At 61.3% G+C, this 57,193-nt stretch carries 54 protein-coding genes and 1 tRNA gene (1 of these 55 cut by a window edge); 23 read left to right on the plus strand and 32 right to left on the minus strand.

Going from position 1 to position 57,193, the window contains the following annotated elements:
* Nucleotides 1-394: 394 nt before the first annotated feature.
* Nucleotides 395-2,335 (plus strand): M23 family metallopeptidase, encoded by a 1,941-nt coding sequence (locus tag ABID16_RS20985; protein WP_354558330.1) that lies wholly within the window; start codon nt 395-397, stop codon nt 2,333-2,335.
* 74 nt (nt 2,336-2,409) lie between these two features.
* On the opposite strand, the gene clpB is transcribed toward ABID16_RS20985, so the two are convergent.
* From clpB to ABID16_RS21020, 7 genes are all read right to left on the minus strand, one after another.
* Nucleotides 2,410-5,013, minus strand: coding sequence for an ATP-dependent chaperone ClpB (gene clpB, locus ABID16_RS20990; RefSeq protein ID WP_354558331.1), 2,604 nt, complete (start codon nt 5,011-5,013; stop codon nt 2,410-2,412).
* A gap of 188 nt (nt 5,014-5,201) precedes the next feature.
* Nucleotides 5,202-5,855 carry a DUF4167 domain-containing protein gene (locus ABID16_RS20995; RefSeq protein WP_354558332.1) on the minus strand — a complete coding sequence of 218 codons (654 nt, stop codon included), beginning with the start codon at nt 5,853-5,855 and terminating at the stop codon, nt 5,202-5,204.
* A 302-nt stretch (nt 5,856-6,157) separates the two neighbouring features.
* Nucleotides 6,158-7,045, minus strand: a complete 888-nt coding sequence (prmC, locus tag ABID16_RS21000) for a peptide chain release factor N(5)-glutamine methyltransferase (RefSeq protein WP_354558333.1) — start codon at nt 7,043-7,045, stop codon at nt 6,158-6,160.
* Nucleotides 7,032-8,120, minus strand: a complete 1,089-nt coding sequence (gene prfA, locus ABID16_RS21005; RefSeq protein ID WP_354558334.1) for a peptide chain release factor 1 — start codon at nt 8,118-8,120, stop codon at nt 7,032-7,034. Before prfA ends, prmC begins: the two co-directional genes overlap by 14 nt.
* Nucleotides 8,121-8,130: 10 nt before the next feature.
* Nucleotides 8,131-10,395: a phosphoenolpyruvate--protein phosphotransferase gene (ptsP, locus tag ABID16_RS21010; RefSeq protein WP_354558335.1), complete on the minus strand. Its 2,265-nt coding sequence runs from the start codon at nt 10,393-10,395 to the stop codon at nt 8,131-8,133.
* An 81-nt stretch (nt 10,396-10,476) separates the two neighbouring features.
* Nucleotides 10,477-11,751: an aspartate kinase gene (locus ABID16_RS21015; protein WP_354558336.1), complete on the minus strand. Its 1,275-nt coding sequence runs from the start codon at nt 11,749-11,751 to the stop codon at nt 10,477-10,479.
* A gap of 160 nt (nt 11,752-11,911) precedes the next feature.
* Entirely contained in the window at nt 11,912-12,577 is a 666-nt protein-coding gene (locus ABID16_RS21020) for a YiaD family glycine zipper/OmpA-like lipoprotein (RefSeq protein WP_354558337.1), read from the minus strand.
* Between the two features lie 180 nt (nt 12,578-12,757).
* Here ABID16_RS21020 and ubiG point away from each other — a divergent pair, with 180 nt between their 5' ends.
* Nucleotides 12,758-13,507, plus strand: a complete 750-nt coding sequence (gene ubiG / locus ABID16_RS21025) for a bifunctional 2-polyprenyl-6-hydroxyphenol methylase/3-demethylubiquinol 3-O-methyltransferase UbiG (protein WP_354558338.1) — start codon at nt 12,758-12,760, stop codon at nt 13,505-13,507.
* A gap of 12 nt (nt 13,508-13,519) precedes the next feature.
* On the opposite strand, the gene ABID16_RS21030 is transcribed toward ubiG, so the two are convergent.
* From ABID16_RS21030 to ABID16_RS21045, 4 genes are read right to left on the minus strand one after another with little or no spacing between them, the layout of a single operon-like run.
* Entirely contained in the window at nt 13,520-13,954 is a 435-nt protein-coding gene (locus ABID16_RS21030; RefSeq protein ID WP_354558339.1) for a DUF1178 family protein, read from the minus strand.
* 18 nt (nt 13,955-13,972) lie between these two features.
* The gene (locus ABID16_RS21035) at nt 13,973-14,803 is read right to left on the minus strand and encodes a carbon-nitrogen hydrolase family protein (RefSeq protein ID WP_354558340.1); all 831 of its coding nucleotides are present in this window, start codon (nt 14,801-14,803) and stop codon (nt 13,973-13,975) included.
* 12 nt (nt 14,804-14,815) lie between these two features.
* Nucleotides 14,816-15,070, minus strand: a complete 255-nt coding sequence (grxC, locus tag ABID16_RS21040) for a glutaredoxin 3 (protein WP_354558341.1) — start codon at nt 15,068-15,070, stop codon at nt 14,816-14,818.
* A 48-nt stretch (nt 15,071-15,118) separates the two neighbouring features.
* A complete protein-coding gene (locus tag ABID16_RS21045) occupies nt 15,119-15,895 on the minus strand; it encodes a ComF family protein (RefSeq protein WP_354558342.1) in 777 nt (258 codons plus the stop codon).
* Between the two features lie 179 nt (nt 15,896-16,074).
* Here ABID16_RS21045 and ABID16_RS21050 point away from each other — a divergent pair, with 179 nt between their 5' ends.
* Nucleotides 16,075-16,953 carry a methyltransferase domain-containing protein gene (locus tag ABID16_RS21050; protein WP_354558343.1) on the plus strand — a complete coding sequence of 293 codons (879 nt, stop codon included), beginning with the start codon at nt 16,075-16,077 and terminating at the stop codon, nt 16,951-16,953.
* A 113-nt stretch (nt 16,954-17,066) separates the two neighbouring features.
* Here ABID16_RS21050 and ABID16_RS21055 read toward each other — a convergent pair whose 3' ends face one another.
* The 6 genes from ABID16_RS21055 to ABID16_RS21080 all read right to left on the minus strand — a co-directional run bounded on the left by ABID16_RS21055 (nt 17,067) and on the right by ABID16_RS21080 (nt 21,083).
* Nucleotides 17,067-17,252, minus strand: a complete 186-nt coding sequence (locus tag ABID16_RS21055; protein WP_354558344.1) for a Flp family type IVb pilin — start codon at nt 17,250-17,252, stop codon at nt 17,067-17,069.
* A 49-nt stretch (nt 17,253-17,301) separates the two neighbouring features.
* A complete protein-coding gene (locus tag ABID16_RS21060) occupies nt 17,302-17,622 on the minus strand; it encodes a hypothetical protein (protein ID WP_354558345.1) in 321 nt (106 codons plus the stop codon).
* 96 nt (nt 17,623-17,718) lie between these two features.
* Nucleotides 17,719-18,123, minus strand: a complete 405-nt coding sequence (gene mutT / locus ABID16_RS21065) for an 8-oxo-dGTP diphosphatase MutT (RefSeq protein ID WP_354558346.1) — start codon at nt 18,121-18,123, stop codon at nt 17,719-17,721.
* Nucleotides 18,120-18,884 (minus strand): GNAT family N-acetyltransferase, encoded by a 765-nt coding sequence (locus ABID16_RS21070; protein ID WP_354558347.1) that lies wholly within the window; start codon nt 18,882-18,884, stop codon nt 18,120-18,122. The genes mutT and ABID16_RS21070 overlap by 4 nt, the downstream gene beginning before the upstream one ends.
* A gap of 4 nt (nt 18,885-18,888) precedes the next feature.
* Complete coding sequence (gene argJ / locus ABID16_RS21075) at nt 18,889-20,130, minus strand: bifunctional glutamate N-acetyltransferase/amino-acid acetyltransferase ArgJ (protein WP_354558348.1); 1,242 nt, start codon at nt 20,128-20,130, stop codon at nt 18,889-18,891.
* 86 nt (nt 20,131-20,216) lie between these two features.
* Nucleotides 20,217-21,083 carry a peptidylprolyl isomerase gene (locus ABID16_RS21080; protein WP_354558349.1) on the minus strand — a complete coding sequence of 289 codons (867 nt, stop codon included), beginning with the start codon at nt 21,081-21,083 and terminating at the stop codon, nt 20,217-20,219.
* A gap of 436 nt (nt 21,084-21,519) precedes the next feature.
* Between ABID16_RS21080 and secA the strand changes: the two genes are divergently transcribed.
* On the plus strand, nt 21,520-24,222 hold the full coding sequence (gene secA, locus ABID16_RS21085) for a preprotein translocase subunit SecA (protein WP_354558350.1): 2,703 nt from the start codon (nt 21,520-21,522) through the stop codon (nt 24,220-24,222).
* Between the two features lie 63 nt (nt 24,223-24,285).
* Here the strand turns inward: secA and ABID16_RS21090 are convergent, their stop codons facing one another.
* Complete coding sequence (locus ABID16_RS21090; protein ID WP_354558351.1) at nt 24,286-25,275, minus strand: NAD-dependent epimerase/dehydratase family protein; 990 nt, start codon at nt 25,273-25,275, stop codon at nt 24,286-24,288.
* A gap of 123 nt (nt 25,276-25,398) precedes the next feature.
* Here ABID16_RS21090 and ABID16_RS21095 point away from each other — a divergent pair, with 123 nt between their 5' ends.
* Together ABID16_RS21095 and ABID16_RS21100 are read left to right on the plus strand one after the other, a co-directional pair.
* Nucleotides 25,399-26,814: a lipopolysaccharide biosynthesis protein gene (locus tag ABID16_RS21095; protein ID WP_354558352.1), complete on the plus strand. Its 1,416-nt coding sequence runs from the start codon at nt 25,399-25,401 to the stop codon at nt 26,812-26,814.
* Nucleotides 26,811-28,067, plus strand: a complete 1,257-nt coding sequence (locus ABID16_RS21100) for a GNAT family N-acetyltransferase (protein ID WP_354558353.1) — start codon at nt 26,811-26,813, stop codon at nt 28,065-28,067. Before ABID16_RS21095 ends, ABID16_RS21100 begins: the two co-directional genes overlap by 4 nt.
* Nucleotides 28,068-28,095: 28 nt before the next feature.
* Here the strand turns inward: ABID16_RS21100 and ABID16_RS21105 are convergent, their stop codons facing one another.
* From ABID16_RS21105 to ABID16_RS21120, 4 genes are all read right to left on the minus strand, one after another.
* The gene (locus ABID16_RS21105) at nt 28,096-29,715 is read right to left on the minus strand and encodes an AMP-binding protein (RefSeq protein WP_354558354.1); all 1,620 of its coding nucleotides are present in this window, start codon (nt 29,713-29,715) and stop codon (nt 28,096-28,098) included.
* Nucleotides 29,716-29,875: 160 nt separating this feature from the next.
* Nucleotides 29,876-31,570 carry an ArnT family glycosyltransferase gene (locus tag ABID16_RS21110; RefSeq protein WP_354558355.1) on the minus strand — a complete coding sequence of 565 codons (1,695 nt, stop codon included), beginning with the start codon at nt 31,568-31,570 and terminating at the stop codon, nt 29,876-29,878.
* Between the two features lie 80 nt (nt 31,571-31,650).
* On the minus strand, nt 31,651-31,965 hold the full coding sequence (locus ABID16_RS21115; RefSeq protein ID WP_354558356.1) for a hypothetical protein: 315 nt from the start codon (nt 31,963-31,965) through the stop codon (nt 31,651-31,653).
* 37 nt (nt 31,966-32,002) lie between these two features.
* A tRNA-Leu gene (locus ABID16_RS21120) sits at nt 32,003-32,087 on the minus strand.
* 219 nt (nt 32,088-32,306) lie between these two features.
* Here ABID16_RS21120 and ABID16_RS21125 point away from each other — a divergent pair.
* Together ABID16_RS21125 and ABID16_RS21130 are read left to right on the plus strand one after the other, a co-directional pair.
* Nucleotides 32,307-32,903, plus strand: coding sequence for a YqaA family protein (locus ABID16_RS21125; protein WP_354558357.1), 597 nt, complete (start codon nt 32,307-32,309; stop codon nt 32,901-32,903).
* Nucleotides 32,900-33,418, plus strand: a complete 519-nt coding sequence (locus ABID16_RS21130) for a disulfide bond formation protein B (protein WP_354558358.1) — start codon at nt 32,900-32,902, stop codon at nt 33,416-33,418. Before ABID16_RS21125 ends, ABID16_RS21130 begins: the two co-directional genes overlap by 4 nt.
* Before the next feature lie 230 nt (nt 33,419-33,648).
* On the opposite strand, the gene ABID16_RS21135 is transcribed toward ABID16_RS21130, so the two are convergent.
* A complete protein-coding gene (locus ABID16_RS21135) occupies nt 33,649-34,206 on the minus strand; it encodes an HNH endonuclease (protein ID WP_354558359.1) in 558 nt (185 codons plus the stop codon).
* 127 nt (nt 34,207-34,333) lie between these two features.
* On the minus strand, nt 34,334-34,981 hold the full coding sequence (locus ABID16_RS21140; protein ID WP_354558360.1) for a DNA-3-methyladenine glycosylase family protein: 648 nt from the start codon (nt 34,979-34,981) through the stop codon (nt 34,334-34,336).
* Between the two features lie 43 nt (nt 34,982-35,024).
* Here ABID16_RS21140 and gluQRS point away from each other — a divergent pair, with 43 nt between their 5' ends.
* Nucleotides 35,025-35,912 (plus strand): tRNA glutamyl-Q(34) synthetase GluQRS, encoded by an 888-nt coding sequence (gene gluQRS / locus ABID16_RS21145; RefSeq protein ID WP_354558361.1) that lies wholly within the window; start codon nt 35,025-35,027, stop codon nt 35,910-35,912.
* On the opposite strand, the gene ABID16_RS21150 is transcribed toward gluQRS, so the two are convergent.
* Entirely contained in the window at nt 35,847-36,794 is a 948-nt protein-coding gene (locus ABID16_RS21150) for a YihY/virulence factor BrkB family protein (protein ID WP_354558438.1), read from the minus strand. The genes gluQRS and ABID16_RS21150 overlap by 66 nt on opposite strands.
* 113 nt (nt 36,795-36,907) lie before the next feature.
* On the opposite strand from ABID16_RS21150, the gene ABID16_RS21155 reads away from it, so the two are divergent.
* The 6 genes from ABID16_RS21155 (at nt 36,908) to ABID16_RS21180 (ending at nt 41,248) form a co-directional block, all read left to right on the plus strand.
* A complete protein-coding gene (locus ABID16_RS21155; RefSeq protein ID WP_354558362.1) occupies nt 36,908-37,738 on the plus strand; it encodes an SDR family oxidoreductase in 831 nt (276 codons plus the stop codon).
* 24 nt (nt 37,739-37,762) lie between these two features.
* The gene (locus ABID16_RS21160; protein ID WP_354558363.1) at nt 37,763-37,960 is read left to right on the plus strand and encodes a twin transmembrane helix small protein; all 198 of its coding nucleotides are present in this window, start codon (nt 37,763-37,765) and stop codon (nt 37,958-37,960) included.
* 5 nt (nt 37,961-37,965) lie between these two features.
* Nucleotides 37,966-38,544 carry a cob(I)yrinic acid a,c-diamide adenosyltransferase gene (locus ABID16_RS21165; protein WP_354558364.1) on the plus strand — a complete coding sequence of 193 codons (579 nt, stop codon included), beginning with the start codon at nt 37,966-37,968 and terminating at the stop codon, nt 38,542-38,544.
* A 4-nt stretch (nt 38,545-38,548) separates the two neighbouring features.
* Entirely contained in the window at nt 38,549-39,259 is a 711-nt protein-coding gene (locus ABID16_RS21170) for a rhomboid family intramembrane serine protease (protein ID WP_354558365.1), read from the plus strand.
* 288 nt (nt 39,260-39,547) lie between these two features.
* Nucleotides 39,548-40,297 carry an electron transfer flavoprotein subunit beta/FixA family protein gene (locus ABID16_RS21175; protein WP_354558366.1) on the plus strand — a complete coding sequence of 250 codons (750 nt, stop codon included), beginning with the start codon at nt 39,548-39,550 and terminating at the stop codon, nt 40,295-40,297.
* 21 nt (nt 40,298-40,318) lie between these two features.
* Nucleotides 40,319-41,248 carry an electron transfer flavoprotein subunit alpha/FixB family protein gene (locus ABID16_RS21180; RefSeq protein ID WP_354558367.1) on the plus strand — a complete coding sequence of 310 codons (930 nt, stop codon included), beginning with the start codon at nt 40,319-40,321 and terminating at the stop codon, nt 41,246-41,248.
* A 69-nt stretch (nt 41,249-41,317) separates the two neighbouring features.
* On the opposite strand, the gene ABID16_RS21185 is transcribed toward ABID16_RS21180, so the two are convergent.
* The 3 genes from ABID16_RS21185 to ABID16_RS21195 form a co-directional block, all read right to left on the minus strand.
* Nucleotides 41,318-42,622 carry an NAD(P)/FAD-dependent oxidoreductase gene (locus tag ABID16_RS21185; protein WP_354558368.1) on the minus strand — a complete coding sequence of 435 codons (1,305 nt, stop codon included), beginning with the start codon at nt 42,620-42,622 and terminating at the stop codon, nt 41,318-41,320.
* A gap of 275 nt (nt 42,623-42,897) precedes the next feature.
* Nucleotides 42,898-43,527 (minus strand): GntR family transcriptional regulator, encoded by a 630-nt coding sequence (locus ABID16_RS21190; RefSeq protein WP_354558369.1) that lies wholly within the window; start codon nt 43,525-43,527, stop codon nt 42,898-42,900.
* 130 nt (nt 43,528-43,657) lie between these two features.
* Nucleotides 43,658-45,043, minus strand: a complete 1,386-nt coding sequence (locus tag ABID16_RS21195; protein ID WP_354558370.1) for an NAD(P)/FAD-dependent oxidoreductase — start codon at nt 45,041-45,043, stop codon at nt 43,658-43,660.
* A gap of 173 nt (nt 45,044-45,216) precedes the next feature.
* Here ABID16_RS21195 and ABID16_RS21200 point away from each other — a divergent pair, with 173 nt between their 5' ends.
* Entirely contained in the window at nt 45,217-46,092 is an 876-nt protein-coding gene (locus ABID16_RS21200; protein WP_354558371.1) for a 3-hydroxybutyryl-CoA dehydrogenase, read from the plus strand.
* A 499-nt stretch (nt 46,093-46,591) separates the two neighbouring features.
* A complete protein-coding gene (locus tag ABID16_RS21205) occupies nt 46,592-47,281 on the plus strand; it encodes a hypothetical protein (protein WP_354558372.1) in 690 nt (229 codons plus the stop codon).
* Between the two features lie 196 nt (nt 47,282-47,477).
* On the opposite strand, the gene tlpA is transcribed toward ABID16_RS21205, so the two are convergent.
* Nucleotides 47,478-48,140 (minus strand): thiol:disulfide interchange protein TlpA, encoded by a 663-nt coding sequence (gene tlpA, locus ABID16_RS21210; RefSeq protein WP_354558373.1) that lies wholly within the window; start codon nt 48,138-48,140, stop codon nt 47,478-47,480.
* Between the two features lie 29 nt (nt 48,141-48,169).
* Between tlpA and argH the strand changes: the two genes are divergently transcribed.
* The 4 genes from argH to ABID16_RS21230 all read left to right on the plus strand — a co-directional run bounded on the left by argH (nt 48,170) and on the right by ABID16_RS21230 (nt 54,165).
* Complete coding sequence (gene argH, locus ABID16_RS21215; protein ID WP_354558374.1) at nt 48,170-49,564, plus strand: argininosuccinate lyase; 1,395 nt, start codon at nt 48,170-48,172, stop codon at nt 49,562-49,564.
* Nucleotides 49,565-49,944: 380 nt separating this feature from the next.
* Nucleotides 49,945-50,145, plus strand: coding sequence for a lipoprotein (locus ABID16_RS21220; RefSeq protein ID WP_354558375.1), 201 nt, complete (start codon nt 49,945-49,947; stop codon nt 50,143-50,145).
* Between the two features lie 12 nt (nt 50,146-50,157).
* Nucleotides 50,158-51,426 (plus strand): diaminopimelate decarboxylase, encoded by a 1,269-nt coding sequence (gene lysA, locus ABID16_RS21225; RefSeq protein ID WP_354558376.1) that lies wholly within the window; start codon nt 50,158-50,160, stop codon nt 51,424-51,426.
* Nucleotides 51,427-51,492: 66 nt separating this feature from the next.
* Nucleotides 51,493-54,165 (plus strand): TIGR02302 family protein, encoded by a 2,673-nt coding sequence (locus ABID16_RS21230; protein WP_354558377.1) that lies wholly within the window; start codon nt 51,493-51,495, stop codon nt 54,163-54,165.
* Nucleotides 54,166-54,210: 45 nt separating this feature from the next.
* Here the strand turns inward: ABID16_RS21230 and ABID16_RS21235 are convergent, their stop codons facing one another.
* The 3 genes from ABID16_RS21235 to ABID16_RS21245 all read right to left on the minus strand — a co-directional run bounded on the left by ABID16_RS21235 (nt 54,211) and on the right by ABID16_RS21245 (nt 55,965).
* The gene (locus ABID16_RS21235; RefSeq protein ID WP_354558378.1) at nt 54,211-54,570 is read right to left on the minus strand and encodes a response regulator; all 360 of its coding nucleotides are present in this window, start codon (nt 54,568-54,570) and stop codon (nt 54,211-54,213) included.
* Nucleotides 54,571-54,709: 139 nt separating this feature from the next.
* Complete coding sequence (hpt, locus tag ABID16_RS21240; protein WP_354558379.1) at nt 54,710-55,252, minus strand: hypoxanthine phosphoribosyltransferase; 543 nt, start codon at nt 55,250-55,252, stop codon at nt 54,710-54,712.
* 53 nt (nt 55,253-55,305) lie between these two features.
* On the minus strand, nt 55,306-55,965 hold the full coding sequence (locus ABID16_RS21245) for a hypothetical protein (RefSeq protein ID WP_354558380.1): 660 nt from the start codon (nt 55,963-55,965) through the stop codon (nt 55,306-55,308).
* A 190-nt stretch (nt 55,966-56,155) separates the two neighbouring features.
* Here ABID16_RS21245 and ftsE point away from each other — a divergent pair, with 190 nt between their 5' ends.
* Nucleotides 56,156-56,815 (plus strand): cell division ATP-binding protein FtsE, encoded by a 660-nt coding sequence (ftsE, locus tag ABID16_RS21250; protein ID WP_354558381.1) that lies wholly within the window; start codon nt 56,156-56,158, stop codon nt 56,813-56,815.
* Between the two features lie 50 nt (nt 56,816-56,865).
* Nucleotides 56,866-57,193, plus strand: partial view of a cell division protein FtsX gene (locus ABID16_RS21255; RefSeq protein WP_435532460.1) — the 5' end (the start) only. It continues 620 nt past the right edge of the window; the window shows 328 of its 948 coding nt (coding positions 1-328); its start codon is at nt 56,866-56,868; its stop codon lies beyond the right edge, outside the window.

Below are 57,193 nucleotides of genomic sequence, written 5' to 3' on the forward strand. Positions count from 1 at the left end.
AGTCACTTACGCAACCATCAGAAGATTTTCTCAGGGACGAGTTCGTTAGTCGCTAGCAGCGCCGCCGCCCTCGTCAGTGATCGCCTTATAGACCCGAGGGCTCAGAACAGTCAACACGGCATTTTGAAAAAACTTCAAAAAAGTGACAAAGCATTGAATTAAAAGGATTAATTGTGAGGTGTCCGCGGGAACCTCTTCAAAACGTCCACGAAACCCCGCTTGCTCGCACTCATGCCCCCGGATTTTCACAATTGGCAGGCATGAACTCCCTCACGCGCAACATAGGGGTTTCGCGCACTCATGGCTGCCATCTCCGCGCATGGTGTTTGACTCCCGCCCGCACACAAGGCAGATGTTGCATAACAAGAAAATAAATGGGCCAGGCGGACACTGAATGACGGACGGCAGGGAACTGACACGGCTGCTCGGTAACGAGCCCGCGCTGCTCGCTGACGGCCGCCGTGCGCCGGACCGGCGCGAGATTTCCTTTCGCTGGCTCTCTGGCACTTTCTTGACGGGCATCACCAGTACTATCCTGATGGGCGTTGCCCTCACGGCCGCGCTGGACGGCCGCCGGCAACTCGCCATTCCTGCCGAAGCCTACGCGAGCGGGCACGACGATGGCGACGATGCGCCGCTTGTTGCAAAGCGCGGTGGCCGCCTGATCGCGACGAACATTGCCGCCAAGCCCGCCGACAAGCAGATCATGGAAGTTTCAACCATGATCCAGCAGGGCGGCAAGGAAGTGGTGCGGCGACAGCCCTTCGAGCATGTCAAGATGGCGCTCGCCGCAGCGCACCCTTCGCAAGAAACCTATCCCCAGTTTGATCCTCTCGCGATTTTCTCCTCGGGTACCAAGCCGGCTCTCCCCCCGGTCAGCACGGGCCAGATCTACGGCTCGGACGTGGAATCTGAGGTGAGCCTGGAGACCTCCGAGTTTCCGACCAAGGAAACCGCCTTCAGCTACGCGCCGGCGATGACGCTGGAAGAGATCGAGGAAACCGTACGCACGAATGGTTCGGTTCTGACAGACGGCAATAGTCAGGTCGCGTCGCTCTATTATGTCGATCCGCGGCGCTTCGCAGCAAGTAACAGTGCGCTTGACATCACATCCGGACTGACCGCAAAGGTCATCGAGTCCAACATGTCGGTGGCGGCCCCCGAGGCGATCACCACCACAACCCCCGAATATGCCGACGACATCATTCCGATACGCTCGGATACCGACATCGCAACCGCCCTGTCTTCAAATGGCTATTCGAAGAAACAGGCGGATCTGGTGTCCGGCAGCCTTTCGGATGCCTATGGCAGCGGGAAGCTGCGTGACGGGAACATCCTGCGCATGGGTATTATGCAAACCGGCGAGGACCTGAAGATCGTCCGCGCCAGCATCTATCAGCGCGACCAGCACCAGGTGACGATTGCGCTGGACGACAAGGGCAACTTCGTTCAGGGCACCGCGCCCCCGGCCATCAAGGCCATGGCCTCCGCGCTTGACGACAACCTGTTGGCGCCGCAGGCTGGGTCCGATCTTCCCAGCGTCTATGACGGCATCTACCGGGCCGCACTGTCTTACGGGATGGGACTGGACCTGACCAACCAGATCGTCAAGCTACTGGCCAATTCGGTCGACTTCCAGGCGCAGCTGCGCCCGACGGACAAGCTGGAAGCCTTCTTCTCGGTCGCCGACCAATCCGGCAAAGTCACGAAGAATTCGGAGCTTCTGTTCCTCTACGCCAAGTTCGGCGACAACGAGACGCGGCTTTACCGGTTCCAGGATCCGAGCGACGACAGCGTCGACTACTACGGGCCCGACGGAAAGAGCATCCATCAGTTCCTGCTCCGCAACCCAGTGCCAAGCGGCATCTTTAAATCGGGCTTCGGCATGCGCCGCCATCCGATCCTCGGCTACATGCGCATGCATACCGGTGTAGACTGGGCCGCACCGCGTGGCACGCCGATCATCGCAACGGGCAATGGTACGGTGGAAAAGGCGGGCTGGGACCGCGGCGGCTATGGCAACCAGACCATCATCCGCCATGCCAACGGCTATGAAACCTCGTACAACCACCAGAGTGCGATCGCAAAGGACGTCGTCGAAGGGGCCAAGATCCACCAGGGCCAGGTGATCGGCTGGATCGGCACAACCGGCCAGTCGACCGGCCCGCACCTGCACTACGAAATGATCGTCAACGGCAACAAGGTGGACCCGCTGAAGATCCGCCTGCCCGACGGCAAATCGCTCGGAGGCGAGGCACTTGCCAGGTTCGGCGCAGAGCGCAAACGCATCGACGCGCTCCTCGGCCACGAAGACTGGAATATCGCCAGCAACTGATCCCCGGTCTGAAACGAAAAATGCCCCCGACTTTCGCCGAGGGCACACCGTTTCGCGGCCGAGCGCGTTCGAACTTACGCAGCCTCGCTGATCGTTTCACCCGACACGAAGATCAGGCGATCGGATCCGGCACTTACCGTAACCGCAGATCCATCCGGGATGTCGCCCATGAGGATCTTTTCGGCCAGCGGATCCTGAAGATACTTCTGGATCGCCCGCTTGAGCGGCCTTGCGCCATAGACCGGGTCGTAACCCTTGTCGCCCAGCCATTCCCGCGCCGTTTCGTCCAGCGTGATCGTGATCTTGCGATCGGCGAGCAGCTTGACGAGCCGGCCCATCTGGATATCGACAATCGTGCCCATTTCCTTGCGACGCAGCCGGTGGAACAGAATGATCTCGTCGACACGGTTCAGGAATTCCGGCCGGAAATTCATCCGTACGACACCCATGACCTGTTCCCGGACACTGTCGGTATCCTCGCTTTCACCGAGACCGGTCAGGAATTCCGAACCGAGGTTGGAGGTCATGATGATGATCGTGTTCTTGAAATCCACAGTCCGGCCCTGCCCGTCGGTCAGACGACCGTCATCCAGAACCTGTAGCAGAACGTTGAACACATCCGGATGCGCCTTCTCGATCTCGTCGAACAGCACGACCTGATAGGGGCGGCGTCGAACAGCCTCTGTCAGCGCGCCGCCTTCATCATAGCCGACATAGCCGGGCGGTGCACCGATGAGCCGCGAGACCGAGTGCTTCTCCATGTATTCCGACATGTCGATGCGCACAATGGCCGACTCTTCGTCGAAGAGGAAGCGCGCCAATGCCTTGGTCAGTTCGGTCTTGCCCACGCCCGTGGGACCTAAGAACATGAACGAGCCGATCGGCCGGTTCGGATCCTGCAAGCCGGCGCGCGCGCGGCGAACCGCCCGCGAAACGGCCTGAACGGCATCGCCCTGGCCGACGACCCATTTGGCGATTTCGTCTTCCATCCGAAGCAGCTTGTCGCGTTCGCCTTCCAGCATCTTGTCGACCGGAATCCCGGTCCAGCGGGAGACGACCTGCGCGACATTGTCGGGGGTCACGACTTCCTGGACCATGGCTTCCGCACCGGAACCGTCGTGTTCTTCGGCCGCCTTCAGCTCCTTTTCGAGGCCTGGGATCACGCCATAGGCCAGTTCGCCGGCCTTCTGGAATTCGCCGCTGCGCTGGGCAATCGCCAGATCGTTGCGCGCCTCGTCAAGCTTGCGCTTGAGTTCGGCAGCATGACCCAGCTTCTGCTTTTCAGCCTGCCAGCGGGCGGTCAGCGCATTGGCGCGCTCTTCCAGATCGGAAAGGTCAAGCTCCAGCTTTTCGAGCCGGTCCTTGGATGCGTTGTCGGTTTCCTTCTTCAGCGCCTCGCGCTCGATCTTCATCTGCATGATGCGGCGATCGAGTTCGTCCAGCTCTTCAGGCTTGGAATCCACCTGCATGCGCAGCCGCGATGCGGCTTCATCCATCAGGTCGATGGCCTTGTCCGGCAGAAAGCGGTCGGTGATGTAGCGGTTCGACAGCACGGCAGCAGCAACCAAGGACGAGTCCGAAATGCGAACCTTGTGATGCTGCTCGTATTTTTCCTTCAGGCCGCGCAGGATCGAGATCGTGTCCTCAACCGTCGGCTCGGACACCATCACAGGCTGGAACCGGCGGGCCAAAGCCGCATCCTTTTCGACATGCTTGCGATACTCGTCAAGCGTGGTCGCGCCGACGCAGTGCAACTCGCCACGAGCAAGTGCGGGCTTCAGCAGGTTGGACGCATCCATCGCACCATCCGCCTTGCCGGCCCCGACCAGCGTGTGCATTTCGTCGATGAAGAGGATGATATCGCCGTTTTCCGACTGCACTTCCGAAAGCACTGCCTTCAGACGCTCCTCGAACTCACCGCGATATTTTGCGCCCGCAATCAGCGCGCCCATGTCGAGCGCCATCAGCTTCTTGTCGCGCAACGATTCCGGCACGTCGCCATTGATGATGCGCAGCGCCAGACCTTCGGCGATCGCCGTCTTGCCGACGCCGGGCTCACCGATCAGGACCGGATTGTTCTTCGTGCGGCGCGACAGAACCTGGATCGCGCGACGGATTTCATCGTCGCGGCCGATCACCGGATCGAGCTTGCCGTCACGGGCATCCGCCGTCAGGTCGCGGGCATATTTCTTCAGCGCGTCAAAGCCCTGTTCGGCATTGGCGTTGTCGGCGGTGCGGCCCTTGCGGACATCGTTGATCGCCTGGTTCAGCGCCTGCGGCGTCACACCGGCCTTCTTCAAGGTGGCGGAAGTCGAGGCGGAAGATTCGATGCTGAGCGCCTGAAGCAGACGTTCGACGGTCACGAAACTGTCGCCTGCCTTCTTGGCAGCCTCTTCGGCGGTGGCGAAAACCTTGGCCAGCGGCTGCGACAGGTAGACCTGTCCATTGCCGCCCGAAACCTTCGGGATTTTGGCGAGTGCCGCGTCATTGGCAATGCGCGCCTCGCGCGGATCGCCGCCCGCCTTCTGGATCAGCGCCGAGGCCATGCCCTGGTCGTCGTCCAGGAGCACTTTCAGCACATGTTCTGCGGTAAATTGCTGGTGTCCGGCAGCAAGAGCGCCGGTCTGAGCCGATTGCAGGAAACCGCGCACGCGCTCGGAATATTTCTCGATATTCATGTCTGTCCTCCGTTCCTCGTTCCGCCCTCGACTGAGGCACGGATCGACGGGTTTGAGATAGGCCCCCTGAAAGGCGAGCCTTCGCAGTGAAATATGGGCGCGACGCCGCGTTTTTAAAGAGGTTTAAATGCAAAAATCCCCGGAACTTGCGTCCCGGGGATCGTTGAACCCTTACGGTTTGACATTCGTCATTCGCCGGCTTCGGCAAGTGCCGGCTGCTCGGCCGGAGCCTCGCTGGTTTCACCTTCAGCAGCGGCGTTCTGACGGCGGCGCTGCGGACGGCGCGGACGACGCTGACGCGGTTCCTGCTCGCCGGCGGCTTCAGCCGGAGCCTCTTCGCCAAGAGCTACCTCCGCAGGAAGACCTTCGATCTCCGGCTGCGGGCCGGTGCCGTCGTAAGCCTGCTCGGCCTGCGGCTGCGCCTGCTGGTGCGAACGCTGTTGCGGCTGGGAATGCTGCTGCAACGGTGCGGTATCCGAACCGTTGTCGTCCTCATCACGATCAGCGAAGTCGTTGCGATCGTCGCGCTGGAAGCGTTCCTGCATCTGTGCCTGGGCGCTTGCGATAATGCGGTTATAGTGCTCGGCGTGCTGCAGATAGTTTTCTGCCATGACACGGTCGCCGGAACTCTGGGCGTCACGAGCAAGCTGCGCGTATTTCTCGGCAATATGCTGCGCGGTCCCACGAATTTTCACGTCCGGTCCGGAGCTGTCATAGGTCCGCGTCAGAGGGTTTGAACCCTTGCGCATGTTCCCATTGTTGTTGTTATTGTTATTATTATTGTTGTTGCTATTGTTGTTGTTACGCCCGCGACCGCGTTTGTTCTGCTGTCCTGGCCTCATTGATGGCTCACCTGAACTTCTTTCTAAATGACCACAAAATGGCTCCGGCCTGCTCTGTCAATCGAGAGAGGACTTGCGAGCCGCAGCGTCCGCGCGTGACCGCACCTTCTTGCCGCTTGTGAGTTATTGAACAGATTTCCGCACAGGGACTGTCGGTACCCCAGAAACTCTTGTTAAGAGAGCAACCATCTTGGCGAAAGCTGATCCGGGAATAAATTCCGCCGGCGCTTCAGCCCTAGTGCGCACAGGCAAACTAGCCCGCTTCCCCCTCAAATCCAAGCGTTTTTTTCGCGGTCGCGAGATTATTCGCCAGAAAAGCCAGGCGTTCGCACGAAAATCAAAGCCCGATCGCGCCCGCCATAATCGCGTATTGCCTGCTGGACGATGAAACCGGCGGCTTCAAAGATGGCCTGTACGGCAGCCATCTGGTTCCAGCCGAACTCGACGCCGACGAATCCACCATCGGCAAGATATTGATCCGCCTGCTTCGCGATGATTCGATAGGGCTCAAGCCCATCCGCACCGCCGTCGAGCGCTGCCAGCGGATCATGCTCCCGCACCTCGCGGTCAAGACCCGCAATGTCGGCGGAAGGAATATAGGGCGGGTTGGAGACGATCAGATCGAATTTGCCTCGCACCTGCGAAAACCAGTCGCTCTGCAGGACCTCGAACCGCATGCCGATGCCGTTCAGATTGGCATTGGCTTTGGCCGTCGCAAGCGCATCCTCGGAAATATCCGTGCCGACACCGTTTGCCTGCAGGCATTCATTCAGCAGCGCGAGGCAGATGGCCCCGGTTCCCGTACCGAGATCGAGGATGCGCGGCTTGCGGCCCTGCCCCACCATTTCGTGCAGAACGGGCAACATCGCATCGACAAGAACTTCCGTATCCGGGCGGGGCTCCAGTGTGCCCTTGGAAAGCTTCAGCCTGAGCCCATAAAACTCCCGCCAGCCGAGGATGCGATAGACGGGCTCGCCAGCAACACGCCGCGCCGCCGCCATACGAATGCGTTCAATCTTTTCGGCTGGAACAGCCTCGCGTCCGCGTGTGATGAGTGCAGTCGGCTCCAGATCCAGCAATCCGCTCACCAGAATGCGGGCTTCCAACGCCGGATCGTCGAGATCAGCCTCGCGAAAAAGAACGCGCACCTCCGCCAGCACCGCGTCGAGAACCGGATCAGGCCCCGGCATGGTCGTTGCCGAGCTGCGCCAGCTGGCCCGCCTGATAATCGGCGACGAGTGCGTCGATCACTTCATCCAACTCGCCCTCAATGACCCGATCGAGCTTGTAGAGCGTCAGGTTGATGCGATGGTCGGTCAATCGCCCCTGCGGGAAATTGTAGGTGCGAATGCGCTCGGAGCGGTCGCCGGAACCCACCTGGCTCCTGCGCGAGGCCGAACGTTCGCTATCGGCGCGCTGCCGCTCGATATCGTAAAGCCGCGCGCGCAGAACCTGCATGGCCTTCGCCCGGTTCTGGTGCTGCGACTTCTCCGAGCTGGTGACAATGATCCCGGTCGGTAGATGGGTAATGCGGACGGCCGAGTCGGTCGTATTCACGTGCTGTCCGCCTGCACCCGACGAGCGCATCGTATCGATGCGGATATCCTCGGGACGGATTTCGATATCGATCTCTTCCGCCTCGGGAAGCACGGCCACCGTCGCAGCCGACGTATGAATGCGCCCACCCGCTTCCGTTTCCGGCACACGCTGAACGCGGTGGACGCCGGATTCGAACTTCAGCTTCGCGAAAACCCCGCGTCCGCTGACGGTCGCGATGATTTCCTTGTAGCCGCCGGCCTCGCCTTCGCTTTCAGAGAGGATTTCGACCTTCCAACCATGTGTCGAAGCATAGCGCTCATACATACGGAACAGATCGCCCGCGAAAAGTGCTGCCTCGTTGCCACCCGTACCGGCGCGAATTTCCAGAATCGCGCTCTTCTCGTCTGCCGCATCCTTCGGAAGAAGCAGAATCTGCATCTCGCTTTCGAGCGTTTCGATGCGTGCCTTCAGCTCCGGCAGTTCCATTTCGGCCAGATCGCGCATCTCGCGATCCGTGGCCTTGTCGGAAAGCAGCGCTTCGAGATCGGCAATCTCGCTTTCCGTCTTCTGGAATTCGCGGATCTTCTTCACCACCGGCTCGATCTCGGAATATTCCGCAGCGAGCTTGATATAAACATCCGCCGCGGGGCCAGCCGACATCCGGGCCTCGACCTCGCTGAACCGGCGCTCCAGTTCGCGCATTTTCTCGATGGGAAGTTTCGCCAAGCTTGCTTACCTACAGCGGAATATTGTTCGCAAGGGCGAAGTTTTCCAGAAGATGGCGCATCGGCTCACGCGGAAAACCTTCGTCCAGCGCCGCATTCATCATGTCGGAGAGCTGCTTGACGTCGAGCCCGAGCAACATCGCCTTCACCGGACCGATCGACGCCGGCGACATCGAGATCGAGCGGAAGCCGATCCCCATCAACGCCATGGCCGACAAAGGCTTGCCCGCCATTTCGCCGCACAGCGTCAGAGACGTATTGTTGCGCTCGGCAGCCCGCACGATATCGCGCAGGATGCGCAGGAACGGGCGGCCCAGATTGTCGAACCGGTCGGCAACGCGCGCGTTGCCGCGGTCGACCGCCATCGAAAACTGGAACAGGTCATTCGAGCCGACCGAAACGAAATCGACCTCCGCCATCAGCTCATCGAGCTGCCACATCAGCGCCGGCACTTCGAGCATCGCGCCAAACTGCAGCTTCTTCGGCAGTTCGTAACCGAAGCGCGAAAGATGCTGGAATTCCTTCTGCATCAGCTCGCGCACGGCCCGAAGCTCGGCAACTTCCGTCACCATGGGGATCATCATGCGCAGTTCCTGGCCGCTCGCGGCGCGTAGCAGCGCGCGCAACTGCGTGCGGATCAGGCCCGGACGGTCGAGCGACAGACGAATGGCACGCCAGCCGAGCGCCGGGTTTTCCTCATCCGCGCCGCGGAAATAGGGCACGACCTTGTCGCCGCCGATATCGAGCGTGCGGAACGTCACCGGCCGCCCGGCCGCCTGCCGCAGAACGCTGCGATAAAACGCCTCCTGCTCCTCGAGCTTTGGCATGTTCGAGGCAATCATGAACTGGAGTTCGGTGCGGAAAAGCCCGATGCCCAGCGCACCCGACTCATTCAGCTGCGGCAGATCGACCAGCAGGCCGGCATTCATCAGGAGATTGATGCGCTGGCCATCCTTGGTGATCGGCTCGACCGAGCGCAGCGCCCGGAACTGCTCCTGCCGGCGGGCGCGGAATCGCACCTTTTCCTCATAGGAGACGCGCAATTCGGCAGCCGGCCGCAGATGCACGCTGCCGCCATCGCCGTCGATGATGATCGGATCGCCGTTTTCGGCAAGCGCGACGAGGCCCGTGACCTGTCCGACAATCGGCACGCCCATGGCCCGCGCGACGATCACGACGTGGCTGGTCACCGCGCCTTCTTCGAGCACGAGGCCGCGAATATGTTCACGCGGATAATCGAGCAGTTCCGCCGCCCCCATGGCGCGCGCCACGATGATCGCATCCATGGGCAGCCCGCCGCCGCCCTTCGGGCCATAGCCCGTCAGCTGGCGCAAAAGCCGGTTGGCCAGATCGTCGAAGTCATGCATGCGCTCGCGCAGGTAAGGATCCGTCAGGCGGATCATGCGTGCCTTGGTGTCGCTCTGCACCTTTTCGACCGCCGCTTCCGCCGTCAGGCCGTTGCGGATCGCCTCTTCGAGCTTCCGAACCCAGCCACGGTCGTGGGCGAACATGCGATAGGTTTCCAGAACCTCGCGATGCTCGCCTTCCATGGAAACGTCGCGCCGCGACAGAAGATCATCGATGGAGATGCGCAGCGAATCGAGTGCTTCGTTCAAGCGCTTCAATTCGTGATCGGTGTCTTCGTTCAGCAGATTGGTGACGACGATGCGCGGCTCGTGCAAGACAACATGGCCAAGCCCGATCCCTTCACCATAGCTGTCGCCCTCGATTGAAACCGGGCGGGATAGGTCAAGTTCGAGACCAGGCCGCGTGATCTTCTTCAATTCACCCGTGGCGATCATTTCGGCGATCACCATCGCCGTGGTTTCCATCGCCTCGACTTCTTCCTCGCGATAGGTGCGCTGCGCCCGGTTCTGCACGACCAGAACACCAAGCGCGCGGCCGACGCGCAGGATCGGCACGCCAAGGAAGGAATGGAAGATTTCTTCGCCGGTTTCCGGCAGGTAGCGGAAGGCCGGATGGGACTGCGCGTCAGAAAGGTTCAGCGATTGGGCGGAAGCCGCAATCGTACCGACAAGACCTTGGCCCATCTTCAACTGGGCCAGATGCACGGCGTCTTTCTTCAGACCTTCCGTGGCGTAGAGTTCGAGCACGCCGTCCGATCGGAGCACATACACGGAACACACTTCCGCGACCATGTTCTGGGCGATCTGCTGGACGATCTTGTCGAGGCGTTCCTGTGGTTCAAGCGCTTCCGCCATCAATTCGCGGAGACGCTTGAGAAGAACGCGCGGACCCTGTGAAAGGCCTTTCATCGCGCATGTGCTCCCGGTTCTGGAGTTATTCCGGGCGAGCCGGCCGCAGGATCACTGCCACCGGCGCATCGGAATCGTTTCTCAATTCTTATCGAGACCGTAGCAGGAATGCAAAGTCCGAACAGCAAGTTCGGCATAGGGACCGTCGATCAGGATGGAAATCTTGATTTCCGAGGTCGTGATCGCCTTGATGTTGATACCCTTGTCCGCCAGCGCGCGGAAGGCCGTGGCGGCAACGCCGGCATGGCTGCGCATGCCGATGCCGATAACGGAAACCTTCACCAGACCCGTTTCGCTCTGGATGACGTCGAAGCCGATCTTGTCCTTGTTCTGCGCAAGAACGGAAAGCGCCTTCTCGGCATCGCCCGAGGGAACCGTGAAGGTCATGTCCGTGCGGGTTCCGTCTTCGGAAATGTTCTGCACGATCATGTCGACATTGATATGGGATTCGGCCAGAGGCCCGAAAATGGCAGCCGATACGCCCGGACGGTCCGAAAGGCGACGCAGCGAGATCTGCGCTTCATCCTTGGCGTAGGCGATGCCGGTGACTACTTCCTGTTCCACGATTTCATCCTCGTCACAAATCAGCGTGCCCGGCGGGTTCAGAAGGTCGCCCATTCCCGGTGCATCGGGGTCAACGAAAGAGGAGCGCACGAAGGTGCGCACCTTGTGTACCATGGCCAGTTCCACCGAACGGACCTGCAAAACCTTGGCGCCGAGAGACGCCATTTCGAGCATTTCCTCGAAGGCGATCTTCTTCATGCGGCGCGCCTTCGGCTCGATGCGCGGGTCGGTCGTGTAGACGCCATCGACATCGGTATAGATGTCGCAACGGTCGGCCTTGACGGCGGCGGCAATGGCGACAGCCGACGTATCCGAACCACCACGACCGAGCGTCGCGATCCGGTTGTCGGGACCGATGCCCTGGAAGCCGGCGACGACGGCAACCTGCCCCATCTCGAAGCGCTTGATCAGCTCTTCGCCGTCGATGTCCTGGATACGGGCCGCGCCATGGGCGTTGTCGGTCTTGATCGGGATCTGCCAGCCCTGCCAGGAGCGGGCGTCGATATCCATCGACTGCAGCGCGATGGCCAGAAGGCCGGCGGTCACCTGCTCGCCGGACGCAACGACCGCATCATACTCGCGCGCGTCATAAAAAGGCGACTTCGCGCCCGTGACCTTCGGCATGTTCTGCACCCAGGCAACAAGCTCGTTGGTCTTGCCCGACATGGCCGAAACGACGACGGCAACCTGATGGCCGGCATCAACTTCACGTTTGACATGGCGCGCGACGTTATAGATCCGGTCTAGGTCTGCGACGGACGTGCCGCCGAATTTCATCACGATGCGTGCCATTTCAAATGTCCGGTCATGGCCTGCGCGAAACGCGCGGGAACTCTGTCAAACAGTCGAAGGCTCGACCCTTGAAAAAGGATCGAGCCCAAAGTTTGCGGTCTCTTAGCGAAAAAGCGACCCGACTGCAACAGCCGGTGGGCCGGTCCCGGTACGGAACCGATCAGTTCTGGCGCAGCGGCGAAATCTGGATTTCCACGCGGCGGTTCTGCGCGCGCCCGGCTTCGCTCGCGTTTGAGGCGATCGGCTGTGTTTCGGCAAAACCGACGGCGGACATGCGGCGCGGATCGACGCCCTGGCTTGCCATGTAATTGGCAACTGAGATGGCGCGGCGCTGCGACAGATCCTGGTTATGCTGGTGGCTGCCGGTCGAGTCCGTATGACCGTTGACGTCGATCAGCGTCTTGTCGAACTTCTTCAGGACGATCGCGACCGAATTCAGCGTCGGATAGAATTCCGCCTTCACCGCATCCTGATCCGTCGGGAAGGTGATATTGGACGGCATGTTCAATACGATGGAATCGCCGTTGCGCGTGACTGAAACGCCCGTGCCCTGAAGCTGGCGGCGCAGTTCCGATTCCTGATTGTCCATGTAATTGCCGATCAGGCCGCCGCCCAGCGCGCCGACACCGGCACCGATGAGCGCCGCGTTGCGCCGCGAGTTTGCGTCCTGGCCAACCAGCAGCCCGGTGACAGCGCCGAGACCTGCGCCGATCATGGCGCCACCCGCCGTGTTCGACATTTTCTGATCGCCCGTATAGGGGTCGGTCGTCGTGCAGGCCGACAGGAAGGTTGCAGCAAGCAGGCTGAGGGCAATTTTCTTGAACATGCGGAGGGTCCGTCCTGGAGAGGAATCAATAGGTATGATTCTTGATGTTTGTTTTGTGGAAGTCAAATCCTTCGATTCCGGCGATTTCGCGACCTGGCTGCGGCGATCCGCGACAAAATCCGGCCTTGACTTTCAGCCGTAGCAGTCCGACTTGAGAAGCGATTACGAAGGATATGCATCATGAGCGACGCCGCAAGAACCACGATCGATCAGGCCGAAGTTGATCGCTTCACCGCCATGGCCGCGGAATGGTGGAACCCGGCGGGCAAGTTCAAGCCGCTGCACAAGTTCAATCCGGTGCGTATCCGCTACATCCGCGACAAGGCCGCCGCTCATTTCGGCCGCGAAGCCAACAGCCACAAGCCGCTCGAAGGCCTGCGTGTGCTCGATATCGGCTGCGGCGGCGGTTTGCTGTCCGAACCTATGGCCCGCATGGGCGCAACCGTGATCGGCGCCGACGCCTCCGAGCGCAATATCGGGATTGCCTCGACCCATGCCGCGCAAACCGGCGTCACGGTAGACTACCGCGCCGTGACCGCCGAGCAACTGGCTGCCGAGGGCGAGATGTTCGATATCATTCTCAATATGGAAGTGGTCGAACACGTGTCGGATGTCGATTTCTTCATCACCACCTGCGCCTCCATGGTGAAGCCCGGCGGCATGATGTTCGTGGCCACGATCAATCGCACCATGAAGGCCATGGCGCTGGCGATCATCGGCGCGGAGCACGTGCTGCGCTGGCTGCCAAAGGGCACGCATCAATATGAAAAGCTGGTTCGTCCCGAAGAACTTGAAAAGCCCCTGACCGCTTCCGGCATGCAGATCGACGAGCGCACCGGCGTCTTCTTCAATCCGCTGATGAACCAGTGGAACCTGTCGCGCGATATGGACGTCAATTACATGATGCTGGCGACGCGGCCGGCAGTTTAAGACGCGAACCGCTCAGTTCGCGTCTTCCGGCAGGACCGGCAGCGGTGCAATCTCTATGCCTTCTTCCAGAAGTGCGCCGATGTCTTCCTGCTTGGCCTGGCCGATAATGCCGCGCGCCGGCGCTTCGCCGTAATGGATCTTGCGCGCCTCTTCGGGAAAACGCGCGCCTACATCCTCTGAATTCGCGCGGATATGGGTGACGATCTCACGCATCTTCGCGATCATCTCAGCGGGCACACCGCCTCCAGCCATCGCCATCGGCACCTCGCCCTCGCCGGCATGCGCCGTCGCAACGGCCGGCGCCATCAGGGCCTTGGCGACGGAGGCCGAGCCACAGACCGGGCAGGTCACGAGACCTCGCGCCTGCTGGCCATCAAAATCGCTGCCGGAAGAAAACCAGCCTTCGAAGGCGTGCTCGGCTTCACACTTGAGCGAATATTTGATCACGAACGCAAATCCTCACACTCAAACCGTTTCAACGGCGAATTCGCGCGCATTCTTGAGGTTCGGGATTTTTCCGCGCGCGGCGGCGACTTCGGCGGTGTCAATCTCGGCCACCAGAACGGCCTCGCCCGCCCCGCCGGCCCGGGCCAGAATCTGCCCCCAGGGATTGACGATCATCGAGTTGCCATAGGTCTCACGGCCGTCCTCATGCACGCCGCCTTGCGCGGCAGCTATCAGAAACGCACCATTCTCGATCGCGCGGGCGCGCAGGAGAATTTCCCAATGCGCCTCGCCGGTCTGCCTGGTAAAGGCGGCTGGAACCGTCAGGATTTCGGCACCCGCCAGAGCCTCGGCGCGGAATAGCTGCGGAAAACGAACATCGTAACAGACCGCAAATCCGAGCTTGCCGAAAGGAAGCTGCGCCACGCGCGCGGCAGCGCCGGGATTATAGGTCCGGCTTTCACGCCAGCTCTCGCCATTGTCGAGATCGACGTCGAACATGTGGATCTTGTCATAGGAGGTAATGAGCGAACCATCGGGTCCGAAGAGGAAGCCGCGGTTGGCAACCTTTTCGCTCCCGAGCGCAATGGCCGTCGAGCCGACATGCATATAGATTGAATGCCGGGCGGCGAGTTCGGACGCTGCACGATACACCAGATCATGCGCCTCCGGCTTCAGCGACGCCATCAGTGCCGCGCGATCACGCTGCAGCGCGCCGGTCATTTCCGGCGTCTGAACATAGGTCGCACCCTGCGCCGCAGCCTCAGCAACGAGCGCGTGCATGCGCTCCACGTTCTTTTCGACCGAGACGCCGGAGCACATCTGGACGGCAGCAACCTTCACCTTCGTCATCACTCTATCCTTTCAACCGGCCAGCAAGGCGTCGAGCTTGCCGGTGCCATCCAGCGCGTGCAAGTCGTCGCAGCCGCCGACATGCTTCTCGCCGATGAAGATCTGCGGGAAGGTCGAGCGGCCGGAGCGATCCATCATTTCCTGCCGAAGCTTCGGATCGAAGCTGGCGTCGTGTTCTGTATAGCTGACACCCTTGCGGTCGAGCAGCGCCTTGGCAGCGGAGCAGTAGCCGCACATCTGACGCGTATAAATCGTGACAGGAACCATCAAATCTCTCCTCTCGCAGCCTCTGCGGGGCGCGTTTGTCTTAAGACGCTATATAGGCTCCGGAAGCGCCATTGAAAAGACGAGTACGGTGATGTCGCTGGCACCCGCCTTGCGAAGTGCGCGCGACGCAGCCGACACTGTAGCCCCCGTCGTGTAGACATCATCGATCAGCAGGATGCGCCGCCCGGCAAAGGCCATCTTGCCCGAATCGCTGACGGCAAAGGCGCCGCGCACATTGTCCTCGCGCGCCCGCTCGCCAAGCCCGACCTGATGCGCCGTGCGGCGGATGCGTTTCAGGTCGATCGCGTTGAACGGTTTGCCGGATTGCCGGGAAAGATGCCGCCCCAACTCTGCGGATTGATTGAACCGCCGCGTGAAGAGGCGTATTCGATGCAGCGGCACTGGGACAATCACGTCTGCCTCCCCCAACAGATCGCCCGCCGCCCGCGCCATCCAGCGCGCCATGAGGGGCGCAAGATCCAGCCGGTCGTTGTACTTCAGCCGGTGCACCAGCGCCTGGCAGATACCATCATGGGCGGCAACCGCCCGCAGACGATCGAAGACCGGAGGATTGGCAATGGCCTCGGCCGAAAGAATACCGGCGCCGAGGTCATGCGTGAAAGGCGTCCCCATGACCTCGCAATAGGGCCGCTCGATGAAACGGATGGTCTGCCAGCACGCCGGGCACAGAGCCCCGTCGCGCGCGGCAAATCGGCCGCATCCTGCACAAACCGGCGGATAAATGAAATCGACGAACGCCTTTGCCAGCCGCGCCGGAAGCCGGTGGAACAAACGCGGAGCCGCAGGACTTTCCCCTTCACCCATCGACCGATCCCCTGTAGACAGTCAACACTCTGCCTAATGCGTGTCGCGCTCGATCGAATTCGATTGAGCGGAACGAACATGCATCAAATCAAGGTGCTACAGCGTCGTTCGCGCGTTCAATGGAACGCGCCGCGCTATAGCGGCAGCCAACGTCAATTTTGAGCAGCGCAGGGCGCGAGATGCAACTGGTTTTTGATCCCAAACTCGTCGAACGAAACCGCGTGCGCGCAGCGCAAATCGCCGACAGCAGCGCAGGTTTCCTTCTCGACATGGCAGCTGAAGAGCTGGCTGACCGCCTGTCAGCCGTCGAGCGCCACTTTGCGGAAGGTGTGGAACTGCACGGAATGACCGGTGTCACCGCAGCTCAGATGATGGCGACCGGCAAGGTCGACCACATGACACGACTGGAAACGACACTTGGTTTTGGGCCGGCTTCAGGCGAGCTCAGGCTCGCACCGCTCGAACAATTGTCTATTGCCCCCGAGAGCGTCAATCTCGTCGTCTCGCCGCTGTCCGCGCATTTGACCAACGATACGCCCGGCCTTTTCATCCAGGCGCGCCGCGCGCTGAAGCCGGACGGCCTGTTTCTGGCCGCGATTCCCGGTGCCGGAACCTTGGTGGAATTACGGGAGGCGCTTCTGAGCGCAGAAGAGGAGCTGACCGGCGGCGTGAGCCCGCGTGTCATTCCCTTTGCCGATGTGCGCGATATCGGCGCACTCCTGCAGAGAGCCGGTTTTGCTCTGCCGGTCGCCGATGTCGAGACCTATACGGTTCGCTACGATTCGATTTTTCCGCTGATGCGCGACCTGCGCCATATGGGCATGGCCAACCCGCTGACAGGCCGCTCGCGGAGGCCGCCGGGTCGAAAGCTTTTTGTGAGAGCCGGCGAGATTTATGCCGAGCGCTTTTCCGATCCCGATGGCCGCATCCGCGCGACCTTCTCCATCATCTATGTCTCGGGCTGGGCGCCGCATGAAAGCCAGCAGAAACCGCTTCGCCCGGGTTCAGCGAAGATCAGTCTGGCCAGCGTTCTGAAGGATAAGTCAGGCGCGCAATAGAGCAATTCCAGCAAAAGCGGGAACCGGTTTTGCGTCCGGAATTGCGGAGAACACATAGATAGAGCGTTCCAGCCAAACGCTGAAACGCTCTGGAAAAGCGCAAGGAGAGGAGATTACGGCTTGGCGAGCGTGCCGTCGCCGAGCGCCTGCGTGGCGACATTGTTATAGGTCGTGCCGATGGCAGAGCCAACCTGGGTAACGCCGGCAATGATGGCGATGGAAATGAGAACGCCGATGAGACCGTACTCGATCGCGGTCGCTCCGTTTCGATCCTTCAGCAATCGACGCAAGATCAGCATCCGCGAATTCCTTTCATCGGTGCGACAGGCACCGTTCTCTCAAATGATCTCAGCAGCCGCTCGTGGAGCCGTCGCTGTTGATAATGCACACAGCGCCAGGCGTATCCTGCAGAACGCTGCGCCGAACAATATATCGCTTCGGCCCGCTATTCGTCGAAATCGAGCCAGTCACGATGTCGTCATAGGCGCCGGGCGCAACCGTCCCGGCAAGATGCGCACTCTTGCGATCGACAAAGGGCGCCACAATGAGCGTCAATGCCACTACGGCCACACCAAAAATCACGGCAACATTCAACGCACCCGATTTCGGCACGCTGAGCGGTGCTTCGGCGACTTCCGTCGATCCGTCATACTGTTCTTTGTCCGCCATATCGACTGCCTAACCTGTACATGCCGTCTCCACCGCTGAAAAATGTCAGAATCTGATAAAGGAAAGGTAAATTTCCGGTGCCAAAGACGGCGCGGTTCAGAGAAGGTCGTGCAAAAATGGGATCAGCGGTTCGTCCGCAGGTGGCATCGGATAATCGCGAAGCTGGGCAGCACGAACCCATTTGATCTCCTGTCCCTCGGCTCCGCGAGGAATGCCATCGTAGCGCCGGCACACGTAAAGCGGCATCAGGAGATGGAAGGTTTCGTAGGTATGGCTGGCGAAAGTCAGCGGCGCGAGGCACGGCACCTTGGTCTCGATGCCGAGTTCTTCGCGAAGTTCGCGCACCAGCGTCTCCTCGGGGGTCTCGCCTGCCTCGACCTTGCCGCCCGGAAATTCCCACAGGCCCGCCAGCGCCTTGCCCTCGGGCCGCTTCGACAGAAGGATGCGGTTATCCGTGTCGATCAGCGCGCAGGCCGCGACGAGGAGAATGGGGTGGCTCATGATGCGTTTTCCTTGCGCCAATAGCGGTAGCGGTAGCATTCCTTGAAGCCCAGATCGGCATAAAGCGCCAGCGCGGCGGCATTGGAGGCTTCGACCTGAAGCCAGCCTGTGACCGCGCCGCGCAGCCGTGCCCATTTCAGCGCTGCCACCGTTATCTGTCGGCCAAGCCCCTGCCGACGCTCCTGCGACGCAACCGCGACCTGCTGCAGTCCGGCCATATCGCCATCGTGAACGCAGGAGGCCACCGCCTTCGGATGATCGCTCGTTTCGCCCAGAATGAACATTCCCGTTTCCGGCTGTATCGCCCGGAAAAGGCGCTCCATGGCGTCGCGCGGGGTTCGGCTCTTGCCGCCCTCGACCGCAATACAGGCATCAACGAAACGTGCGACGTCGTGACTTGGAATCATGTCGAGGCCCGTCGTCTGCGCATATTCGGCAAGCGCCACCGTCTGCACACTGACTTCGCCTTCATGGCTCCAGCCGTTCTTGCCGAGCCAGTCGATGAGCGGTCTGGGGCTTAGCGGCGTCTCCTTGACGACCATGGGCACCCCGGCTGCGGCGTACCAGGCTTCCACGCCGGCAATGCGCTCGCCGATGTCACGCGTGTCGCCGGGATCAAGCGGCACGAGGCAGTTTGCCCGCCGCGTCGCATGACCCGGCGTCAGCCGCTTCTGCCAGCTTCCCTCATATTCGACCGTTTCAGCGGGCCAGGCGCGAAACCCGGCCGCCTCAAGCCGCCGAACGGCGGGAAGGCTTGCCATTCGCTCAGCTCCGGTAATCGCCGTTGATGGCGACATATTCCTTGGTGAGATCACAGGTGTAAACCGTCGCCTTGCCGTTGCCGAGACCGATATCAGCGCGAATGGCGATATCGTCCTGTTCCATCACGGCCGTCGTTGCCGCTTCCGAATAGTCCGGGTCGCGTTCGCCATCGACGGCCACGCGTACATCGCCGAACCAGATCGCCAGCCTGTCACGGTCGGCCATCTCGCCGGACTTGCCCACGGCCATGACGACACGGCCCCAGTTGGCGTCTTCGCCCGCAACCGCCGTCTTGACGAGCGGCGAATTGGCAATCGACAGCGCAATCCGCTTGGCGGCAGCATCGCTTTCGGCGCCCGTCACGGTGACGGCCACCATCTTGCGCGCGCCTTCGCCGTCGCGAACAACCTGCAGGGCAAGATTCATCAGGAGATCGTTCAGCGCTGCCTTGAAGCCTTCAAGGCGAGCATCGTTCGCGTCCTCGATCTTCGGCTGGCCGTCGGCAGCCGCCGCACCCGTTGCGAAGAGGAGCAGCGTGTCGGAGGTGGACGTGTCGCTATCGACCGTCACCGAATTGAAGGACGGGCCGACGCCAGCAGACAGCAACCCCTGAAGTGCCGCCGGTGCGATATCCGCATCGGTGGCCACGAAGGAGAGCATCGTTGCCATATCGGGCGCAATCATGCCCGCGCCCTTGGCAATCCCGTTGATCGTCACCTTGACGCCGGCAATCTCCGCCGTGCGGGTGGCGACCTTCGGATAGGTATCCGTGGTCATGATGGCCTTGGCAGCCTCGTACCAGAAATCTTCCCTGCCATCCTTGGCCAGCGTGTCGAGCACGCCGGCAAACTTCGTCGCGTCCAGCGGCTCGCCGATCACGCCAGTCGAGGCGAGAAAGATTTCGCTTTCCTTGCAGCCCGCGGCAGCAGCGGCGGATTTTGCCGTCAGCGCCGTGGCTTCGCGACCCTTCTTGCCGGTGAAGGCATTCGCATTCCCGGAATTCACCACGACGGCACGAGCAACACCACCCGAAAGGTTCTGGCGGCAGAAATCGACCGGAGCAGACGGGCAGCGCGACCGGGTAAAGACGCCGGCCACGGCAGCCGGCTGGTCGAAGACCATCATCAAAACGTCGGTGCGACCCTTGTACTTGATGCCGGCAGAGGCGGTTGCCATGCGCACGCCGCGAAGGGCCGGCATGTCGGGAACGGATTTGGGAGCGAGCGGAGAAACGGTCGTGGACATGGAGCTTCCATCAGGACTTGGAGGAGCGCTGGGACGGGCACAAGAAAAAGTGCGAGGCCCTTCCGGACCCCGCACCTAAGAGCAGATTACTGCTGCGGCTGCGCCTGTTCCTTGCTGACTTCTTCATAACCCTTCTTCAGGTTCTCATCGAGGACTTCAACCTTCGTGCCTTCCTTGGCCTTGTTGAGAAGGGCGATATACTTGTCGCGCATGACGAGCTGGCGGATCTGGTCCTTGACCTGATCAAGCGCCGGCGGCGGTGCCATGCGGGTGTCCTCGATCTTGATGACGTGGAAACCGAACTGAGTCTTGACCGGCGTCTTGGTGTATTCGCCCTTCTTCAGCGCGAAGGCCGCGTCTTCGAATTCCTTGACCATTCGGCCCTTGCCGAAATAGCCGAGATCGCCACCTTCCGACTTGTTCGGATCGGACGACTTGGCCTTGGCGAGTTCAGCGAAGTCCTTGCCGGCGTCGAGGTCCTTGATGATGGCCTTGGCTTCGTCCTCGGTCTTGACGAGGATATGACGCGCATGGATTTCTTCCTGCGGCGGGATCTTCTTGATCTCGGCGTCATAGCGCGCCTTGATCTCGTCGTCGGTCACGGTGTTGACGACATACTTGCGGAAATAGGCATTGTGCAGCTCGCGCTCGCGCAGGAAGGCCAGACGCTTCTTGAACTCGTCGGAATTCTCGATGCCGTCGGTCTGCGCGACCTTGGCAATCGCCTTCACGTCGATGGCGGCAGAAAGAGCAGCAAGCTTCTTCTGGTCGTCAGGCAGCTGAGCGAGTTGCGGGTCGAGATTGGCAATGCCGAGATCGATATCCGACTGGTGAATCTCCTGATCGCCGACCTTTGCGACGACAGGATCGGCACCATCGGCGGCATAGGCCGCGCCCGACAGGCCGAATGCGGTCACGAGAGCCGCGAAGAGCATTTTCTGACGATTGAGCATGTTCAAACCTTTCAAGATCCGGGCACAGAGGAGGATCGGCACCCTTAATAACGAAGTCTCGGCCACCCGAATGTGGCAAATTGATAACGTCTGGAGGCAACGAACGGGCGTCCTGAGCACGGCAGCGGAAGATCGCGCCAGCGTCGGCCACCCGGCCTCCCCTTCTTCTCCAAAGGGCCAGCCTGAAAGAGCTAAGCACTTCAAGATGAAGGTTTTTTTGCCCCTCGCAGGCGAACTTGCCCAATTTCCCTCGTAAAGGACGTGGAAAACCCGCAAAGCGCCTGCCCGCAAGGGCCGTTGACATCACTTGGCCCCCCTCTTATCTGTCACGCAACTTCGCGTCCAGATGGGTTTCTGGGCTCAGCGCGGTTCCTGTCCGTTTTTTAAGGATGGCAGGCATCGCGACAAGCAACCAAAACGAGAAAGGACCATCCTGATGGTCAGCCTTGGCGGCATCGCCCGCAAACTTTTCGGTTCCTCCAACGACCGTCGCATCAAGTCCTATCGTCCAGATGTCGCCGAGATCGGCGCGCTGGAAGACAGCATGAAAGCCTTGAGCGACGCTGAACTGGCCGGGAAGACTGCCGAATTCAAGGCGCAGCTTGCGGATGGCAAGACCACGGACGATCTGGTTGTGCCGGCCTTCGCCGTGGTCCGCGAGGCAGCCCGCCGTTCGCTCGGCATGCGCCCCTTCGACGTCCAGCTCATGGGCGCCATGATCCTGAACGACGGCGACATCGCGGAAATGAAGACCGGCGAAGGTAAGACGCTCGTCGCCACACTCGCCGTTTACCTCAACGCGCTGGCCGGCAAGGGCGTCCACGTCGTCACCGTCAACGATTATCTCGCCGCTCGCGACGCCCAGCAGATGGGCAAGCTCTACAGCTTCCTCGGGCTCACCACCGGCGTCATCGTTCATGGCCTTGACGACGAACAGCGCAAGGCTGCTTACGCCTGCGACATCACCTATGCCACCAACAACGAACTCGGCTTCGACTACCTGCGCGACAACATGAAGTTCGAGCGCAGCCAGATGGTTCAGCGCGGCCATTACTACGCCATCGTCGACGAAGTGGACTCGATCCTTGTCGACGAAGCACGCACGCCGCTCATCATCTCTGGCCCGCTCGATGACCGCTCCGATCTCTACAACACGATCGACGCCTTCATTCCGATGCTTTCCGAAGGCGATTATGAAATCGACGAGAAGCAGCGCTCTGCCAACTTCTCCGAAGTCGGCACCGAAAAGCTCGAAAACCTGCTGCGTCAGGCAGGGCTTCTCAAGGGTGAGAGCCTTTACGACATCGAGAATGTCGCCATCGTTCACCACATCAACAACGCGCTGAAGGCTCACAAGCTCTTCACCCGCGACAAGGATTACATCGTCCGCAACGGCGAGATCGTCATCATCGACGAATTCACCGGCCGCATGATGCCGGGCCGCCGCTATTCGGAAGGCCAGCACCAGGCGCTGGAAGCCAAGGAAAAGGTGCAGATCCAGCCCGAGAACCAGACGCTCGCCTCGATCACTTTCCAGAACTATTTCCGCATGTATGACAAGCTCGCCGGCATGACCGGTACGGCCTCGACCGAAGCGGAGGAATTCGCCGACATCTATAACCTGAGCGTCATCGAAGTTCCGACCAACCTGCCGATCAAGCGTCTCGACGAGGATGACGAGGTCTACCGGACGGCGGAAGAGAAGTACCAGGCGATCATCACCGAGATCAAAGCCTCGCACGAGAAGGGCCAGCCCGTTCTCGTCGGCACGACCTCCATCGAAAAGTCCGAGCTTCTGGCAGAACTTCTGCGCCGCGCCGGCTTCGACAAATTCGCGGTTCTGAACGCCCGCTACCATGAGCAGGAAGCCTTCATCGTCGCGCAGGCCGGTGTTCCCGGCGCCGTGACGATTGCCACCAACATGGCCGGCCGCGGCACCGACATCAAGCTCGGCGGCAATGCCGAGATGCGCATCGAACAGGAACTCGGCGAGATGCCGGAAGGTCCGGAGCGCGAGGCGGCCATCAAGGCCATCGAGGCCGAGGTGCAAGTGCTGAAGGAAAAGGCGCTGGCCGCCGGAGGTCTCTACGTTCTGGCCACCGAACGCCACGAAAGCCGCCGCATCGACAACCAGCTGCGCGGCCGCTCCGGTCGTCAGGGCGACCCGGGCCGCTCCAAGTTCTATCTCTCGCTTCAGGACGACCTGATGCGCATCTTCGGCTCCGAGCGCATGGACGGCATGCTGCAGAAGCTTGGCCTCAAGGACGGTGAAGCCATCGTCCATCCCTGGATCAACAAGGCGCTCGAACGCGCCCAGAAGAAGGTCGAAGCCCGCAACTTCGACATCCGTAAGAACCTTCTGAAATACGACGACGTGCTGAACGACCAGCGCAAGGTCATCTTCGAACAGCGCATCGAGATGATGGATTCGGAAGACCTGTCGGAAATCATGACCGACATGCGCCACGAAGCCATCGACATGATCGTCGAAAAGCACATCCCGGAGCGGGCCTATGCCGAACAGTGGGATGCCGCAGGCCTCAAGGAAAGCATCGCGGAAATCCTCAACCTCGACATTCCGGTCCAGGAATGGATTGCCGAGGAAGGCATTGCGGAAGACGACGTCCGCCAGCGCCTGATCGAGCTGTCCGACAAGGCCGCCGCCGAAAAGGCCGAACGCTTCGGCCCGGAAATCACCACCTATGTCCAGCGCTCGATCCTGCTGCAGACATTGGACGGCCTGTGGCGGGAGCATATCGTCAACCTCGACCACCTGCGCTCCGTCGTCGGTTTCCGTGGCTATGCCCAGCGAGACCCGCTGCAGGAATACAAGTCGGAAGCCTTCGAACTCTTCCAGTCCCTGCTTTCCAACATGCGTCAGGTCGTGACCAGCAACATGTCGCGCGTCGAGATCGTGCAGGAGCCTCAGCCGCAGGAACTGCCGCCAATGCAGGCGCACCACATCGATGGCTCCACCGGCGAGGACGAGTTCTCTGCCGTGCAGAGCCTGATGGCGACAGCACCGGACGAACGCGACCCGAACCAGCCCTCAACCTGGGGCTATGTCGGCCGCAACGAGCCCTGCCCCTGCGGCTCGGGCAAGAAGTACAAGCACTGCCACGGCGCGCTGAACGCCTGATTGGTTGGAAGAATGAGATCGAAACGCCCTGCAGCCACGCTGCGGGGCGTTTTGCTTTGAGGATCAGGCTTTCAGATAATCCCGATAGGCCGCAATCGTCCGCAGCAAGCCCTCGTCGAAACTGAAGGCCGGGCGCCAGCCCAGCACATCCCGCGCCTTGGCGCAGGAAAGCTGCATGTCGGGAATTTCCGACTTCGCCGTGTCGTTGATGAGGATTTGCGGCTCGACACCCATCAGCGAGCCGATGCGGGCAATCAGCTCCAGCATATTGAGGTTCGCCTCCAGCGAGAAGTTGAAGGCTTCGCCGAACCCTTCCTTCGCCTCCGCAAATCGCTCGATCAGCAGATGGTTCACCAGAACCGCATCCTCGATATAGAGGAAATCCCGTGTGAAGCGCCCGCTGGAGCGTAGCGTGACCGGCTGACCTTCGAGCAATTGCCTGATCGTGAACGGGATAATGCGGTTGAAATTGAAATCGTAGCCGCCGAAATAGTTTCCGCAACGGACCGTCACAGTCTTCAGCCCATACTGCTTCGCATATGTCGCCGTCAGGTGCTCCTGCGCCACCTTCGCCACCTCATAAATGTGCGTCGGCGTCAGCGGCATATCCTCGGTAAACGGGATCGGATTGCCGGAGTAGACCTTGTCGGTTGTGTGCGAGATGAACAGGGTTTCCGGGCGAAGCCGCCGAAGTGCCTCAAGCAGATTGAGCGTTGAACGCGCGCTGGTCACAAATGTGAGCGCCGGGTTCTGCGCCGCGAGCGTCACATCGCCAACGGCCGCCAGATGGATGACAACATCCGGCTTGGACGCGGTGACCACGTCCTCGACAGCCTGTGGATCTAGAAGATCGACCCGAACTTCCTCGCAGCGCTGATCGAATCCGCGCATGTAATACTGCGCCAGATCGTTCTTGCGGATCGAACTGCCGGGATTGAGAACAGCGATGACCCTGTCGCCCCGCTCCAGGAAGGAAGACACCAGCCAGCCCCCGAGAAAGCCGGTCGCCCCCGTCAGCAGAATCGTCCTCTTACCCCTGCCCGCATCGTCCATGGCCAATCCCCGCTCTTTGCGAACAAAGTTCTAAACATTTCGGTCAGGAATAGCGAGGCGGCAAAACCCTTTCTTAACGCTGAATATGCAAGTCTTTTGAAGAGCCTCCAGGCAAGTTGGGCCATGACTGCTTTCGATGAATTGAGCAAGACGCGGGATGCGCAAGGACAAGCGCGTTGGCGGCAAATATTGGCGATCCTGATCGTCGTCCTCAAGGGCGGCGATGCGGAGGCGCGCGCCCAGCGCATGGCACTGTCCGCCTTCGCCATTCGCGTCGTCAGCGCAGCCATCGCCTTCGTCTCGCAGATCATCCTCGCACGCCTCATGGGGAATTTCGAATACGGTCTTTTCACCTTCGTCTGGGTGATGACGATCCTGCTCGGCAACCTCTCCTGCCTCGGCTTTCACACGACAGTCATCCGGTTCTTGCCCGAATACCGCGAGGCAGGCGCGAATGCGGAAATTCGCGGATTGACCTCGACGGCGCGCCTGTTTTCCATGACCGTCGCGACGGGTGTCGGCGCGGCTGGCCTTATCGCGCTCCACTTTCTGGGCGACAGGATCGAATCCTACTATGTGATCCCGCTCTTTCTCGCCATTTTTGCCTTGCCCATGGTGGCGCTGGGCGACGTGCAGGAAGGCATGGGCCGCGCCAACAGCTGGCCGCTGGCTGCTCTCACGCCGACTTACATCATCAGACCGCTGCTCATCCTGTTCTTCATGGCGGGCGCCGTCAGGTTCGGCTATCCCCCAACCGCGCGCACCGCCATGGTCTCGACACTTGCCGCGCTCTACATCACGTCCGTCGGTCAGTTCATCTTCGTGGTTGCCCGTATCGGCAGGCATTACCCATCAGAGAGCCGCAAGATCGATTTCGGCAACTGGTTCCGTGTTGCAATCCCCATCTTCTTTATCGAAGGCTTTCTCTACCTGCTGACCAATTTCGACGTGGTCATTGTCGGCTTCTATCTCGACCCCTCCGACGTGGCCATCTACTTCGCCGCCGCAAAGACGATGGCGCTGGTCCATTTCGTGTTCTTCTCGGTCAAGGCTGCGGCAAGCGCCCGCTTCTCGACACTTTGGGCGGCTGGCGACAAAAGCCGGCTGGCGCAGTTTGCAAGGCAGGCCGCGCGCTGGAGTTTCTGGCCGTCGCTTGCGATCGGCCTGCTCGTGCTCGTCGCCGGCAAGCTGCTGCTCTCTCTTTTCGGACATGCCTTTGTCGCAGGCTATCCGCTACTCGCCATTCTCCTGGTCGGCATCCTCGCCAAAGCCTCCATTGGACCCGGCGAGGCGCTCCTGTCGATGGTGGGCGAGCAGCGCCGCTGCGTCGTCATCTATGCGACGGCCCTTGCCGTCAATCTCGGGCTCAACGTGACCCTGATACCGCATTATGGTCTTTACGGAGTGGCCATCGCCACCTCCGGCGCCATGGTGTTCGAGGCCGTTGCTCTTCACATCACGATCCGCCGCACGCTGGGTATCGCGCTCTCTGCGTTTGCTGTCAGCCCGGCGAAGTTCGATTCAAGAGGTCAATCATGATCGACCCCGCTTTCCCGCATCAGGCTGTATCCACAGGGACGTCCGCCGACCTGGCGGAAGATCTCGTTCGGGAAACGCGGAAGATCGACATCGGACGACCGGGCCGCGCCCTCTATTTCTACGACGCGCAGGCCGGTTTCGAGCTGCAGGGCGAACTCGACTATCTGTCCAACCGCGCACTCGAAGCGAATGTCTTCTTTTCAGGCCAGTTTCTGGCGCCGGCATTGCCGCGACTCGAGGAAAAGCAGATCCGTCTCGCCGTCCTGCGCGACACCGATGGTCGCAAACGCGCCCGCTTCCTCATGCCATTTTCGGTCGAACGTCCGGGTCTCGGGCTCGGCTCGCCGATCATCCGGGTCTGGGCAAACCACTTCGCCCCCCTTGGCACGCCCCTGATCGACGCCGAGGAAGCGGCCGAAAGCGTCGACAACGTGTTCGAAGCGCTCGGCAGTCCCGACGCCGGCCTGCCCCAGGTTTTGGTCATCCCCGACGTCAAGATCGACCGTCCCGCCGCTCAGCTTATCCGTGCACTCGCGCTCGGCCGGAACCTGCCGATCGCCGCCACAGATCAGCGGGAACGACCGATGCTCGAGAGCCTGCTCGATGGCGAGACCTATATGAGCGAAAGCCTGTCGGCCAAACACAATCACGAAATGCGCCGTCAGTGGCGAAAGCTCTCGGAAAAAGGCGAGGTTACCTACAACGTCGCCCGCCAGCCGCGCGATGTCGTCCGGCGGATGGAGGAATTCCTGCTGCTGGAAGCGAGCGGCTGGAAGGGCAAGGAAAAGACCGCCCTGACGATCGACAGGCTACGCTCGGCCTTCGCTCGCGAAGCCATCTACAATCTCGCCCAGGCCGACAAGGTGCGCATCCACACGATCGACCTCGACGGCCAGGCGATCGCCTCGCTGATCGTGTTCCTCAGCGCCGGCGAAGCCTATACATGGAAGACGGCCTACAACGAGGCCTATGCTGATTGTTCGCCGGGTAAGATACTGATGTCGAAGGTGACGGAATGGCATCTTGACGATGCCAATATCGTGCGTACGGATTCGCTTGCCGTTCCCGACCACCCCGTCATGAGCCGGCTCTGGCGCGAACGCGACGCCATGGCAACCCTGATCATCGGCCTCAGTCCCGGCCGCGACCGTGACGTCCGCCAGATCGCCACGCAGCTCCATCTCTATCAGAACACGCGTGACGTTGCACGCAAGCTGCGCGACCGGATCATGTCGCTGCGCGGCCGCAGCTGATCCCAGCCGCAGGCCGCCCGGCCAAAGATCAGGCGCGGGCCCTGAGTTCGCGGCGAATGATCTTGCCGGTCGTCGTCATGGGAAGCGCATCGACAAATTCGATCTCGCGCGGATATTCATGCATGGACAGCCGGTGCTTCACCCAGTCGCGGATCTGCGTCGTCAGCGTCGGCGTCGGCGTAAAACCATCTTTCAATACAACGAACGCCTTGACGATCTCGGTCCGCACCGGGTCTGGCTTGCCAACAGCCGCAGCGAGCCGAACGGCGGGATGCCCGAGAAGACAATCCTCGATCTCGCCGGGACCTATGCGATAGCCGGAAGAGGTGATGACGTCGTCGTCACGACCGAAGAATTCGAAATAGCCGTCCTCGTCCATCACGCCCTGATCGCCCGTCGTCATCCAGTCGCCAATGAACTTCTTGTCCGTCGCAGTCTTGTTATTCCAATAGCCCAGGAACATGACCGGATCGGGCCGCGCAACGGCGACCTGTCCCGCGACCCCCGCAGGTAGAACCTCGCCGTTTTCATCGATGATCGCGACGCGATGTCCGGGTACCGGCTTGCCCATCGAACCTGACTTCGTCACGCAAAAGCGTTCGCTGGCCGACAGCACGAAATTGCACTCCGTCTGCCCATAGAATTCATTGACGGTGATGCCGAGCGTCGCGCGGGCCCACTCATAAGTCTCGCGCCCGAGGGATTCCCCGGCTGAACCGATGGTGCGGAGTTTGAGATCATAGCGCGACCGAGGATTTTCCACCGGACGCAGAAGGCGCAACGCTGTGGGTGGGATAAAGGCGTTGCGTACACCCATTTCCGCCATTATGCGGAATGCCGTCTCGGGGTCGAATTTCTGCCCAGGAGAAGAAACGACCGGAACGCCGAGCAGAAGAGCGGGCAGAAGACAATTCAACAAGCCGCCTGCCCAGGCCCAGTCCGCGGGTGTCCACATCTTGTCGCCGGGCTGACCGAGGTCCGGGTGCGCGAACTGGATGCCCGGCATGTGCCCGGCCAGCACCCGATGACCATGCAGCGCACCCTTCGGCGGGCCTGTGGTACCAGATGTGTAGATCATCAGTGCCGGATCGTCCGGACGGGTCGCGGCTTGCTCGGCAATGGGATCGTGGGTCTCGATGAGATTGTCGAAACCGAAGACCCCGTCTTCCGTCTCGCCGACCAGAATGATGTGCCGCAGCGCCGGCAATCCGGCTCGCGCATCCCTGATCTTCGCCAGACCGAAACGGTTCGTGATCACGGTCTCTGCACCGGAATCATTCAGTCGATATTCAATGGCATCGGCTCCAAAAAGCAGCGCCAGCGGCAGCGCCACAGCGCCGATCTTGTAAGCGGCAACATGCGAAATCACCGTTTCGAAACCCTGCGGCAACAGGATCGCAACGCGGCTTCCCTGCGCTACGCCGAGCGCCTTCAGCGCCGCCGCCAGCCGGGACGACCGATCCGCCAATTGTCCATAGGTGAGGCTCACATGATGGCCGTCCGGGCTGAAATGCTCCAGACACACGCGATCCGGCGCGCGGAAGGCCCAGTCGTCGCTGACCGAACGGCCGATATTGAAATCGGCCGGAATGTCCCAGACGAAGTCTTCAACTAGCTCTTCGTAAGTCTCGCGTGACGGCAAAAGCATGGAGGCTCGATCCTTTGTGCACTGCGGAATAGCACCGAATGCGACAAAGGATCAAGCTTGAACGATTTCGAGCATAGTCCGGCCGGAGTGAACGAGGTTCGATCAGATTATGCGTCAAACAATGGAGAAGAGTACCCATCCGTGCAATCGGATCGGCGCTCTACGGCTTCAGGCGCGCGACCAGAACCGTCTGCAAGCGGCCGGATACATTGGTATTCCAGGCCGTGAACGAGCCCAGTTCGACCAATCGACCGTTGTGATCGAGCGCCTTCAGCGCATCATACTGCTCCCGCGTCGCAACAAGCGCATGTTCGCCTGCCGCGCTGAGAAAGGCCAAGCGCCCGGCCTGATCGCCGGGAATATCACGGATGGGGCTGCTGACAGGCCATCCGAGATAAAAGACCAGGCTCGGCTCGAGATAGTCAGCCTCGAACACAGGCGTTCCGGGCTTGAACTCCTTGCGCAGCAGTTCCGCAACCGGCTTAGAGAGCTTGATATCTTTTTCAAGCGCCGGGATTACGAGGAGGAACATGATCTCCATCAACAGAACAACGGAGAGAAGTGCCGCCCGCATGGCGCCCTCGAACTGGCCGAGACGGTGGAGCAGCGAAATCCGGAAGGCAAAGCCGATGCAGCCGAGCGCAAGGACAACCAGCGCGATCTTCAGGAGCAAAGTCGGGGCAAGGGCAACAACGGCAAGCAGTGCCGCCGCGAGCCCCGCCGTCTGCAGGACGTAGAGCCAACGTCCGATCCTCTGCGACGTCGTTCCGCCGGTGAGATGGCCCGCGATCACGCCGCCCGCCGCCATGGCAAAGGCGGGGATCAGCGGCTCGATGTAGTGCGGCAGCTTCGTGGCCGCCAGCGAAAACATGATGAAGCCCGGAACCATCCAGGACAGAAGAAACAGCCGCGGCGAAGGATTGCCGACCGAGGCAGAACGGCGCGAAATACCGACGAGCGCCGCCGGCAGGAACAGCGTTGCCGGCATGAAGCCTATGAAAAGGGTCGGCACATAGGCGGGCAGGAAGGCAAGATAGCCCAGCCAGCCGGACGCACCATGGCCCTGCATAGGCTTCAGCGCACGACCGATGACATGTTCGCCAAGCCCCGCCTCCAGCATGGCGCCATTGCTCATCGTATTGGCCGGCACGGCCCAGAGCAGGAAAACGCCGACGCCGACGAAGGTCGCGGCCGCCAGCACTGCCATCTGCCAGAATGGTGCCCTTTCGCCACGACGCGTCAGGAACCAGGTAATGGCCACCGCCGGCACGATGACCGATGGTCCGACAGGCCCCTTGGTCAACAGCGAAAGCGAAATCGCGACGAGGAAGATGGCGGCTTTGCCCCAGAAGCCGTCGCGATCCTGCATGATCGCCAGAAACGCCCAGAGCGCAACGCAAACAGTGGCGACCAGAACGGCATCGAGCATCGCAGTAATGCCGAGATACACAGTCAGCGTCGAAGAGGCGAACACCAGCATCGACCACAGACCGGCGCGCCGGTCGAACAGACGGCTGGCAATGAGGAAGATGAAAAAGGACGAGACTGCAGTGGCAGGGGCCGAGACAAAGCGGGCACCGAACTCGTTCTCGCCGAAAATGTGCATGAAGAACATCATCAGCCAGTAGATCAGCGGCGGCTTATCCGGGAAGACGGCGTCGTTGTAGGTCGGCAGGATCCAGTTGCCGGACTGGATCATCTCCACGGCGGCCCGGGCATAGAATGCCTCGTCGCGATCCCAGAACATCGTGGTCGGCATCAGCGTCGTGAGGAAAAGTGCAATCCCGACCGAAATCAGGAACGGCAGCCAAAGGCTGCCCGCACGGCCTGCCGGGGAGTTCGCGTCGGCAATCATCTAAACCTCGAAATTCTGCGCCGGATCCGGCATTCGGCGGACATGTAATTCGACACCGTGGAAATTGGAAGGGAAAGCTGTCAACGTGCCGTGGAGGCGGGCAGCTCGCAGGTGCGCGGGATGAGATAGCGCCGCGCCGTGATATCGCCGGCGACAACATTGACGTAGAAATCTCCGGGCCACGCTATAATCGGGATCAGCACACCCTCCGTGCGCCAGCTCGGGCAACCGCCCGCACCGGCAAACTGCGACATGGCGACAAAGCCGCCAAACAGCAGATAGATCACCGCTCCGGCAATGAGCGCGTTCCAGCGCATGCCGAGAAAGACGAACAGCCCCGTGATCAGCGCCAGTGCGATCACCGACAGCAACACCATCATCATGACGTTCTGCATCGAAACAGCACCTTTGAGCCTGGGGGGTGAAAGCCTGTGGTGCCCCATGCCGGGGTCGAACCAGCACTCCTTGCGGAACTCGATTTTGAGTCGAGCGCGTCTACCAATTCCGCCAATGGGGCATCCTGCATGGCGACATGCGAAGCATGGCCAAGCCGCGCCGGACTATACGGAGAGCCTATCGCCGGTCAACCGGAAAATGTCGGCCAACGCAACCTTTGCATTCGAATTGACGAACTGTTGAACGGCGGCCGAATTTACAGACCTTTCAAAGCCCGCTATTGCAGCACAGCAAAAGCCGGTCCCTCCTCCCAAAGCCGGCCCCCACGCGAAGGACCTTCATGCTCCGCAAACTTTATGACTGGACGATCTCGCTGGCTGGCAAGAAGAGCGCCGAAGTGTGGCTCGCCGTCATCGCCTTCGTCGAAAGCTCTTTCTTTCTGGTCCCGGCCGACGTTCTGTTCCTGCCCATGACGCTCGCCCGCCCTGAGCGGGCCTGGCGCTACGCGACGGTCGCAACGGTCTTTTCGGTGCTGGGCGGCATTCTCGGCTGGTATATCGGTCATTATGCCTTTGAAGCCGTGGCAAAGCCGGTTCTCGAATTTTACGGCAAGCTGCAGACATTCGAACAGCTGAAGGCCGAGACCGGCTTCGGCATGATCGTGCTGCTGCTGATCACGTCGGGGCTCGCGCATCTGCCCCCGATCAAGGTCGTGACGATCCTGGCCGGTGTCGCCAACGTCAATCTCGGTCTCTTCATCATCACGGCCATCGTGGCGCGTGGCGCGCGCTTCTTCCTGCTGGCAGCTCTCCTGAAAATCTATGGCGAACCGATCCGCGAATTCATCGAGAAGCGTCTCGGCCTGATCGCCGGCGCAATCGCCGCCCTCCTCATCCTTCTCTACCTCGTGCTACATTACCTGCACGCATCCTCATGATCGGCAAAACCATGAACGCCTCCGCAAAGCCCCAGTTTCTCCCCGCAATCCTTCTGGCTGTCGCCATGGCGGCGACGGTCGGGACGGCGCTCGGCTTTCAGTATATCGGCGGCTACATCCCCTGCGCGCTCTGCTACATGGAGCGCGAGCCCTACTACTTTTCGATCCCGGTCGCGATCGTTGCGGCGATTGCCGCGCTGATCAACATGCCGTCCTGGATCGTGAAAGCGCTGATCGCCATCGTCATGATCGCGATGCTGATCGGCGCGGGGATCGGCACCTATCACGCCGGCGCCGAATGGGGCTTCTGGCCTGGCCCGTCGACCTGCTCGACACCGGTCAACGCAGTGACCAAGGATGCTGGCAACCTGCTGAGCGACCTCAACTCCGTCCACGGCCCGTCCTGCACGGAAGCGGCACTCCGCGTACTTGGCCTCTCCTTCGCCGGCTGGAACGTGATCGCCAGCCTCATCCTCGCCGGCGTGGCCGTGTGGGGCATCCGCCGCAAGGGGTGAGGCAATTGGCGCACGCCTTGTGATTTGGGCGAGAAACCAACTTGCGCAGTTAAGACGTGCAAAAATTTTCGGCGGCGCTCCGCAGCGGTGCCGATTTCAGATCGGAAATTCGCCCGGATGAGCCGAAAACGGTGATGCCGAGAACCGGAGCGGAGCGTACTGAAGTACGTGAGCACCGGAAGCGCAGGCAGCGCCGTTTGCAGGCCATCCCGGCGGATTTATATCTGAAATCAGGGTTGGAGTTCGCTGTCCCAGTAGAGATAATCCATCCAGCTTTCATGCAGATAGTTCGGCGGGAAGAAGCGGCCGTTGTTGTGCAGTTCCTGCACCGTCGGATGCCAGGGCTTCTGGCGCGGATGCATGTTGGCCTGATGTGGCAGCTTCGAGCCCTTGCGCAGATTGCAGGGCGCGCAGGCCGTCACGATGTTGTCCCAACGGGTCTCGCCGCCGTGCGCGCGCGGGATGAGGTGATCGAAGGTCAGTTCGTCCTCCGATCCGCAATACTGGCACTCGAACTTGTCGCGCAGGAAGACGTTGAAGCGCGTAAAGGCGGGATAGCGCGCCGGTTTCACATAGCTTTTCAGGCACACAACGCTCGGCAACCGCATCGAGAACGTTGGCGAGGAGACGGCGTGATCGTATTCCGCGATGATATTCACGCGGTCAAGAAAAACCGCCTTGATCGCGTCCTGCCAGGACCAAAGCGACAAGGGATAATAACTCAGTGGCCTGTAATCCGCGTTGAGCACCAGCGCGGGCAAGGACTGCGGTGAGACTGCAATCGTCAAGGCGTTCTCCTGATCGATTCGGCATCTGCAACTCCTATACTAGGCTTGTTTTGACGCTATTGTGAAGCCCCTGCGAAAAGGCGGAATTAGTCTTCTTTCCCGTGGCTTGCGCTATGCCAGAACAGGCTCAACCCAAGGGGTCCGCCGCTCGCCGCAAAGCCTGTGAATAAAAGGCCCAGAAGAGGCGGGCTGCGACAGATCGCCACGGCGACCAGCATTCTGCCAAGGCCGCGAGATCGCGACCTTTCAATTTCTCATCACGACCGAAAGCGTGATGCACGGCGTGAACGAGCGCAATATCCCCCACGGGAAAGATATCCGGATGGCCGGCGCAGAACATCAGATAGACCTCCGCCGTCCACGGTCCGACGCCCTTGACGGCGGTCAGGTGGGCAAGCGCTTCCGCAGTCTCCATGCAGCAGGCTCCTTGCAGATCGAGCCGCCCCGCAATCTCCGCCTCGGCAATCGCCAGCAGGGCCGAAGCCTTGGCGCGAGAGAGACCAACACCAAACAGACCATCCGCTCCGAGGGCAATTACTCCCGCCCCACACACTTCACCACTCAGCTTTGCCGCAAGCCGCCCGAAAATCGCGGATGCAGAAGCCTTGGAAACCATTTGCGACACGATGATCTCGGCAAGCCCTGCAAAGCCGGCCGGCTGGAGACGCAAAGGCACCGGCCCCGCGCGCGCAACGATGTCGCCCAGCCGCGGATCAAGCGTCAAGAGTGCATCAAGCCCCGCCGCGATATCAAATTCGCTGGTAATCGGCTTCACGCGCCCTCCTTGGCACCGCCCGAAATTTCTGAAATGAAATCCTATGCCCGAAAAGCCTTCGACCATGCCACCCGTTTTCCGCTTCGCGCCAAGCCCGAACGGCTATCTGCATCTCGGGCACGCCTTGTCCGCACTGCTCAACGACGACATGGCGAAAACTGCCAGGGGACGCCTGCTGCTGCGCATCGAAGACATCGACATTACGCGTTGCCGGCCGGAATACGAACAGGCGATCCACGAAGACCTCCGCTGGCTCGGCATCGATTACGAACGCCCTGTCCGCCGTCAATCAGAGCATACCGACGCCTATCGCGCCGCGCTTGAGCGGCTGAAGGCGATGGATCTCGTCTATCCCGCCTTCATGAGCCGCGGGGAGGTGAAACGCTTCGTGGCCGATCAAGAGGCATCGGGCAAGCCATGGCCTCGTGATCCAGACGGCGCGCTGCTCTATCCGCCGGATGACCGGAAGCTTTCGCGAGCCGAAGCCGAAGCGCGCATCGCCGACGGCGATCAGCATGTCTGGCGGCTCGACATGGCAAAAGCGTTGGCAACGGCAAACAGCGAGCTTTCCTTCATCGAAACCGGCCCCGCCCATGCCGGCACACTCACCCTCGATCCAGCCATCTGGGGCGACGTCATGCTCTGGCGCTGGGATGCACCCTCAAGTTACCACCTCTCCGTCGTTGTGGATGACGCGCTGCAAGGCGTGACGCATGTCGTGCGCGGTCTCGATCTCTTCGCCGCCACTCCGGTGCATCGGCTGCTGCAAACGCTGCTGGGCCTCCCCGCACCCATTTACCACCATCACCGCCTTATCGTTGGCGAGGACGGACGCAAATTATCCAAGAGCCAGGGCGACACGGCGCTAACGGCGCTGCGCGCCGCCGGCCTCTCGCCCCTTGATATCCGCCGCCGCTTGGGTCTCGGCTGAACCGGCCGTCATCGGAAGCACGGGCGTCCCCGAACGCCCGAACATGCGGAACACCCTGAATTTCATCATGGCCGCATTGATCTCGCCGCCAATGATGAAGATTACGCCGGTCATGTAGAGGAACACCAGCACGATCATGATCGAGGCGAGGCCTGCATAGGTGCGCGTGTAATTGGCGAAGGTCGAGATGTAATAGGCAAAGACATAGGCCGAAAGAGCCCAGGCGATCAGCGTGAAGGTAATGCCCGGCACGACTTGAATGAGGCGCCGCCGTCCCGCCGGCATGTAAAGATGCACGATGAAGAGGGCCACCGTCAGCACAATGATCGTCCCCCAGACACGCCAGCTTTCGATCACGTTGATGATACTCGTCATCCATGGCAGCCAGCTTTCGACGTAACCAGCCGCCAGCGGGACGACGACGAGGAAGACGCTGACGGCCGCCAGCGCCAGAACCGCCGCCAGCACATAGACGAGGCTGAGCGCGCGCGTGATGTACCAGGGCCGCAGCTCATGAACGCGATAGGCGCGGTTGAGCGAAATGCGCAGCGCCTCGATCCCGTTGGAGGCGAAGTAAGCCGCCGCCAGAACCGAGACCGTCAACAGGCCCCCGTGGGGAATGGTCAGAACCTGCACGACTTCCTTCGCGATCGGTGCTGCAATGGTTTCCGGCCAGGTGTCAAAGATCAGATGAACCGCCGTCTCGGCAAATTCCTTTGCCCCCAGAAAGGTCGCCAACGACGTGCCGAAGATCAGGAACGGGAAAATGGCCAGCAGCGACGAGAGCGCGACATGGCTCGCCATGGCCCAGCCGTCATCGTCGGTGAAGTGGTAGAGGGCGTCATAAAGCACCCGGTAGATCACCTTCACAAATACCGGCACCGGACCCCCGACCTCTTCTGTGGTGATGGGCTGCTCGTCGCGAACCATCGCCATCTCGTTGCGTCACCTTGTCAGATATGGGAAATGCAATGAAGTTTGTACAGGAATCCACCATGACATCTGGGAAAACGATTCTGATTACCGGCAGTTCCACAGGCATCGGCGCATTTTGCGCCCGCGCGCTGAAGGAAAAAGGCTGGCGCGTCTTTGCCACCGTCCGGCGCGAGGAAGACCGCGTCTCGCTTGAAGACGATGGCATCGAAACATTCCTGATGGACTACGCCGATCTCGACAGCATCCGCCGCCTCGTTAACGACGTGACGACACGAACTGGCGGCACGCTCGACGCACTCTTCAACAACGGCGCCTATGGCCAGACAGGTGCGGTCGAAGACCTGACCGTTGAGGTGCTGAAAGCCCAGTTTGACGTCAATTTTTTCGGCTGGCATGAACTGACCCGGCTCATCGTTCCCATTATGCGCAGGCAGGGCCACGGCCGGATCGTCCAATGCTCCTCCATCCTCGGCGTCGTCCCCGCGCCCTATCGCGGCGCTTACACAGCCTCGAAATTCGCGCTCGAAGGCCTGTCCATCACCTTACGCATGGAACTCGCAGGCACCGGCATTCATGTCTCGCTGATCGAACCTGGCCCCATTGAATCCCGTTTTCTCGCCACCGCACTCGAAAAGTTCCTCGCCAATATCGATTATCGCAACTCGGTTCATGCGGCATCCTATGAGCGCCAGCTCGGCCGGCTGAAGGGCGAACGGCGTGCGAAAGGCAAGCTCGGGCCGGAGGCAGTGATGACGGTTCTGGAAAAAGCGCTGACATCGCCCAATCCAAAGGCGCATTATCCCGTAACCACAGTGGCCAAGCAGGGAATGCTTTTGAAAAAGCTGCTGCCTGCGGATATGTTTTACAAACTGATCTCAAGAGTCGGCTGAAAGCCGCAAATCCAAGGAAACATCATGGGTGGTTTCACCTACATTCTGGCGATCGTTTTCATGGTCGCCACCGCCCTCGTTCTCATCCGGGGTCTCTGGAACCTGTTGCGCGGCGGCAGCGGCAGCACATCGAACAAGCTGATGCAGATGCGCGTGGCGCTGCAGGCGATTGCCGTGGCGCTGATCATGCTGACGCTGTGGCTGACCGGCGGGGGACGCTGATCCGCATGGTCAAGCTGAACAAGATTTATACCCGCACCGGCGACGACGGCACGACCGGCCTTGCCGGCGGCGACCGCGTGTCCAAGACCGACCTGCGCGTCGAAGCATACGGCGTTGTGGACGAAACGAATTCCTTCATCGGTATGGCGCGTCTGTCGACCGCTGCCATGTCAACACTTGATCCGATCCTGGCTGCGATCCAGAACGCGCTTTTCGATCTCGGCGCGGACCTCGCCTCACCCGGCACCCCGGAAGAGCTGGGCTACGAGCCGCTCCGGGTCACGCAGAAGCAGGTCGACAACCTCGAACACGCGATCGACGCACTGAACGCCAACCTGCAGCCGCTGCGCTCCTTCGTGCTTCCCGGCGGATCGCCTGCCTCGGCGGCGCTGCATGTCGCGCGCACGGTCTCGCGCCGCGCCGAGCGCCTGATGGTGGCGCTGAACGACCGCGAACATGGCGCAATCAACCCGGCGGCGATGCGCTACATAAACCGACTGTCCGACCTGCTCTTCGTCGCCGCCCGCGTCGCCAACGACAATGGCGCAAGCGACGTGCTCTGGGTGCCGGGAAAGGACAGATAGCGGGATGTTCCTGCCGATCCACGACCAGAACGGCCTCAAGTATATCAAGCGCGCTTACGTCAACTATGCGCTGATCATCGCGAACATTCTGGTCTGGATCGTCATGCGGCGCGAGCCGGTTCTGGAACAGAATACTCTTCAGATGGCGCTTGGTTTCATTCCCGGAACCGTGTTCGCCGGCGACAGGCTCGACGCCTCGATCGTCCTTGTGCCGACCTGGGCGAACTTCGTGACCTATGCCTTCCTGCATATCGACACGATGCATATCGCAGTCAACATGCTCTTCCTGTGGGTCTTCGGCGACAATATCGAGGATGCGCTGGGCCATGTCCGTTACGCGCTTTTCTATCTCGCATGCGCCACCTTCGGTGCCTTCATCCACGGCTTGACGGATCCGGCATCACAACTGCCGCTCATCGGCGCCTCGGGCGCGGTATCGGGCGTGCTTTCGGCCTATGTGCTCCTGCATCCGCGCGTACGCATCTGGGCGCTCGTGCTCTTCGGCATTCCGCTACCGCTGCCGGCCTTCATTCCGCTCCTTCTCTGGATCGGCGAACAGTTCTACATGCTGGCCACCGACCACAGCGGCATGGTCTCCTGGGGCGCCCATACAGGCGGCATTGTTGCGGGCGCGGTGCTGGTGATCGCCCTCAAGCGGCGCAGCGTGCACCTCTTCGACCGGGCTACGTCCACGGCAGAACAACCACGCGAGTAAGCGACATCGGGAACCATTTTCGCATGCGTGAATTTGTCACTCTCAAGCAATTGCCCGCGTTGATTATTGACCTTCACGTAAACGTAAGATAAAGCACTGCACGAGGCTTGGAGTAGACGCTAATCGATTGTATGGCGTGCGAACTCAAAGTGCCGACAAAAAAATCCCTCGGGCGATGGGATGCGCGTTGAATTTGGAGGAAAAACGCTTATCCATGTCGCCAACCGGCAAATGGCCGCGTGTGGATTGACGCATGTTCCTCCAGGAAATTTGCGAAGGAAGGGCTCCATGAAGATTGTTGTCACAGTGAAGCGCGTTGTCGATTACAACGTGAAGATCCGCGTCAAGGGCGACGGCACGGGCGTTGAGCTCGCGAACGTCAAGATGTCGATGAACCCGTTCGACGAAATCTCCGTCGAGGAGGCGCTTCGCCTGAAGGAAACCGGTAAGGCCGACGAAGTCGTCGTCGTGTCGGTGGGTCCTGCCAAGGCCGAAGAAACCATCCGCACCGCGCTCGCCATGGGTGCCGACCGCGGCATTCTGGTCGAGACCGACGAAACCGTCGAGCCGCTCGCCGTTGCCAAGATCGTCAAGGGCGTCGTCGAAGCCGAACAGCCCGGCCTCGTCATTGTCGGCAAGCAGGCGATTGACGACGATTCGAACCAGACCGGCCAGATGCTCGCAGCACTGCTGGGCTGGGCTCAGGGCACATTCGCTTCGAAGGTCGAGATCGTTGACGCCTCCAAGGCCAACATCACTCGCGAAGTCGATGGCGGTCTGCAGACCATCGAAGTCAAGCTCCCGGCCATCGTCACCACCGACCTGCGCCTCAACGAGCCGCGCTATGCCTCGCTGCCGAACATCATGAAGGCCAAGAAGAAGCCGCTCGACAAGAAGTCGCCTGCCGACTACGGCGTCGACGTCTCGCCGCGCCTCAAGGTGCTGAAGACCGAAGAGCCGGGCGGCCGCAAGGCTGGCGTCAAGGTGAAGTCCGTGGGCGAGCTGGTTTCCAGCCTCAAGTCCGCCGGCGTCCTCTAAGAAACGGAAGGGAGAACCATCATGACCATTCTTCTCGTTGCCGACCACGACAACAAGACCCTTTCCGACCAGACGGCCAAGGCGCTGACCGCTGCAGCCAAGATCGGCGGCGACGTTCATGTGCTCGTCGCAGGTGCCGGCGCTTCCGCTGTTGGCGAACAGGCTGCCAAGCTTGCGGGCGTCGCCAAGGTGCTCGTCGCTGACGATGCGGCCTATGGCCATCAGCTCGCAGAACCGGTTGCCGCGCTTATCGTGTCGCTCGCCGGCTCCTATGACGCCATCGTCGCAGCCGCTACCGCGACGGGCAAGAACATCCTGCCGCGCGTCGCAGCCCTGCTCGACGTCGCGCAGATCTCGGAAATCATCGAGGTCGTTTCGGCTGATACGTTCAAGCGTCCGATCTATGCCGGCAACGCCATCCAGACGGTTCAGTCCACCGACGCCAAGAAGGTGATCACGGTGCGCACCGCATCCTTCGCCGCTGCCGGCGAAGGCGGTTCGGCCTCCGTCGAGACGGTTGGTGCCGCCGCTAATCCGGGCGTTTCGTCCCACGTCTCGGATGCGCTCTCATCCTCCGACCGTCCGGAACTGACCTCCGCCAAGATCATCATCTCGGGCGGCCGTGCGCTCGGTTCGTCCGAGAAGTTCCAGGAAGTCATCCTGCCCGTCGCCGACAAGCTGGGCGCTGCCGTTGGCGCCTCGCGCGCTGCCGTCGATGCCGGCTATGCACCGAACGACTGGCAGGTCGGCCAGACCGGCAAGGTCGTGGCCCCCGAACTCTACATCGCCTGCGGCATTTCCGGTGCCATCCAGCACCTCGCCGGGATGAAGGACTCGAAGGTCATCGTCGCCATCAACAAGGACGAGGAAGCCCCGATCTTCCAGGTCGCCGACTACGGCCTCGTGGCAGACCTCTTCGAAGCCCTGCCGGAGCTCGAAAAGGCGCTCTGAGCCGAAAAGGGACAGTCATTGTGAAGCGGGTCGGTATTGCCGGCCCGCTTTTTTTTGGTGTATAAAGAATTACCCCAGCCGATCCCGCAGCGCATACCAAGTCATCGCCAGCACCAGGAGCGGCAACCGCAACGCCACCCCACCCGGAAACGGAGTTCCCGGCAGCGACGCCATCAGATCGAACCGCTCCGCCTGCCCCGCAATCGCATCCGCAATCACCTGCCCCGACAGCGTCGCCAGCGCCACGCCCTGCCCCGAAAACCCGCCGGCCGTCAGGATATTCCCGGCATGCCTGCGGAAATGCGGCATCCGGCTCATCGTAATTCCTAGCGTCCCGCCCCAGCGATAGTCAAAGGGAACGTCCTTCAGATGCGGGAAAACTTCCGCCATCGGCCTTCGCACGATCCCGTCAAGGTTGCGCGGGAAACGATAGCCATAACTCTCGCCGCCGCCGAACAGCAGCCGGCGATCCTCAGTCAGGCGGAAATAGTTGATGACAAACTTGGAGTCGGCAACCGCGTATTCCTGCGTCAGCACCCGCGCCGCCTCGTCCTCCGTCAGCACCCGCGTCGTACCGATATAAGCATTGATCGGCATGACAAAGGGCGCATCCTCGCCGATGAGATGGCCGCCGTAGCCATTGACGCCGACCACGACATGATCCGCCCGGATCGATGCCCGCTCCGTCTTCACCGTAGCCGGACTGTCCTTCGTGATCTCCACCACCCGCGCATTCTCATGCAGCACCGCCCCATGCGCCTGCGCGGCACGGGCAAGCCCGAAAAGATAGTTCAGCGGATGCAGGTGACCGGCATCGCGATCCAGCAAACCGCAGCAATAGAAATCCGTCGGCAGCAGCGCATGAAGCGCCTCTTGGTCGAGCAATTCCATCGAGCCGACGCCGTAATTCTCCCGCATCGTCTCGACGAGTTCGGCCATATGCCGCGCATCTCCGGCGCGGTGCGACGCGTGAATGACACCCGGCTTGAACCTGCAATCAATGGCGTGCTCGGCAATGAGCGCCTTAACCAGATCGACGGCTTGCGTCGCCACCGTCCACAGCCGATGCGCCGTCTCCCGTCCGTATTTCTCTTCAAGCACCGGCTGGTCGAGCCGCATGCCGGTGTTTACCTGGCCACCATTGCGCCCGGAAGCGCCCCAGCCGATACGGTTCGCCTCAAGCAACACCACCTTGTAGCCGCGCTTCGCCAGATGCATCGCACTCGACACCCCTGTGAACCCGCCGCCGATGATGCACACGTCGCAGCGCATCTCGCCCTCGGGCGCAGGCAGCGCCTCGAAGGGATGGGCTGTGGCCGCATAATAACTTTGCGGATAGCGGCCGATATCGCCGTTGATCGTCAGGATATCCAAGCAGCCACCTTTATGGTCAAAATTCAATCAGGATAGGTGTTCTGCACGCTGTATTTTGCGTCTGAGTAGGAGGAAAGGCGTAGGGAATGCTCATCATTTTCAAACCTTTGCGACGCCCGCAGGCGCAAGATACAGCGTGCCCGAAGGGTTGAACGTGGTGGGCCGCCTGATTGTGAACAATGCTCGACAAGGCCCTGGGCCTTGCCTTGCGCTTGTTCACCACCATTCAATCCCACCACAATCAACAGAACACCTGTCCTGATTGAGTTTTGACCCTAAGCATCGGAGAACCGCTTGCGCCCGAGATAGCCGGCGCCATCCTGAATATCGGAAATGATGGCGCGTCGCAGCGCCTCGGCATCCTTGTCGCGGATCGCCTGCATGGCCTCCGCGTGGCGGTCGAAACGGTAGGTCTCGGCCAGATGCTCAGCCGCCTCCCGCATGAACGGCCCGAGCCTCACCCAGACCGATTCGATCAGCGGCAGGAGCACTGCAGACGAGCGCGTTTCGTAGAGACAACGGTGGAAAGCAAAGTTGCGCTCGATCCCGCTTTCTATATCGCCAGCGTCATAGGCTTCATCGATCTCGGCATCGAGCTTCTGCATGCGGGCAAGTCGCGCCTCGTCAACATGGAGCATGGCGCGCTCGGCCGCCAACGTTTCCAGTGCAATGCGCGCCGACAGCGTCTCGTCGAATTTCTCCGGCGTCATGTTGGGCACGCGGACGCGGCGATTGTCCATATGCTCCAGCGCTCCATCGGCGACCAGCAGATGCAGCGCCTCGCGGATCGGCATGGCCGACACGCCAAGTTCATCGGCGAGTCCGGTTATGGTGACGGCCTGCCCCGGCGGCAGACGCCCCGTCATCACCGAATGGCGCAGCGACCGGTAGGTCCATTTTTTCACGCTTTCCCGCGCGTTCCTGTCCAATGGCTTCAGCAATGTCTTCCCGTTCACCCGGCGATTGATCAAATCTGTTTAGCGGAGATTATCGTCAGTCGCGTCGCGATGCCAGTGCCAGCAATCATCAGGTTCATCAATGTCCCGTGAGCTTGTCGGCCAGGCGCGCCAGCCGCGATGTGCGCCCCAGCCCCTCCGCTTCGCGCCGGTCCGCAATCTTGTACAACTGATACATGGAATGAACGCCGAGCCAGCGCATCGGTTCCGGCTCCCAGCGGCTGACACGACGGTTTACCCAGGGCAGACGCACGAGTTCGGTATCCCGCTTCAGCACGAGATCAGTCAGCGTCCGCCCCGCCAGATTCGAACTCGAAACCCCAAGTCCGACATAGCCCCCGGCCCAGCCGAGGCCGCTCGCCGCGTCGAACCCCGCCGTCGTGCACCAGTCGCGTGGGACACCCAGCACACCGCACCAGGCATGATCGATCCGCACATCCTTCAGCTTCGGAAACAGCCGGATAAGGATCCCATGCAGCTGCGCGACGGTCGCATCCTGCGTCTGCCCGTTGACATCCGTGCGCGAACCGAAGCGATAGGGAACCCCGCGCCCGCCCATCGCAATCCGTCCCTCGCGGGTGCGCTGCGCATAACAATAGGCATGCGCACCCTCACCCAGAAGCTCATGCCCCCGCCAGCCGATCTCGTCCCACAGTGCATCCGGCAAGGGTTCCGTCACGATCTGCGCACTGTTGAGCGGCAGCCACTCGCGCTCGTGGCCCTTCAGGCCTGCCGTGAACCCCTCCGTCGCCCGCAGGATCACCGGCGCCCGCACGATCCCGCGATCCGTCTCCACCACACCCTTGCTGTAACCGGTGACGGCCGTCCCCTCGTAAATCGTCACGCCCAGCCGCTCGACGGCGTCCGCCAGCCCGCGGGCCAGCTTTGCCGGCTGCACCCGCGCCATGCCGCGCACGACCAGCCCGCCCTGAACGCCGTCCACGCGAACCCGCTCCGCCGCCTCGCGGGCCGAAAGCAGCGCAATCTTCTCCGCCGGAACCGCCCAGTCCCGCATTGTCCGGTGGTCATCAGCCAGCCGCCCCATCTGGGCGGCATTGGTCGCGACAACGAGATTGTCGGCCCTGAGAATATCAGCATCGATTCCCTCATGCTCGGCGACGCGGATGACCTCGTCCACCGTGCCCGCCATCGCCGTCTGCATGGCGATCACCGCCTGCCGGCTGGAATCTTTCAGATATTTCTCCCGCGACCAGTCGAAGCCGCCGGACAGCCAGCCGCCATTCCGACCCGACCCGCCGAAGCCGGCAAATTCGCGTTCGACGATGATGATGGAAAGCGAAGGATCGGCTTTTTTCAGGTAATAGGCGGTCCAGAGCCCGGTATAACCCCCGCCGATGATACACATATCCGCCTCGCGATCGCCCGGCAAAGCGGCGCGTTTTTCCGGCAGGCCGCCAAGATCGGCATACCAGAAAGACACATTGCCGTTCATCTTGACCTGCATAAGTGTGGCAACCTTTTTACACTTGGAAAATTCGCAAATCCAAATCGATTGAAATCATCTCGCACTTGCGAAATGACTGGTCATCGACAATCTCTGACGTTATCACTAGACAAGGCGCAGAAGCCAAAAGATTTCAAGGGTTACAAGCGGAAAGACTTGGGGGAGACAGAACCATGGCCATCGAACAGATCGGCATCATCGGAGCAGGCCAGATGGGCGGCGGCATTGCGCAGGTAAGCGCGCTGGCCGGCTACAAGGTCGCCATTTACGACATCTCCGCAGATCGCGTCGAAGCCGGCATTGCGACCATCGGCGGCAACATGGCCCGCCAGGTCGCCGGCGGCAAGATCACGCCCGAAACCCGCGAAGCCGCCATGGCCCGCATTTCCGGCGGCTCCGACATGTCGGTTCTTTCCGAGGCCGATCTCGTCATCGAGGCGGCCACCGAAGACGAGACGATCAAGCGCAAGATCTACGCCCAGCTCTGCCCGCTCTTGAAGCCGACGGCAATCGTGGCGACGAACACATCCTCGCTCTCGATCACCCGTCTGGCATCCGCCACCGACCGGCCGGAACGCTTCATGGGCATCCATTTCATGAACCCGGTGCCGATCATGAAGCTGGTCGAACTGGTGCGCGGCATCGCCACCGACGACCCGACCTTCCAGGCCGCCCGCGCCTATGTGACGGCGCTCGAAAAGACCATCACCGTTTCCGAAGACTTCCCCGCCTTCATCGTCAACCGCATCCTCTTGCCGATGATCAACGAGGCGATCTACACGCTCTATGAAGGCGTCGGCTCGGTCGAGGCCATCGACACGGCGATGAAGCTCGGCGCCAACCACCCGATGGGCCCGCTGCAACTCGCCGACTTCATCGGCCTCGACACCTGCCTGTCGATCATGCAGGTCCTCTACGACGGCCTCGCCGACAGCAAATACCGCCCCTGCCCGCTTCTGGTGAAATATGTCGAAGCCGGCTGGCTTGGACGGAAAACGGGACGCGGGTTCTACGACTATCGTGGGGAAGTGCCGGTTCCGACGCGGTAAGACCCCGCGCCCAGCCAATCTCCCCCCATGCGGGGGAGATGCCCGGCAGGGCAGAGGGGGGTGCCACACGGCACAACCTCTCCATCGAAGCCATCCCTCGCGATACCCCCCTCTGTCAGCTTCGCTGACATCTCCCCCGCAAGGGTGGAGATGGGAGCAAGCGGCAGCCTCGTATTCCCTCTTCTCCCCTCGGGGAGAAGTGCCGAGCGCATGCGAGGCGATGAGGGGGAGCCACACGGCACGCCGCGCAAGAAACCCCTCATCTGCCCTTCGGGCATCTTCTCCCCAAGGGGAGAAGCGGGAGAATGTCGCGCCCGCCCGCCGTCACCGCCAATCCACACCAACCCTTAACGACATTTCCGCTTACCGGCGCATCACCCGCCCGAAACCGCGTATTCCCGTCCTCTGCAACTTGCGATTTCGGCCACGCCGCCGCTATGGTCGAGCCGATCTTTCAAGCGATGGCATTGCGATGCCGAACCGAAGAGCCATCAATCCCGTGCGCAAGCCGTTGAGAATTCTGATCCTGATTTTGATCGCGTTGCGGCTGCTGGTGCTGGCGAGTTGTGGCAAGGATTACGACTGGCACCAGAAGCTGACTGTTGAGGTCGAGACGCCGGAGGGCTTAAAGACTGCCTCAAGCGTGATGTCAGCACGGCTAAGCGATACCCACGGCCCTTTCGTTCCGGCGGAAGCAAATGGCGTCAGCTTTCAATTGAACGGGGAAGCCGTAGCATTGGAAGTTTCGCGAGGACGATATCTGTTCGTCCTCCTCAAATCCGTCCCTGCCCTGAATTGGCTGGTTTATCCCAAAATGGAGAGCGTCAAGGCCGGAGCATTGCTGGAAAATGGCGATGACGGAGGCGCCGGCAGAGTCGCGCTGAAGCCCGACCAATACCCCCTCCTCGGCACCTTCTATGACATCAACAACCCGGCCAGCGTCAAGCGCGTCGACCCCACCAATCTCGAAGCCACCTTCGGCCCCGGCTATCGGCTTAACGGGATTACGCTGGTGCTGACGAAAGAACCAGTGGCGAGGGGGAAGGTGGAGAAGCTGTTGGGGTGGTGGACCCGCTACGCCGATCAGGCTGGGCGAATGATTTCTCTTCGTTACCCGAACAAAAGCCCTCGTGGATACGATACGCTGTCGCCACTCGACTTTTGGTCTTTGGGCAACATACCGAAATGAAGCCAGCGCAGCTGAATTTTGGCGCAGGGGATACAAACTACCCCCGTCATCCCGGACTTGATCCGGGATCCAGCCAGCTCGCGTCGGCGAGCTGTAAGGACTCTTTGAACTGAGTCTCCCCGCCCGCAGACGCGGGCGGCTGGATGCCGGATCAAGTCCGGGATGACGGAGCGTGGGGCACACACAGCGCGCGCCCTCACTCCCCCTTCGCCGCGACCACCAGCGCCTTCGCATCATCGCTATGCCACGCCGCCGGCCCATTCATGGCCGCGACCAGACACCCATCCTTGTCGATCAGCATCGTCGCCGGGAGACCAAACGCGAGGCCTTCCTTCTTGAGGCGGTTGAAGGTGTTGAGCGTGTTGTCGCGATAGAAGGCGAGCGAGGTGATGCCGGTGTCCTTGCGGAAGGCGTTGGGCTTGTCGTCGTTGCCGGTATCGATATTGATCGCTGCAACCTCGAACGTGCCGTCCGCGCCCATCTCCTTCTGCAGCGCGTCAAGCTCCGGCATCTCGGTGCGGCAGGGGATGCACCAGGTGGCCCAGAGATTGAGCAGCACGGTCTTGCCCTTGAAGTCGGCAAGCGTCATCGCCTTGCCGTCCGGCCCCTTGAAGGAGAAATCGCCGAGCGAACGGGGCGGGTTGGCGGCAACAAGCGCTGCGACCTGACCCTTCATCAGCGGCTTCAGCTTCGCCATCAGCGCGTCCGACTTGGCGCAATCGCCGCTCGCGGCAAGCGCATCCTTGCCAGACCCGGAACTCTTCATGTAAACCGCGACGGCTCCGGACAGGACGCCCAGGACCACCGCTGCCGCGGCAAGCGTGAGAACGGGAAGCGCCTTTCGGTTTTCAGTCGTCATAATCGAAATCAACTCCGGGATCGTGATCCATGGCCGAAGACAAGACATCCTCAAACCAGATGTGGGGCGGACGTTTCGCCTCCGGTCCTGCCGCGATCATGGAGGAGATAAACGCCTCCATCGGCTTCGACAAGAAACTCTACGCCCAGGATATCCGCGGCTCATTGGCGCATGCCGAGATGCTGGCAAAGCAGGGCATCATTTCCGCCGAGGACCTGAAACAGATTACCGAGGGTCTCAATAGCATCCGCGCGGAAATCGAAAACGGCAAATTCGAGTTCTCACGCAAACTTGAAGACATTCACATGAATGTCGAGGCGCGGCTCGCCGACCAGATCGGTCTCGCCGCCAAGCGCCTGCACACCGCCCGCTCGCGCAACGACCAGGTGGCGCTCGACTTCCGCCTCTGGGTCAAGGAAGAGCTGGTGAAGGTCGATGCGGCGCTGACGGCGCTCATCTCCGTCTTCCTCGCCCGCGCCGAGGAACATGCCGACACCGTCATGCCCGGCTTCACCCATCTGCAGACGGCCCAGCCCGTCACCTTCGGCCATCATTGCATGGCCTATGTCGAAATGTTTGGCCGCGATCGCTCGCGCGTGCGTGACTGCATCGAGCGCATGGACGAGAGCCCGATTGGCGCTGCGGCGCTCGCCGGCACGCCCTATCCGATCGACCGCCACATGACGGCGAAGGCGCTCGGCTTCCGCGAGCCGACGCGCAACTCCATCGACACGGTCTCTGACCGCGACTTCGCGCTGGAATTCCTGTCGCTGGCCTCCATCTGCGCCACGCATCTGTCGCGGCTGGCGGAAGAAATTGTCATCTGGTCGACGCCGCAGTTCAATTTCGTGCGGCTTTCGGACTCGTTCTCCACCGGCTCCTCGATCATGCCGCAGAAGAAGAACCCGGATGCCGCCGAACTGGTGCGCGCCAAGACCGGCCGCATCAACGGCTCGCTGATCGCTCTGCTCACCGTCATGAAGGGCCTGCCGCTCGCCTATTCCAAGGACATGCAGGAAGACAAGGAACAGGTTTTCGACGCTGCCGAAAGCCTCGAACTGTCGCTCGCCGCCATGGCCGGCATGATCGGCGACATGACGATCAACACCGCTTCCATGCGCAAGGCCGCCGGCTCCGGCTTCTCGACCGCGACCGACCTCGCCGACTGGCTGGTGCGCGAACTGGGTCTCCCCTTCCGCGATGCGCATCATGTCACGGGTGCGGCGGTGGCCGCGGCTGAGAAAAAGGGTGTCGATCTGGCAGGTCTCACGCTGGATGAGCTGAAGGCGATCCATCCGGAGATCAATGATGGCGTCTATGCCGTGCTCACCGTCGACGCCTCAGTTGCCTCGCGCAAGAGCTATGGCGGCACGGCGCCGGATCAGGTGCGGTTCCAGATCGCGGAGTGGAAGAAGCGGGTTTGATAGACTTCGGCGGCGGCTCTCCCTCCCCCTTGTGGGGAGGGTTGGGGAGGGGTCTTTCTATCCGCTGGCTCAGCGCTCGCTGCAAAGTCCCCCTCTGGCTGCCGCCATCTCCCCCACAAGGGGGGAGACGAACGCGGCGTTGGCTTCGTCCCCATTTTCTGTTGGATGCATAGTCGACGGTGAGGGAAGGCGGGGCGGCGCATCTTGCCAATCTCCCCCCTTTGCGGGGGAGATGCCCGGCAGGGCAGAGGGGGTGCCGCAGGCGCTGCCTTCCACCACCAATCACCCCCGGCGATTTGACTTCATCAAAATTGGAGTGCAAGCGCCCCGCCAATCCGCTATGTGTTTTCGCACGTTAACAAGAAGGGCCTGCATTTCCGATGCCGGAATTGTTCAAGAAACTGGCGCTCGCCGCCGTCTGCGTCGCCATCGTGGCAAGCATTTCCTCCTGCGGCCGCAAGGGCGACCTTGATGCGCCCGGCACCTATGAGGGCCAGCCGATGGACAAGGCAACCGGCACCGTGAAGACCAAGCCGCTGGTGAAGGAAGACAAGCCCTTCATTCTAGATCCGCTTCTATAAGGTCGCTCCCCCGTGAACCATTTTGAATATCGCGACGGCGTGCTCCACGCCGAAGACGTGCCGGTGGCAGAAATTGCCGCCGCCGTCGGCACCCCCTGCTATGTCTATTCCACCGCCACGCTGGAACGGCACTACACGGTCTTCTCGAACGCCTTCAAGGATGTCGATTCGCTCGTCTGCTATGCGATGAAGGCGAATTCCAACCAGGCGGTGCTGAAGGTGCTGGGCCGTCTCGGGGCCGGGATCGATGTGGTCTCCGAAGGCGAATTGCGCCGGGCGCTCGCCGCCGGCATCCCCGCCTCGCGCATCATGTTTTCCGGCGTCGGCAAGACCGTGCACGAAATGGATCTGGCGCTGGAAACCGGCATCTATTGCTTCAACGTCGAGTCCGAACCGGAACTCGAGCTTCTGAACGCCCGCGCCGTCAAGGCCGGCAAGCGCGCCCCGGTCTCCTTCCGCATCAACCCCGATGTGGACGCCAAGACCCATGCCAAGATTTCGACCGGCAAGAAGGAAAACAAGTTCGGCATTTCCTATGACCGCGCCCGCGCCGTCTATGCCCATGCCGCACGCCTGCCCGGCATCGAAGTGACCGGCATCGACATGCATATCGGCAGCCAGATCACCGAGCTGCAGCCCTTTGCCGATGCCTTCCGCCTGCTCAAGGAACTGGTCGAGACGCTGCGCGCCGACGGCCACACGATCGAACACGTCGATATCGGCGGCGGCCTTGGCATTCCCTACAAGGACAGTAACGACATTCCGCCGCTGCCGGCAGACTATGCCGATGTGGTGAAGAACCAGCTGCGCGGTCTCGATTGCAAGATCGTCGCCGAGCCCGGCCGTCTGATCGCGGGCAATGCCGGTATTCTGCTCACCGAAGTTCTCTATGTGAAGGATGGCGGCGAGAAGACCTTCGTCATCGTCGATGTCGCCATGAACGATCTCGTCCGCCCGACGCTTTACGAAGCCTGGCACGAGATCAAGCCGGCCGTCATTTCGGCCGCCAGCGCACCGCTCATCAAGGCCGATGTCGTCGGCCCCGTCTGCGAGACGGGCGACTATATGGCGCTCGACCGCGAGATGATGATGCCGAAGCCGGGCGATCTTCTCTCCATCGGTTCAGCCGGTGCATACGGCGCAGTACAGGCCGGCACCTATAACAGCCGCCTGCTCGTGCCCGAAGTTCTGGTCAGTGGCGACCGCTATCATGTGATCCGCCCGCGCACGAGCTATGAGGAATTGATCGGCTTGGATTCCGTGCCGGACTGGCTGGAATAAGCGATCCTGCCCTCGCCTTTGCCACAAAGAATGTTATTCTGACGCTCGAATACTTGAAGGAGCGGCATGGATAATCGCGAGACGAGCGCAGGCGGGGAAGACGGCACCGGTCGCCTGAAACGGCGCATTGCGCGTTCCCGCGGCCTCGCCAAGATCGTGCTCTTCCTCGAACGACTTGCCCCGCTGGCGCTGGCGCCGCTTTCAGTCGCAGCTCTTTACGCCGCAACAAGCTGGTTCGGCCTGTTCCGCATGGTGCCGCCCAGCATCGCGCGCGTCTTTGCCGTGATCTTCGGTCTCGTCTTCCTCTGGTCGCTCGTTCGCTTCATCACGTTACGATGGCCGACGGATGCGGAGGCGACGCGGCGCATCGAAGAGCGCAGCGGTCTCGCGCACCGAGCCCTTGCCGCCCTCGAAGACGTGCCCGCAACAGCGAGTGGACCCTTCGGTGAAGCCCTGTGGCGCGAACACAAGCGCCGTATGGCCCGGCTTGTCGGCTCCCTGACGGCCGGCACGCCGACGCCCGACATAGCGGCCTATGACCGCTTTGCGCTGCGCGCGCTGCCGGCGCTGCTGCTTTTCGTCGCCTTCGGTTTTTCATGGTCCAACAATGCGGGCCGGCTGATCGATCCCTTCCGCCCGATTCCGGTGAGTAACGCGATTGCTGGCCTGCGGGTCGATGCCTGGGTCACGCCGCCGGTTTATACGCGCAAGCCCCCGGTCTTTCTGGCGGCCAATGACGCGAATGCCGACACCAAACCGATTGTCGTGCCCGAAGGATCGCGCCTGACTGTCCGACTTTCGGGCGAAAAAACCGATGTCCCGGTGACCTTCGCGCCCAATGAAGCACAAGCCCCCGTTCCGCTCGTCGCAGACGCTGCTCCGAAGCCTGAAGACAAGCAGCCCGCGCAAGGCAAGACCTTCCAGGTGGCGCTCTCGGTTCCCGGCACGCTTGACGTGGGCGGCAACCGTTGGGCCTTCGATATCCAGAAGGACGAAGCGCCGAAGATTGCCTTCGACGGCGAACCGCAGCGCGCCGTGAGCGGCGCGCTCGAAATCACCTTCAAGGCCAGCGACGATTATGGCCTGACTTCGGCGCAGGCGCTGATCGAACCGGCAGAGCAAGAACCCGGCGCCGTCGCGCTCTATCCACCGCCGGAATACCGGCTCGAACTGCCGCGCACCGATGCCCGCGAAGCCAAGGGCGTGACGAGCCGCGATCTGACCGAACATCCGCTCGCCGGAAAGAAGGTGCACCTGACGCTGATGGCGACCGACGCTGCCGGCCATACGGGCCGCAGCGAGACGAAGGATATCATCCTGCCGGCGCGCAATTTCCGCGAGCCTCTGGCTGCGGCGGTGGCCGAGGAGCGTCAGGTCTTTGCACTCGACGAGCGCAGGCTCGACCGCGCCGTCGAACTCAACGAAGCGCTGCTCATTCGCCCGGAAGAGACAATCCCGGACATGAAACAATTCCTGTTGATCCGCTCAGCGGGCCAGCAGATGCGGCTTGCGCGTTCTGAAAAGGACCTGAAGGCAACGGCGGATTATCTTTGGCAGATCGCGCTCGGCATCGAGGGCGGCGACGTGGCGAATGCGGAGCGCAAGGTCAAGGATGCGCAGCAGGCACTGTCCGATGCGCTGAACCGCAATGCCTCGGACGAAGAGATTCGCAAGCTGACGGAAGAGCTGCGCAAGGCCATGAACGAGTTCATGCAGGCGCTGGCCAAGCAGATGCAGAACAATCCCGACCAGAACCAGATGTCGTCCGATAGCCGCAAAATGCTGCGCCAGCAGGATCTGGAGAAGATGTTGGACGAAATCCAGAAGCTCGCCGAAAGCGGTTCGCGCGACGAGGCGCGCAATCTCTTAAACCAGATGCAACGCATGATGAACAACCTGCAGACCGCCCGCCCCAATAAGGGCCAGCAGCAGGGCAAGGACCAGATGCGCGGCGAGATCGACAAGCTCGGCAAGCTGCTTCAGGACCAGAAGAAGCTGCTTGACGAGACGTTCTCAAAGGAACAGGCGCTGCGCGATCGCATGCAATATGGCGACCCGAACAATGGACAGGACCAGCAGCTTTTCGACAATAACCCGAACCAGCAGGGGCAGAACGAAGAGAGTGATCCCAACGATCAGCAGGGTGGCCAGCAAAATGGAATGAACCAGCCGATGCCGCCCGAGCCGAATGGCCAGAAGCCGCAGCAGGGCGGTAAGCCGGAAGATTCCATGACGAAGGAACAGTTGAAGCAGGCGCTGAAGGATCTGTCTGAGCGCCAGAAGCAGCTGGAGAAGGACCTGAAGAGCCTGCAGGAGGGCCTGCGCAAATTTGGCGTCAAGCCGGGCGAAGGCTTCAACAGCGCCGGCAAGGAAATGAAGGACGCGACCGGCGCGCTCGGCGACGGCAAAGGCCAGAGCGCGCTCGATTCGCAAGGCCGGGCCATCGAGGCGCTGCGCAAGGGCGCGTCCGAGCTGATGCAGCAGCTCGCCCAGCAGGGGCAACAGGGCCAAGGCCAGGGCGGGATGCAGCAGCAGGGCCAGGGCCGAGAGGGAACCGACCCGCTCGGCCGACCGCAGGGTCGCACCGGACCGGAATTCGGCGAGGATGTGAAGGTGCCGGATGAATTCGACGCCGAACGCGCCCGTCAGATCCTCGAGATCATTCGACGGAAGCTGGGCGAGAACGCGAGCCCGGAACTCGAGCGGCAATATCTCGAACGTCTATTGCAGCTGCAATAGTGCAGCCGCATAGCGTCAACGATAATCGATCAGAGAATTGGGAATTCAGGCAGCGAGCGCCTGTGCCACGGCAAGCCGGATATCGGGCAGGCTGAAGGGCTTGGAAACGACATCCACGATCTTCACCGCGAGGTCGTCGGCGCGTTCGCGCTGCTCGGCATAACCGGTCATCAGCAGGATCTTGAGGCCCGGAAAACGATCAGCGGCCTGATGCGCGAGTTCGATCCCGTCCATGACGGGCATGCGGATATCCGACAGGAGCAGGTCGAATTCGCCTTCGGAAAGACGCTCGAGACCTTCGGCACCATCGGCTGCTTCCATGGTTTCATGTCCGTCGAGGCGCAGCGCACGGGCGACGAACGACCGCAATGAGTCTTCGTCTTCGGTGATGAGAATCCTGGCCACGTGTCTATCCCTGCTCATGTTGTGTTATGGGACAAAAACACCAGACTTTCCTTTTCGACAGGTAAATTTCCCGCCGAAGAGATCGCTTGGATACGCGCACATCGTTGCTGTGGTTAACAAACAGCGACCTGATACGTCCTTATGCGTCGCCCGTTACGACGCCCACGAAGGGCAGTTCGCGGAAGGCATAGGCCACGTCCATGCCATAGCCGACGACAAAATAATCAGGACATTCAAAGCCGACATAGTCGGCCTCCAGCTTCTCCTGACGCTTCACGCTCTTGTCGAGAAGCACGGCGATGGAGACGTTGGATGCACCGCGCTCATACATGAGGTCACGGGCGAATTGCAGTGTGCGGCCCGATTCGAGAATGTCGTCAATGAGGAGCACGTCGCGCCCGTGAACATCACTGTCGATGTCCTTGATGATCTTCACGCCCTGCGAAACCGTGCCCTTGCCATAACTCGACAACGTGATGAACTCGACCTCGGGAGCGAGCCCGACATGATGCAGCGAACGGATAAGATCTGCGGCAAAGATGAATGAGCCCTTGAGGATCGAAATCACCAGCAGGTCCTGTGTCGGCCCCTTGGCGATTTCGGCGGCCATCTCGTCATTGCGCCTGGCAATCGCCTCGGACGTGAACAGCGGCTCGATGACTTTACCACGAATGACAGGCATGAACGGGCTCCAGGGGATGAATTATCCCCTTTGCCTAGCACGACCACGCCCTATCAGACACCCTTCGGCGCGAACGAGATGGACACTTCCTGACGTTTTCCACCGGGAGACGGAATGCGAAGCCTGAATCGCGCGGTTTCGCCGGCCGGCAGCAGGCCGTCGCCCAGGCTGATGGCAGACTGGTTGATGGCACCCGTATCCGACTTCATCTGCGCAATGAGGGCCGGCAGCGGCTTGGCCTCGCGCGAGCGGTTTTCTACATTTCCCGAAAGCTCCATGACGCGCAGCCCGTTCGAATCGATCGGCGACTGGCGGATATCAGTGATCACCAGACCACCATCGGCTGCGGCAAGTGCGCCGAGATTGAACCATGCTGCGATGCCAAGCGTCAGCAGGAAGGCAAGACCGAGACCGGCAAGACCGTATTGCGGCAGGCGCGAGGCCGGGGCGGCTGGTTCGGATTTGACCGACGCAGCACCAAGGCCGAAATTTTCCCGCGGGGCCGTCTGCGCCCGGCGCTGGTTCGTATTCCGGCTGTTATCGTTGAATGTCGCATGCGCCCGCGCCTTGGGGCTGGGAGTGACAACCTCGAACTCGGCGTCTTCCACATCGCGCAGGACAGCCGCCTTGCGGCCGGTCCGCTGCAATGAGCGCTCCGGGGGAATGACATCATAGGCGACGCGCGCGGTGCTATCGGACTGGAACGGGGCCATGGCCTAACCTCCCCGCCCGGCGACCGCAGTGTTGGACAAGCGGGCTCGGGCATTGAAACGAATCCTTATGAGACGTAAACGATAATGGTTAATGCTTCGCAAAACCGGGTGGCCCGGCGCTCCGCGCCGATCTTTAAAACACCCCTGCGGCGCGCCATCTGGAAACGTCGATCGGGAACCGCAGTCAGCCGTGATACATTTCGAAAATGTCGGATTGCGCTATGGCCTGGGCCCGGAAATCCTCCGGGATATCACCTTTGACATCCCGGCCAGCTCATTCCAGTTCCTCACCGGCCCCTCGGGCGCCGGCAAGACGACGCTGCTGAAGCTGCTTTTCCTGTCGCTCAAGCCGACGCGCGGCCTCATCCGCATGTTCGACCGCGACATTGCCTCAATCCCGAGGGAAGACCTGCCCATGCTGCGCCGGCGGATCGGCATCGTCTTCCAGGATTTCCAGTTGCTCGACCATCTGACGACCTACGAGAATGTCTCGCTGCCGCTGCGCGTACGCGGCAAGGAAGAGCATACCTATCGCAGCGACGTGATCGAGCTTCTCAAATGGGTGGGCCTCGGCCAGCGCATCAATGTCCTGCCCCCGGTTCTGTCGGGCGGCGAGAAACAGCGTGCTGCGATTGCCCGCGCGCTGATGGATCAGCCGGAAATCCTGCTGGCGGATGAGCCGACGGGCAATGTCGATCCGCCGATGGCAAGGCGCCTGCTCGGCCTCTTCCGCGAACTGAACCGGCAGGGCACCGCCGTCCTCATCGCGACTCACGATTTCGCCCTCATGGACCAGGTCGACGCACGGAGAATGATCCTTTCCGACGGACGGCTGGAAATCTATTCATGAGCGTCTCTGAGAAGACACCGGCGCAGCCGGAGCGGAAGAGAGCGGGCGACATGCAGACCCGCCCGCATGGGCCGATCGTGCCCTCCGCCAATGTGCAGGGCAGCGCGCTGCTGGCGGTCATAGCCATCATGTCTTTTCTCGCCTGCCTGACGCTCGGTGGCGTCAGCATGGTGCGCGCCACGGCCGCGAGCTGGCAAAGCCAGATTTCACGCGAGATCACCATCCAGATCAAGCCGGACGACAATCTCGACATGGACAAGGCGCTGGCCGAGGCGCGGAACCTCGCCTCCTCCTTCGTCGGCGTTACCGGCGCATCCGTCATGGACAAGCAGGCGACCTCGCGCCTGCTCGAACCCTGGCTTGGCGCGAGCCTGAATA

It is taken from the genome of Limnomicrobium aquaticum (genome assembly GCF_040545545.1).
Taxonomy (GTDB): domain Bacteria; phylum Pseudomonadota; class Alphaproteobacteria; order Rhizobiales; family Rhizobiaceae; genus Ensifer_A; species Ensifer_A aquaticum.

Coding starts and splice junctions, on each gene's coding strand:
- ABID16_RS20985 (WP_354558330.1), top strand. CDS start 395: ATGACGGACGGCAGGGAACTGACACGGCTGCTCGGTAACGAGCCCGCG.
- clpB (WP_354558331.1), bottom strand. CDS start 5,013: ATGAATATCGAGAAATATTCCGAGCGCGTGCGCGGTTTCCTGCAATCG.
- ABID16_RS20995 (WP_354558332.1), bottom strand. CDS start 5,855: ATGAGGCCAGGACAGCAGAACAAACGCGGTCGCGGGCGTAACAACAAC.
- prmC (WP_354558333.1), bottom strand. CDS start 7,045: ATGCCGGGGCCTGATCCGGTTCTCGACGCGGTGCTGGCGGAGGTGCGC.
- ptsP (WP_354558335.1), bottom strand. CDS start 10,395: ATGAAAGGCCTTTCACAGGGTCCGCGCGTTCTTCTCAAGCGTCTCCGC.
- ABID16_RS21015 (WP_354558336.1), bottom strand. CDS start 11,751: ATGGCACGCATCGTGATGAAATTCGGCGGCACGTCCGTCGCAGACCTA.
- ABID16_RS21020 (WP_354558337.1), bottom strand. CDS start 12,577: ATGTTCAAGAAAATTGCCCTCAGCCTGCTTGCTGCAACCTTCCTGTCG.
- ubiG (WP_354558338.1), top strand. CDS start 12,758: ATGAGCGACGCCGCAAGAACCACGATCGATCAGGCCGAAGTTGATCGC.
- ABID16_RS21035 (WP_354558340.1), bottom strand. CDS start 14,803: ATGACGAAGGTGAAGGTTGCTGCCGTCCAGATGTGCTCCGGCGTCTCG.
- grxC (WP_354558341.1), bottom strand. CDS start 15,070: ATGGTTCCTGTCACGATTTATACGCGTCAGATGTGCGGCTACTGCTCC.
- ABID16_RS21045 (WP_354558342.1), bottom strand. CDS start 15,895: ATGGGTGAAGGGGAAAGTCCTGCGGCTCCGCGTTTGTTCCACCGGCTT.
- ABID16_RS21050 (WP_354558343.1), top strand. CDS start 16,075: ATGCAACTGGTTTTTGATCCCAAACTCGTCGAACGAAACCGCGTGCGC.
- ABID16_RS21055 (WP_354558344.1), bottom strand. CDS start 17,252: ATGCTGATCTTGCGTCGATTGCTGAAGGATCGAAACGGAGCGACCGCG.
- ABID16_RS21060 (WP_354558345.1), bottom strand. CDS start 17,622: ATGGCGGACAAAGAACAGTATGACGGATCGACGGAAGTCGCCGAAGCA.
- mutT (WP_354558346.1), bottom strand. CDS start 18,123: ATGAGCCACCCCATTCTCCTCGTCGCGGCCTGCGCGCTGATCGACACG.
- ABID16_RS21070 (WP_354558347.1), bottom strand. CDS start 18,884: ATGGCAAGCCTTCCCGCCGTTCGGCGGCTTGAGGCGGCCGGGTTTCGC.
- argJ (WP_354558348.1), bottom strand. CDS start 20,130: ATGTCCACGACCGTTTCTCCGCTCGCTCCCAAATCCGTTCCCGACATG.
- ABID16_RS21080 (WP_354558349.1), bottom strand. CDS start 21,083: ATGCTCAATCGTCAGAAAATGCTCTTCGCGGCTCTCGTGACCGCATTC.
- secA (WP_354558350.1), top strand. CDS start 21,520: ATGGTCAGCCTTGGCGGCATCGCCCGCAAACTTTTCGGTTCCTCCAAC.
- ABID16_RS21090 (WP_354558351.1), bottom strand. CDS start 25,275: ATGGACGATGCGGGCAGGGGTAAGAGGACGATTCTGCTGACGGGGGCG.
- ABID16_RS21095 (WP_354558352.1), top strand. CDS start 25,399: ATGACTGCTTTCGATGAATTGAGCAAGACGCGGGATGCGCAAGGACAA.
- ABID16_RS21100 (WP_354558353.1), top strand. CDS start 26,811: ATGATCGACCCCGCTTTCCCGCATCAGGCTGTATCCACAGGGACGTCC.
- ABID16_RS21105 (WP_354558354.1), bottom strand. CDS start 29,715: ATGCTTTTGCCGTCACGCGAGACTTACGAAGAGCTAGTTGAAGACTTC.
- ABID16_RS21110 (WP_354558355.1), bottom strand. CDS start 31,570: ATGATTGCCGACGCGAACTCCCCGGCAGGCCGTGCGGGCAGCCTTTGG.
- ABID16_RS21115 (WP_354558356.1), bottom strand. CDS start 31,965: ATGCAGAACGTCATGATGATGGTGTTGCTGTCGGTGATCGCACTGGCG.
- ABID16_RS21125 (WP_354558357.1), top strand. CDS start 32,307: ATGCTCCGCAAACTTTATGACTGGACGATCTCGCTGGCTGGCAAGAAG.
- ABID16_RS21130 (WP_354558358.1), top strand. CDS start 32,900: ATGATCGGCAAAACCATGAACGCCTCCGCAAAGCCCCAGTTTCTCCCC.
- gluQRS (WP_354558361.1), top strand. CDS start 35,025: ATGCCCGAAAAGCCTTCGACCATGCCACCCGTTTTCCGCTTCGCGCCA.
- ABID16_RS21155 (WP_354558362.1), top strand. CDS start 36,908: ATGACATCTGGGAAAACGATTCTGATTACCGGCAGTTCCACAGGCATC.
- ABID16_RS21160 (WP_354558363.1), top strand. CDS start 37,763: ATGGGTGGTTTCACCTACATTCTGGCGATCGTTTTCATGGTCGCCACC.
- ABID16_RS21165 (WP_354558364.1), top strand. CDS start 37,966: ATGGTCAAGCTGAACAAGATTTATACCCGCACCGGCGACGACGGCACG.
- ABID16_RS21170 (WP_354558365.1), top strand. CDS start 38,549: ATGTTCCTGCCGATCCACGACCAGAACGGCCTCAAGTATATCAAGCGC.
- ABID16_RS21175 (WP_354558366.1), top strand. CDS start 39,548: ATGAAGATTGTTGTCACAGTGAAGCGCGTTGTCGATTACAACGTGAAG.
- ABID16_RS21180 (WP_354558367.1), top strand. CDS start 40,319: ATGACCATTCTTCTCGTTGCCGACCACGACAACAAGACCCTTTCCGAC.
- ABID16_RS21195 (WP_354558370.1), bottom strand. CDS start 45,043: ATGCAGGTCAAGATGAACGGCAATGTGTCTTTCTGGTATGCCGATCTT.
- ABID16_RS21200 (WP_354558371.1), top strand. CDS start 45,217: ATGGCCATCGAACAGATCGGCATCATCGGAGCAGGCCAGATGGGCGGC.
- tlpA (WP_354558373.1), bottom strand. CDS start 48,140: ATGACGACTGAAAACCGAAAGGCGCTTCCCGTTCTCACGCTTGCCGCG.
- argH (WP_354558374.1), top strand. CDS start 48,170: ATGGCCGAAGACAAGACATCCTCAAACCAGATGTGGGGCGGACGTTTC.
- ABID16_RS21220 (WP_354558375.1), top strand. CDS start 49,945: ATGCCGGAATTGTTCAAGAAACTGGCGCTCGCCGCCGTCTGCGTCGCC.
- ABID16_RS21230 (WP_354558377.1), top strand. CDS start 51,493: ATGGATAATCGCGAGACGAGCGCAGGCGGGGAAGACGGCACCGGTCGC.
- hpt (WP_354558379.1), bottom strand. CDS start 55,252: ATGCCTGTCATTCGTGGTAAAGTCATCGAGCCGCTGTTCACGTCCGAG.
- ABID16_RS21245 (WP_354558380.1), bottom strand. CDS start 55,965: ATGGCCCCGTTCCAGTCCGATAGCACCGCGCGCGTCGCCTATGATGTC.